At 63.5% G+C, this 55,380-nt stretch carries 55 protein-coding genes (1 of these 55 cut by a window edge); 34 read left to right on the top strand and 21 right to left on the bottom strand.

Features of this window, described 5'->3' with window-relative positions:
• From ASE71_RS03590 to xylB, 5 genes are all read left to right on the top strand, one after another.
• Positions 1-1,137, top strand: the 3' portion of a protein-coding gene (locus ASE71_RS03590; protein ID WP_034787034.1) for an HlyD family secretion protein. 75 nt of this gene lie to the left of the window's left edge; only the last 1,137 of its 1,212 coding nucleotides appear in the window; the start codon falls outside the window, past its left edge; the stop codon is at positions 1,135-1,137.
• Positions 1,138-1,285: 148 nt separating this feature from the next.
• A complete protein-coding gene (locus tag ASE71_RS03585) occupies positions 1,286-2,875 on the top strand; it encodes a DHA2 family efflux MFS transporter permease subunit (RefSeq protein ID WP_089044924.1) in 1,590 nt (529 codons plus the stop codon).
• 89 nt (positions 2,876-2,964) lie between these two features.
• Positions 2,965-4,080 (top strand): metallophosphoesterase, encoded by a 1,116-nt coding sequence (locus ASE71_RS03580; RefSeq protein ID WP_060517510.1) that lies wholly within the window; start codon positions 2,965-2,967, stop codon positions 4,078-4,080.
• Positions 4,081-4,225: 145 nt separating this feature from the next.
• Positions 4,226-5,263 carry a LacI family DNA-binding transcriptional regulator gene (locus tag ASE71_RS03575; RefSeq protein ID WP_034787022.1) on the top strand — a complete coding sequence of 346 codons (1,038 nt, stop codon included), beginning with the start codon at positions 4,226-4,228 and terminating at the stop codon, positions 5,261-5,263.
• A 50-nt stretch (positions 5,264-5,313) separates the two neighbouring features.
• On the top strand, positions 5,314-6,768 hold the full coding sequence (xylB, locus tag ASE71_RS03570; RefSeq protein ID WP_060517643.1) for a xylulokinase: 1,455 nt from the start codon (positions 5,314-5,316) through the stop codon (positions 6,766-6,768).
• A gap of 35 nt (positions 6,769-6,803) precedes the next feature.
• Here xylB and ASE71_RS03565 read toward each other — a convergent pair whose 3' ends face one another.
• Positions 6,804-7,166 carry a nuclear transport factor 2 family protein gene (locus tag ASE71_RS03565; protein ID WP_060517512.1) on the bottom strand — a complete coding sequence of 121 codons (363 nt, stop codon included), beginning with the start codon at positions 7,164-7,166 and terminating at the stop codon, positions 6,804-6,806.
• Positions 7,167-7,308: 142 nt separating this feature from the next.
• On the opposite strand from ASE71_RS03565, the gene xylA reads away from it, so the two are divergent.
• From xylA to ASE71_RS03545, 4 genes are all read left to right on the top strand, one after another.
• Positions 7,309-8,619, top strand: a complete 1,311-nt coding sequence (xylA, locus tag ASE71_RS03560) for a xylose isomerase (RefSeq protein ID WP_060517514.1) — start codon at positions 7,309-7,311, stop codon at positions 8,617-8,619.
• A gap of 326 nt (positions 8,620-8,945) precedes the next feature.
• Positions 8,946-9,998 (top strand): sugar phosphate isomerase/epimerase family protein, encoded by a 1,053-nt coding sequence (locus ASE71_RS03555; protein ID WP_060517516.1) that lies wholly within the window; start codon positions 8,946-8,948, stop codon positions 9,996-9,998.
• A gap of 260 nt (positions 9,999-10,258) precedes the next feature.
• Positions 10,259-11,440: a Gfo/Idh/MocA family protein gene (locus ASE71_RS03550; protein WP_060517518.1), complete on the top strand. Its 1,182-nt coding sequence runs from the start codon at positions 10,259-10,261 to the stop codon at positions 11,438-11,440.
• 146 nt (positions 11,441-11,586) lie between these two features.
• Positions 11,587-12,954 (top strand): GH1 family beta-glucosidase, encoded by a 1,368-nt coding sequence (locus ASE71_RS03545; protein WP_060517520.1) that lies wholly within the window; start codon positions 11,587-11,589, stop codon positions 12,952-12,954.
• A gap of 54 nt (positions 12,955-13,008) precedes the next feature.
• Here the strand turns inward: ASE71_RS03545 and ASE71_RS03540 are convergent, their stop codons facing one another.
• Positions 13,009-13,881 carry an NAD-dependent epimerase/dehydratase family protein gene (locus tag ASE71_RS03540; protein WP_034787004.1) on the bottom strand — a complete coding sequence of 291 codons (873 nt, stop codon included), beginning with the start codon at positions 13,879-13,881 and terminating at the stop codon, positions 13,009-13,011.
• 414 nt (positions 13,882-14,295) lie between these two features.
• Here ASE71_RS03540 and ASE71_RS03535 point away from each other — a divergent pair, with 414 nt between their 5' ends.
• The 5 genes from ASE71_RS03535 to ASE71_RS03515 all read left to right on the top strand — a co-directional run bounded on the left by ASE71_RS03535 (position 14,296) and on the right by ASE71_RS03515 (position 17,956).
• Positions 14,296-15,378: a methionine ABC transporter ATP-binding protein gene (locus ASE71_RS03535; RefSeq protein ID WP_034787001.1), complete on the top strand. Its 1,083-nt coding sequence runs from the start codon at positions 14,296-14,298 to the stop codon at positions 15,376-15,378.
• Positions 15,368-16,033 (top strand): methionine ABC transporter permease, encoded by a 666-nt coding sequence (locus ASE71_RS03530; protein WP_034786999.1) that lies wholly within the window; start codon positions 15,368-15,370, stop codon positions 16,031-16,033. The genes ASE71_RS03535 and ASE71_RS03530 overlap by 11 nt, the downstream gene beginning before the upstream one ends.
• A gap of 37 nt (positions 16,034-16,070) precedes the next feature.
• Positions 16,071-16,847: a MetQ/NlpA family ABC transporter substrate-binding protein gene (locus ASE71_RS03525; protein ID WP_034786995.1), complete on the top strand. Its 777-nt coding sequence runs from the start codon at positions 16,071-16,073 to the stop codon at positions 16,845-16,847.
• 113 nt (positions 16,848-16,960) lie between these two features.
• Entirely contained in the window at positions 16,961-17,368 is a 408-nt protein-coding gene (locus ASE71_RS03520) for a GFA family protein (RefSeq protein WP_063893522.1), read from the top strand.
• Positions 17,369-17,485: 117 nt separating this feature from the next.
• A complete protein-coding gene (locus ASE71_RS03515) occupies positions 17,486-17,956 on the top strand; it encodes a hypothetical protein (RefSeq protein WP_060517522.1) in 471 nt (156 codons plus the stop codon).
• 3 nt (positions 17,957-17,959) lie between these two features.
• On the opposite strand, the gene ASE71_RS03510 is transcribed toward ASE71_RS03515, so the two are convergent.
• From ASE71_RS03510 to ASE71_RS03500, 3 genes are all read right to left on the bottom strand, one after another.
• Positions 17,960-18,916: a rhodanese-related sulfurtransferase gene (locus ASE71_RS03510; RefSeq protein WP_060517524.1), complete on the bottom strand. Its 957-nt coding sequence runs from the start codon at positions 18,914-18,916 to the stop codon at positions 17,960-17,962.
• A 109-nt stretch (positions 18,917-19,025) separates the two neighbouring features.
• Complete coding sequence (locus ASE71_RS03505; RefSeq protein ID WP_060517526.1) at positions 19,026-19,934, bottom strand: CHAD domain-containing protein; 909 nt, start codon at positions 19,932-19,934, stop codon at positions 19,026-19,028.
• The gene (locus tag ASE71_RS03500; RefSeq protein ID WP_060517528.1) at positions 19,931-20,404 is read right to left on the bottom strand and encodes a CYTH domain-containing protein; all 474 of its coding nucleotides are present in this window, start codon (positions 20,402-20,404) and stop codon (positions 19,931-19,933) included. The genes ASE71_RS03505 and ASE71_RS03500 overlap by 4 nt, the downstream gene beginning before the upstream one ends.
• Positions 20,405-20,605: 201 nt before the next feature.
• Between ASE71_RS03500 and ASE71_RS03495 the strand changes: the two genes are divergently transcribed.
• The 4 genes from ASE71_RS03495 (at position 20,606) to ASE71_RS03480 (ending at position 23,230) form a co-directional block, all read left to right on the top strand.
• Positions 20,606-21,244, top strand: coding sequence for a 2-dehydro-3-deoxy-phosphogluconate aldolase (locus ASE71_RS03495; RefSeq protein ID WP_034786978.1), 639 nt, complete (start codon positions 20,606-20,608; stop codon positions 21,242-21,244).
• 206 nt (positions 21,245-21,450) lie between these two features.
• On the top strand, positions 21,451-22,164 hold the full coding sequence (locus ASE71_RS03490) for a tellurite resistance TerB family protein (protein ID WP_034786977.1): 714 nt from the start codon (positions 21,451-21,453) through the stop codon (positions 22,162-22,164).
• 121 nt (positions 22,165-22,285) lie between these two features.
• Positions 22,286-22,981: a GNAT family N-acetyltransferase gene (locus tag ASE71_RS03485; RefSeq protein ID WP_060517647.1), complete on the top strand. Its 696-nt coding sequence runs from the start codon at positions 22,286-22,288 to the stop codon at positions 22,979-22,981.
• 42 nt (positions 22,982-23,023) lie between these two features.
• Positions 23,024-23,230: a hypothetical protein gene (locus ASE71_RS03480; protein WP_034786975.1), complete on the top strand. Its 207-nt coding sequence runs from the start codon at positions 23,024-23,026 to the stop codon at positions 23,228-23,230.
• Positions 23,231-23,252: 22 nt separating this feature from the next.
• On the opposite strand, the gene ASE71_RS03475 is transcribed toward ASE71_RS03480, so the two are convergent.
• The 3 genes from ASE71_RS03475 to ASE71_RS03465 form a co-directional block, all read right to left on the bottom strand.
• Positions 23,253-24,305 (bottom strand): nickel/cobalt transporter, encoded by a 1,053-nt coding sequence (locus tag ASE71_RS03475; protein WP_060517530.1) that lies wholly within the window; start codon positions 24,303-24,305, stop codon positions 23,253-23,255.
• On the bottom strand, positions 24,299-24,943 hold the full coding sequence (locus ASE71_RS03470) for a DUF1007 family protein (protein WP_034786971.1): 645 nt from the start codon (positions 24,941-24,943) through the stop codon (positions 24,299-24,301). Before ASE71_RS03470 ends, ASE71_RS03475 begins: the two co-directional genes overlap by 7 nt.
• A 101-nt stretch (positions 24,944-25,044) precedes the next feature.
• Positions 25,045-25,938, bottom strand: coding sequence for a LysR family transcriptional regulator (locus tag ASE71_RS03465; protein ID WP_060517532.1), 894 nt, complete (start codon positions 25,936-25,938; stop codon positions 25,045-25,047).
• A 695-nt stretch (positions 25,939-26,633) separates the two neighbouring features.
• Between ASE71_RS03465 and odc2 the strand changes: the two genes are divergently transcribed.
• The 3 genes from odc2 to ASE71_RS03450 all read left to right on the top strand — a co-directional run bounded on the left by odc2 (position 26,634) and on the right by ASE71_RS03450 (position 29,276).
• Positions 26,634-27,773, top strand: a complete 1,140-nt coding sequence (odc2, locus tag ASE71_RS03460; protein ID WP_218686560.1) for an ornithine/lysine decarboxylase — start codon at positions 26,634-26,636, stop codon at positions 27,771-27,773.
• 88 nt (positions 27,774-27,861) lie between these two features.
• A complete protein-coding gene (locus ASE71_RS03455; RefSeq protein ID WP_034786966.1) occupies positions 27,862-28,452 on the top strand; it encodes a GNAT family N-acetyltransferase in 591 nt (196 codons plus the stop codon).
• Between the two features lie 197 nt (positions 28,453-28,649).
• Positions 28,650-29,276 (top strand): LysE family translocator, encoded by a 627-nt coding sequence (locus ASE71_RS03450; RefSeq protein WP_034786964.1) that lies wholly within the window; start codon positions 28,650-28,652, stop codon positions 29,274-29,276.
• Between the two features lie 6 nt (positions 29,277-29,282).
• Here ASE71_RS03450 and ASE71_RS03445 read toward each other — a convergent pair whose 3' ends face one another.
• The 3 genes from ASE71_RS03445 to ASE71_RS03435 all read right to left on the bottom strand — a co-directional run bounded on the left by ASE71_RS03445 (position 29,283) and on the right by ASE71_RS03435 (position 31,041).
• The gene (locus ASE71_RS03445) at positions 29,283-29,690 is read right to left on the bottom strand and encodes a VOC family protein (RefSeq protein ID WP_034786961.1); all 408 of its coding nucleotides are present in this window, start codon (positions 29,688-29,690) and stop codon (positions 29,283-29,285) included.
• 144 nt (positions 29,691-29,834) lie between these two features.
• Entirely contained in the window at positions 29,835-30,407 is a 573-nt protein-coding gene (locus ASE71_RS03440) for a hypothetical protein (RefSeq protein ID WP_060517534.1), read from the bottom strand.
• Between the two features lies 1 nt (position 30,408).
• Complete coding sequence (locus ASE71_RS03435; protein WP_060517536.1) at positions 30,409-31,041, bottom strand: LysE family translocator; 633 nt, start codon at positions 31,039-31,041, stop codon at positions 30,409-30,411.
• A gap of 274 nt (positions 31,042-31,315) precedes the next feature.
• Here ASE71_RS03435 and ASE71_RS03430 point away from each other — a divergent pair, with 274 nt between their 5' ends.
• The 3 genes from ASE71_RS03430 to ASE71_RS03420 all read left to right on the top strand — a co-directional run bounded on the left by ASE71_RS03430 (position 31,316) and on the right by ASE71_RS03420 (position 34,381).
• Entirely contained in the window at positions 31,316-31,762 is a 447-nt protein-coding gene (locus ASE71_RS03430) for a glyoxalase superfamily protein (RefSeq protein ID WP_060517538.1), read from the top strand.
• Positions 31,763-32,072: 310 nt separating this feature from the next.
• Entirely contained in the window at positions 32,073-33,200 is a 1,128-nt protein-coding gene (locus tag ASE71_RS03425) for a multicopper oxidase domain-containing protein (protein WP_060517540.1), read from the top strand.
• Positions 33,197-34,381 carry a ZIP family metal transporter gene (locus ASE71_RS03420; protein ID WP_060517543.1) on the top strand — a complete coding sequence of 395 codons (1,185 nt, stop codon included), beginning with the start codon at positions 33,197-33,199 and terminating at the stop codon, positions 34,379-34,381. The genes ASE71_RS03425 and ASE71_RS03420 overlap by 4 nt, the downstream gene beginning before the upstream one ends.
• Positions 34,382-34,398: 17 nt before the next feature.
• Here ASE71_RS03420 and cysE read toward each other — a convergent pair whose 3' ends face one another.
• From cysE to ASE71_RS03405, 3 genes are read right to left on the bottom strand one after another with little or no spacing between them, the layout of a single operon-like run.
• Positions 34,399-35,226, bottom strand: a complete 828-nt coding sequence (gene cysE / locus ASE71_RS03415) for a serine O-acetyltransferase (RefSeq protein ID WP_060517545.1) — start codon at positions 35,224-35,226, stop codon at positions 34,399-34,401.
• A 10-nt stretch (positions 35,227-35,236) separates the two neighbouring features.
• Positions 35,237-36,226, bottom strand: coding sequence for a WD40 repeat domain-containing protein (locus ASE71_RS03410; protein ID WP_034786943.1), 990 nt, complete (start codon positions 36,224-36,226; stop codon positions 35,237-35,239).
• Positions 36,226-37,329: a CobW family GTP-binding protein gene (locus ASE71_RS03405; protein WP_060517547.1), complete on the bottom strand. Its 1,104-nt coding sequence runs from the start codon at positions 37,327-37,329 to the stop codon at positions 36,226-36,228. Before ASE71_RS03405 ends, ASE71_RS03410 begins: the two co-directional genes overlap by 1 nt.
• Positions 37,330-37,516: 187 nt before the next feature.
• Between ASE71_RS03405 and ASE71_RS03400 the strand changes: the two genes are divergently transcribed.
• Complete coding sequence (locus tag ASE71_RS03400; RefSeq protein WP_060517549.1) at positions 37,517-38,608, top strand: glycosyltransferase family 4 protein; 1,092 nt, start codon at positions 37,517-37,519, stop codon at positions 38,606-38,608.
• 15 nt (positions 38,609-38,623) lie between these two features.
• Here ASE71_RS03400 and ASE71_RS03395 read toward each other — a convergent pair whose 3' ends face one another.
• From ASE71_RS03395 to ASE71_RS03385, 3 genes are all read right to left on the bottom strand, one after another.
• A complete protein-coding gene (locus ASE71_RS03395; protein WP_060517551.1) occupies positions 38,624-39,502 on the bottom strand; it encodes a glycosyltransferase family 2 protein in 879 nt (292 codons plus the stop codon).
• Positions 39,503-39,579: 77 nt separating this feature from the next.
• Positions 39,580-40,974, bottom strand: a complete 1,395-nt coding sequence (locus tag ASE71_RS03390) for a hypothetical protein (protein WP_060517553.1) — start codon at positions 40,972-40,974, stop codon at positions 39,580-39,582.
• A gap of 78 nt (positions 40,975-41,052) precedes the next feature.
• Positions 41,053-41,844 (bottom strand): creatininase family protein, encoded by a 792-nt coding sequence (locus ASE71_RS03385; RefSeq protein ID WP_060517555.1) that lies wholly within the window; start codon positions 41,842-41,844, stop codon positions 41,053-41,055.
• A 113-nt stretch (positions 41,845-41,957) separates the two neighbouring features.
• Between ASE71_RS03385 and ASE71_RS03380 the strand changes: the two genes are divergently transcribed.
• The 3 genes from ASE71_RS03380 (at position 41,958) to ASE71_RS03370 (ending at position 44,640) form a co-directional block, all read left to right on the top strand.
• Positions 41,958-42,455, top strand: a complete 498-nt coding sequence (locus ASE71_RS03380) for a MarR family winged helix-turn-helix transcriptional regulator (RefSeq protein WP_034786917.1) — start codon at positions 41,958-41,960, stop codon at positions 42,453-42,455.
• A 169-nt stretch (positions 42,456-42,624) separates the two neighbouring features.
• Complete coding sequence (locus ASE71_RS03375; RefSeq protein WP_034786913.1) at positions 42,625-43,647, top strand: LacI family DNA-binding transcriptional regulator; 1,023 nt, start codon at positions 42,625-42,627, stop codon at positions 43,645-43,647.
• A 27-nt stretch (positions 43,648-43,674) separates the two neighbouring features.
• On the top strand, positions 43,675-44,640 hold the full coding sequence (locus tag ASE71_RS03370; RefSeq protein ID WP_060517557.1) for a 2-hydroxyacid dehydrogenase: 966 nt from the start codon (positions 43,675-43,677) through the stop codon (positions 44,638-44,640).
• A gap of 42 nt (positions 44,641-44,682) precedes the next feature.
• On the opposite strand, the gene ASE71_RS03365 is transcribed toward ASE71_RS03370, so the two are convergent.
• Positions 44,683-45,441, bottom strand: coding sequence for a gamma-glutamyl-gamma-aminobutyrate hydrolase family protein (locus tag ASE71_RS03365; RefSeq protein ID WP_060517649.1), 759 nt, complete (start codon positions 45,439-45,441; stop codon positions 44,683-44,685).
• Positions 45,442-45,870: 429 nt separating this feature from the next.
• Here ASE71_RS03365 and ASE71_RS03360 point away from each other — a divergent pair, with 429 nt between their 5' ends.
• The 6 genes from ASE71_RS03360 (at position 45,871) to ASE71_RS03335 (ending at position 53,000) form a co-directional block, all read left to right on the top strand.
• On the top strand, positions 45,871-48,180 hold the full coding sequence (locus ASE71_RS03360) for a putative bifunctional diguanylate cyclase/phosphodiesterase (protein WP_060517559.1): 2,310 nt from the start codon (positions 45,871-45,873) through the stop codon (positions 48,178-48,180).
• A 232-nt stretch (positions 48,181-48,412) separates the two neighbouring features.
• Positions 48,413-49,186: an N-acyl amino acid synthase FeeM domain-containing protein gene (locus ASE71_RS03355; protein WP_060517561.1), complete on the top strand. Its 774-nt coding sequence runs from the start codon at positions 48,413-48,415 to the stop codon at positions 49,184-49,186.
• 235 nt (positions 49,187-49,421) lie between these two features.
• Positions 49,422-49,646: an aa3-type cytochrome c oxidase subunit IV gene (locus ASE71_RS03350; protein WP_034786900.1), complete on the top strand. Its 225-nt coding sequence runs from the start codon at positions 49,422-49,424 to the stop codon at positions 49,644-49,646.
• 387 nt (positions 49,647-50,033) lie between these two features.
• On the top strand, positions 50,034-51,179 hold the full coding sequence (locus ASE71_RS03345; RefSeq protein WP_060517563.1) for a Re/Si-specific NAD(P)(+) transhydrogenase subunit alpha: 1,146 nt from the start codon (positions 50,034-50,036) through the stop codon (positions 51,177-51,179).
• Positions 51,179-51,589, top strand: coding sequence for an NAD(P) transhydrogenase subunit alpha (locus ASE71_RS03340; protein WP_034786897.1), 411 nt, complete (start codon positions 51,179-51,181; stop codon positions 51,587-51,589). Before ASE71_RS03345 ends, ASE71_RS03340 begins: the two co-directional genes overlap by 1 nt.
• Positions 51,590-51,599: 10 nt before the next feature.
• A complete protein-coding gene (locus ASE71_RS03335) occupies positions 51,600-53,000 on the top strand; it encodes an NAD(P)(+) transhydrogenase (Re/Si-specific) subunit beta (RefSeq protein WP_060517565.1) in 1,401 nt (466 codons plus the stop codon).
• Between the two features lie 112 nt (positions 53,001-53,112).
• Here the strand turns inward: ASE71_RS03335 and ASE71_RS03330 are convergent, their stop codons facing one another.
• The 3 genes from ASE71_RS03330 to rpsU form a co-directional block, all read right to left on the bottom strand.
• Positions 53,113-53,589: a DUF992 domain-containing protein gene (locus ASE71_RS03330; protein WP_034786890.1), complete on the bottom strand. Its 477-nt coding sequence runs from the start codon at positions 53,587-53,589 to the stop codon at positions 53,113-53,115.
• Positions 53,590-53,724: 135 nt separating this feature from the next.
• A complete protein-coding gene (locus ASE71_RS03325) occupies positions 53,725-54,612 on the bottom strand; it encodes a tetratricopeptide repeat protein (protein WP_060517567.1) in 888 nt (295 codons plus the stop codon).
• A gap of 263 nt (positions 54,613-54,875) precedes the next feature.
• Positions 54,876-55,088, bottom strand: a complete 213-nt coding sequence (gene rpsU, locus ASE71_RS03320; protein WP_034786884.1) for a 30S ribosomal protein S21 — start codon at positions 55,086-55,088, stop codon at positions 54,876-54,878.
• Positions 55,089-55,380: the final 292 nt, after the last annotated feature.

Below are 55,380 nucleotides of genomic sequence, written 5' to 3'. Positions count from 1 at the left end.
GCGCTTGAGGCGAAGGCGCCCGCTGCGGAGCAGGCGGTCGCGCCGGCTCCGGCAAAGGAAGCCGCCGCGCCGCAGAAGAAGGCGCGCAAGCCCATCCTTCCCGTACTCGGCCTGGCGCTTCTGGCTGCTGGTGCCTGGTATGGCTACGACTGGTGGACCAATGGCCGCTTCATGATCTCGACCGATGACGCCTATATCGAAGGCGACATCGCGACGATTTCGCCGAAGGTTTCCGGTTATGTCGCCAAGGTCGACGCCGTCGCCAACCAGAAGGTGAAGGCCGGCGACCCGCTGGTCACGCTCGATGACGGCGACTATCGCATCGCCGCCGAGCAGGCCGAGGCGAAGATTGCCACCCAGAAGCTTGCGCTCAGCCGCTTCGATGCGCAGATCGCCGGCGCCAAGGCGAGCCTTGCCCAGACCGAAGCGCAGAAGAAGGCTCTCGAAGCGACGGTGCGCGGCGCCGAGCTCGCGCAGAAGCGCGCGAGCGACCTCCAGTCCAAGGCCGTTGGCACCGTCGCTTCGCTCGATAACGCCGATGTGGCGCTCGATCAGGCACGGGCAAATCTTGCCGGGGCAGACGCCAACATCGCCGCTGCCAACGCCAGCATCACCGTTCTCGAAGCGCAGCGCACGGAAGCCGAAAGCGAGATCCGTTCGCTGGAGCTTGCGCGCGACAAGGCCAACCGCGACCTCGGCTTCACCGTGCTGAAGGCGCCCTATGACGGCATCGTCGGCAACGTCGCGGTGCAGGTCGGCGACCTCGTGTCGGCCGGCCAGCGGCTTGCCGCCCTGGTTCCGGTCGACCAGCTCTATATCGACGCCAACTTCAAGGAGACCCAGATCGCCCATCTGGTGCCGGGCTCCAAGGTGAAGGTGCATGTCGACGCCTATGAGGATCATGCGATCGAAGGCACGGTCGCCTCGATCTCGCCGGCCTCCGGTTCGGTCTTCTCGCTGCTGCCGGCGGAAAACGCCACCGGCAACTTCACCAAGGTGATCCAGCGCGTGCCGGTGCGCATCACCCTGCCGGCCGACGTGCTGGCTGAAGGTCACCTGCGCGCGGGCTTGAGCGTTGTCGTCGATGTCGACACGCGCACAGCGCCGGATCAGACCAAGGTTGCCGCGACCAAGTAAGCGGACGAAATGCCGGCGCGCCCTTGGGCGCGCCTTTTGTCGAGACCCCGGCGCTACGGAGCGCGGTGAAGTCCGGAACGCCGGCGCGGCGAAACGCGCATGTCCAGAACGCTGGCGCCCAAGCGCGCCCATGCAAGGAGTGGCTGAGATGGCCGCAACGGCAACAGCAGGCTCGGTGGCGGCCGCCGCACCGAAGGTCGAGGAACATATGGACCCGAAGAGGCTGATCGCCTTCTTCGCCATGGTCGTCGGCATGTTCATGGCAATCCTCGACATCCAGATCGTCTCGGCCTCGCTTGCCGAGATCCAGGCCGGCCTTTCGGCCGGTTCCGACGAGATCGGCTGGGTGCAGACCTCCTATCTCATTGCCGAAGTCATCATGATCCCGCTCTCGGGCACGCTGGCGCGCATCGTCTCGACGCGTGTGCTGTTCTCGGTTTCGGCGGCGGGCTTCACCGCGGCAAGCGCGCTTGCGGCGACCGCGACGAACATCGACCAGATGATCGTCTACCGCGCGATCCAGGGCTTCATCGGCGGCGGCATGATCCCGTCGGTCTTTGCGGCCGCCTTCACCATCTTCCCGCCGTCGAAGCGCAACATCGTCTCGCCGATCATCGGCCTGATCGCCACGCTTGCCCCGACCATCGGTCCGACGGTCGGCGGCTATCTCAGCCACGCCTTCTCCTGGCACTGGCTGTTCCTCGTCAACGTCATTCCCGGCATCATCGTCGCGACGCTCACCTGGACCTTCATCGACTTCGACAAGCCGGAGCTTGGCCTGTTCAAGAAGTTCGACTGGTGGGGTCTCGCCTCGATGGCGATCTTCCTCGGCGCGCTCGAATACGTGCTGGAAGAGGGCAACACCAACGACTGGTTCAACGACGAGCACATTGTCATCGGTGCCGTCGCTTCGGCGATTGCCGCCATCGTGTTCTTCTACCGCGCCTTCAAGGTGGAGTTCCCGGTCGTCGACCTCAGGGCCTTTGCCAACCGAAACTTCGCCTTCGGCTCGATGTTCTCCTTCGTCATGGGCATCGGCCTTTATGGTCTCACCTATCTCTATCCGCTCTATCTCGGCCGTATCCGCGGCTACGATTCGCTGATGATCGGCGAGACCATGTTCGTCTCGGGCCTTGCCATGTTCTTCACGGCGCCGGTCGCGGGTATTCTCTCGGGCAAGCTCGATCCGCGCGTGCTGATGACGATCGGCTTCACCAGCTTTGCCAGCGGCACCTGGATCATGGGGCACCTTACGGCCGACTGGGACTTCTACGAGCTGTTCATCCCGCAGATCCTGCGCGGCGTCGGGCTGATGCTGTGCATGGTGCCGATCAACAACATCGCGCTCGGCACCATGCCGCCGGCGCGCATGCGCGGCGCCTCGGGCCTGTTCAACCTGACCCGTAACCTCGGCGGCGCGGTGGGGCTTGCGGTTATCAACACGATCCTGACCCAGCGCCAGGACTTCCACTATGCCCGCCTGGCCGAGCATATCCAGTGGGGTAACCCGGAAGCCATGGAACGCTTCAACAACATGGCCGCCAACTTCAACGCCCATGGTCTCGACGGCACGACGATCGCGATCAAGCAGCTTGCGGGCATGGCGCAGAAGCAGGCGATCATCCTGTCCTTCGGCGACATTTTCATGCTGCTGACGGTGCTGTTCCTGTCGCTGATCCTCGGCGTCATGATGATCAAGAAGCCCGAGGGCGTCGGCCCTAGCGGCGGCGGTCACTAGCTCCCCCTCTTAAGCAGGACGCGACTCTCGATTTACGCGAGCCGCTCCTTGCGGCACACTTCTGTCCCAAGTGTGAGAGGGGGAGCGGCATGCGGCGATCGGGTTCTGACGGCATATCCAGGCGATCATTCGTTGCGGGCCTTGCTGGTCTCGGGGCAGCGCTTGCTGCCTCCCGAAGCCGCGCCGCAGTCCCGGCCATCGACGCGACATTCTTGTTTTCCAACGATATCCATGCCTGCCTCGTTTCGATCGAAGGGCTGGCTCCCAACTGCGCGGCCGAAGGCAAGACGGACGCCAATCTGCTGCGCCACGTCGCGGCGCTGAATGCCGTGCACGCCATGCGCTGGCCGGAGACGGTTGCCGGCAAGCCGAGCGGGCTTGCAAGCGCCGGGCGAGAGATCGGCAAGCCGCTCGGCCTGGTGCTCGGCGGCGATCTCACCGATGACGGCGGCGGCCAGGTGCGCCAGCCGCGCGAGGGGCGGCAGTTGCAGCAATTCTCAAGTCGCTACCAGGAAGGGGCGGGACCCGACCACGTCCACATGCCCGTCTATGTCGGCCTCGGCAACCACGACCTCGACCAGGATGGGCCCCCGCCGCATGTCGACTGGTATCGCCGCGAACTGCGCGACTATGTCGAGCTCAACCACCGCCAGTCGGTGTTCTACAAGCCTCCGGTGCCGGTCACCAACTACGATCCCCTGTCGGATTGCTACTCCTGGGACTGGGGCGGGCTGCATCTGGTGCAGTTGCAGCGCTTCGGCGGCGACGAGACCAAGGGTGCGGTCAATGCGCTGCCCTGGCTGAAACAGGATCTGGCGTCCTATGCCGCCGACGGCCGGCCGGTGATCCTCTTCCAGCACTATGGCTGGGACGCCTTTTCGACCGAGGTCTGGGATGCGAAGGCCAGGACTTTCGACGACGAAGGTGACGGCGCTCCGCATTGGTGGAGCATCCCTCAGCGCCAGGCGCTGCTCGACACCGTCAAAGGCAGCAACGTCATCGGCCTGTTCCACGGCCATCAGCACGAAACCGCAATGATCTACCGGCAGGGCGGGCTCGATCTCATCAAGCCGAAGGCGGCTTACATGGGCGGCTTTGCCCTCGTGCGCGTGACCGATGGCTTCATGGACGTGGCGCTGGCGGAGGCTGGGCAGAGCCATGGCGAGGTTGTCTTTACCGATGCCTTCAGCAAGCTCCTTTCATAGGTCGAAAACTCTATCTGAATCAAATATTTAAGGTGTCGAATTCCCTGTTTCTGGATAGCGGGGCGGCGCTCCATTTCCCGCGTCTTGCGGATTTTTGATTTACGTACATCAGAAATTCATCTAAAGGCAGAACCCGGAGGAAAACATGCGCCCGACAGTTCACGATATCGCTGCTAGAGCCGGGGTCAGCCTCGCGACGGTCGACCGGGTTTTGAACAACCGGCCGGGCGTGCGTGGTGTCACCCGCGACAAGGTCGAGCGCGCCATCGAAGCGCTCGGCTATGTGCGCGACGTCGCCGCCGCCAACCTCGCCAAGAGCCGGATCTACCCGCTGGTCTTCATCCTGCCAGAGGGCGACAACACCTTCATGCGCGGCCTTGCGGCCGAGGTGGAGGCGGCGAAGGCGCGCTCGGCAGTCGAGCGCACGGCGATCACGGTCTTTTCCGTGCCGGCCTTCGACCCGGAAGCGTTAGCTGCAGCGCTTCATAAAGCGCGGGCGCTTGACCCGGCCGGCGTCGCGGTCGTTGCGATCGATGCGCCCGAGGTCGTCAGTGCGGTAGATGCGCTGCGTGAAGACGGCGTCGCCGTCGTGACGTTGGTTTCCGACCTGCCGGGGTCGTCGCGCGATCATTTCGCCGGTGTCGACAACGTTGCCGCCGGCCGGACCGCCGGCACCCTGATGGGGCGTTTCCTCGGTGGCCGAAACGGCCCGGTGGCGATCGTAGCCGGCTCGATGCTGGTGCGCGACCATCGCGACCGTCTCGAAGGCTTTGGCGCAGCCATGGCAGAAAGTGCGCCTGGCCGCCGGCTGCTGCCCGTCGTCGAAGGCCATGACGATCCGGCCGAGGTCGATCGCCTCGTCTCCAACCTTCTCGCCGATCAACCGGAGCTTGCCGGCATCTACAGTCTCGGCGCCGGCAATCGCGGCCTGATCGCGGCACTGGAAAAGGCAGGTCGCGAAAAGGCTGTCTGCGCCATCGCCCATGAACTGACGCCGCACAGCCGCGCGGCACTTCTTTCCGGCACGCTCGACGCTCTCCTCAATCAGGACGGCGGCCATGAGGTGCGCAGCGCCATCCGGGTGCTGAAGGCCCGAGCCGACGGCCTTTCGGTGATCGGGGCGCAGGAGCGCATCCGCATCGAAATTTTCCTGAAGGACAACCTGCCGGTCGATCCGGCGTAGCGCTTTGAATTTACGCAGTTCTTTCGAAGAATTGCTCAATGGAGGCAAGCATGTATCTCGGACTGGATCTCGGCACCTCGGGCGTCAAGGCAATGTTGATCGATGGCGGCCAGCGCATCGTCGGTTCGGCCTCCGGCGCGCTCGACGTCTCGCGGCCGCATCCCGGCTGGTCGGAACAGGACCCGGCTGATTGGGTGCGCGCCACCGAAGAGGCAATTGCCGGGCTGAAGGCGGCACACCCGGCGGAGCTTTCGGCGGTGCGCGGTATCGGCCTTTCCGGCCAGATGCACGGTGCGACGCTGCTTGATGCCGACGACCGGGTGCTTCGGCCCTGCATCCTCTGGAACGACACCCGCAGCTTCCGAGAGGCGGCAGCGCTCGATGCGGACCCGCAGTTCCGCGCCATCACCGGCAACATCGTCTTCCCCGGCTTCACCGCACCGAAGCTTGCCTGGGTGCGGGCCAACGAGCCCGACATCTTCGCCAAGGTGTGCTGGGTGCTGCTGCCGAAGGATTATCTGCGCCTGTGGCTGACCGGCGAGCACATGTCGGAAATGTCCGACAGCGCCGGCACTGCCTGGCTCGATACCGGCAAGCGGCAGTGGTCGGAAAGCCTGCTTGCCGCCACCGACATGGACGAAAAGCAGATGCCGAGCCTGGTCGAGGGAACCGATGCGGCCGGGAAGCTGCGTTCGGAACTGGCCGCGCGCTGGGGCATTTCGGGTGACGTCGTGGTTGCCGGCGGTGCAGGCGACAATGCGGCTTCTGCCTGTGGCATGGGCACGGTCGGCGAGGGCAATGCCTTCGTCTCGCTCGGTACCTCGGGTGTTCTCTTCGCGGCGAATGCAAGCTACTTGCCCAATCCGGAAAGCGCCGTGCATGCCTTCTGCCACGCGCTGCCGAATACCTGGCACCAGATGGGCGTCATCCTGTCGGCGACCGATGCGCTGAACTGGTACTCCGGCATCGCCGGCCGCAGTGCTGCCGACCTGAGCGCCGAACTCGGCGATCATCTGAAGGCGCCTTCGGGCGTCACTTTCCTTCCCTATCTGTCGGGCGAGCGCACGCCGCACAATGACGCGGCGATCCGTGGCGCCTTTGTCGGGCTTGGCCATGAGAGCGGCCGGGTGGTACTGACCCAGGCGGTGATGGAGGGCGTGTCCTTCGCCATTCGCGACAGCCTGGAAGCCTTGCGCGCCGCCGGCACGACGCTTTCTCGGGTGACGGCGATCGGTGGTGGTTCGCGCTCGCGCTACTGGCTCAAATCGATCGCCACGGCGCTCAACCTACCGGTCGATCTGCCCGCCGACGGCGATTTCGGTGCTGCCTTCGGGGCGGCCCGCCTTGGCCTCATCGCCGCGGCCGGTGCCGATCCCGTTGTCACCTGCTACGCCCCACAGACGGCCGAGACCATTGCGCCGGAAGCGTCGCTGGTTTCGGCCTATGAGGCGAGCTACCAGCGCTACCGCCGGCTCTATCCGGCGATCAAGGGCGCCGTGTTGTGATGCGGCGCCCCCTGTCTCGATCCGCCGCCGCGTGCTCAGCGGACCGGAACCTTGTCGAGGAAACCGGTGACCGGCTTCAGGAGACCATTTTCGATCTGGCAGACATCGGTGCCTTCGATGACAGAGGGAACGCCGTCCGGACCGAGTGCCCAGGAAAAGCGGATCGTGTCGGCGTAACCGTCGGCGGCACCCTTCAGCGTGAAGCGGAAGCCGGGGAACTGTCCGTGCACGCCGGCAATGAGCGCATCCACGCCGGCATGGCCGTCGCCCTGCATGATCGGGTCGCGATAGGCGACGTCGGCGGTGAAGGCCTTCTCGATCTGGCCGGCGCGGCTTGCGGCGTCGGTCGTGTTCCAGGCGGCGATGTAGGCTCTAGCGATGGCGTTGAAGTCGTGCATCGAAGTGTTCCTTTCGTTTGGCGTTTCGATGCCTCCGGTATCGCCGGACGAGGGAATGAAACCAATTACCTTCCACGTAATGGCCGCGCCTATCGCATGGGCGACGCCGGCCGACACCACTCTTGAAAGAGGAGCAAGACCCGTGAGCACTGGCTTTTTCGGCGATATCGCCAAGATCAGATATGAAGGACCGGATAGCGCCAACCCGCTCGCCTTCCGCCATTACAACAAGGACGAGGTTGTGCTCGGCAAGCGCATGGAAGATCACCTGCGCTTCGCGGTTGCCTACTGGCACACCTTCGTCTGGCCGGGCGGCGACCCCTTCGGCGGACAGACCTTCGAACGTCCCTGGTTCAAGGACGACATGGCTGCGGCCAAGCTGAAGGCCGACGTCGCCTTCGAATTCTTCGACCTGCTCGGCGTGCCGTTCTATTGCTTCCACGATGCCGACGTGCGCCCGGAAGGCAAAAGCTTCGTCGAGAACACGAAGAACCTCAACGAGATCGTCGACTACTTCGAAAAGAAGCAGGCCGAGACCGGTGTCAACCTGCTGTGGGGCACGGCGAACCTCTTCTCCAACCGGCGCTACATGTCGGGTGCGGCGACCAATCCGGATCCGGATGTCTTCGCGTTCGCAGCCGCGACGGTGAAAACCTGCCTTGACGCCACCAAGCGCCTCGGCGGCCAGAACTACGTGCTCTGGGGCGGTCGTGAAGGCTACGAGACGCTGCTCAACACCGACATGAAGCGCGAGCTCGACCAGCTCGGCCGTTTCGTCAACCTCGTCGTCGAGTACAAGCACAAGATCGGCTTCAAGGGCGCCATCCTGATCGAGCCGAAGCCACAGGAACCGACCAAGCACCAGTACGACTACGACGTCGCGACGGTCTACGGCTTCCTCAAGAACTACGGCCTGGAAAACGAGGTGAAGGTCAACATCGAGCAGGGCCATGCGATCCTTGCCGGCCACTCCTTCGAGCACGAGCTGGCGCTCGCCAACGCGCTCGGCATCTTCGGCTCGATCGACATGAACCGCAACGACTACCAGTCCGGCTGGGATACCGACCAGTTCCCGAACAACGTGCCGGAAATGGCGCTCGCCTATTACCAGGTTCTTGCCGGCGGCGGCTTTGCGACCGGCGGCACGAACTTCGACGCCAAGCTGCGTCGCCAGTCGATCGATCCGGAGGACCTGCTGATCGGCCATATCGGCGGCATGGATTGCTGCGCGCGTGGCCTGAAGGCAGCGGCAAAAATGATCGAGGACAAGGCGCTCTCCGCACCGCTCGAAGGCCGCTATGCCGGCTGGCAGGTGCCGGAAGCCAAGAAGATGCTCGACGGCGGCTTCTCGCTGGAAGAGATCGAGGCCTGGGTGCTGAAGTCGGACCTCAACCCGCAGCCGAAGTCCGGCAAGCAGGAGCTGCTCGAAAACGTCGTCAACCGCTACGTCTGAGCGGAGATGGATATCGAAAGGGCGCCTCGAAAGCGCCCTTTCTCTTCGTCGACGCGCACGGGAGGCGATCGTTGATGTCGCGGATTTCTGCAGCAAGGGCGTGCCGTGGCTGGCCCAATGCCGTTTGCAATGAAATCGATTACAAAACTTTTCGGAATCCGGTCGTGCGCTGTTGCCCCTCGCTGAAAATCTGCTAGCTTCGGCGCCTGCAACGTTTCAGATCCGGCAGTTCTGGGAGAAAACAAAGGCGTGCAATCGCCTTTCATGCCGGCTGTCAGGACAAGGCCAACACCAATTTCGGCCGTTCCATCGGGAGGAAAATCAGCATGAAGACCATCAAGGGGCCAGGGCTCTTTCTTGCGCAATTCGCCGGCGATGCCGCGCCGTTCAATTCCTGGGATGCGATCACCAAATGGGCGGCCGATTGCGGCTACAAGGGCGTGCAGGTGCCGAGCTGGGACGCGCGGCTGATCGATCTGAAAAAGGCGGCGACCTCGAAAGCCTATTGCGACGAGTTCGCCGGCACGGCGCGCGACAATGGCGTCGAGGTAACCGAGCTTTCGACCCATCTGCAGGGTCAGCTCGTCGCCGTGCATCCGGCCTATGATGAAGCCTTCGAGGGGTTTGCAGCACCCGAGGTGCGCAGCAATCCCAAAGCACGCCAGGCCTGGGCGGTGGAACAGGTGAAGCTGGCGCTGACGGCCTCGAAGAACCTCGGCCTCAACGCCATGGCAAGCTTCTCCGGCGCGCTCGCCTGGCCTTTCGTCTATCCCTGGCCGCAGCGGCCGGCCGGTCTCGTCGAGACCGCCTTCGATGAACTGGCGAAGCGCTGGAAGCCGATCCTCGACCATGCCGAGGATTGTGGCGTCGACGTCTGCTACGAGATCCATCCGGGCGAGGACCTGCACGACGGCATCACCTACGAGATGTTCCTGGAGCGCACCGGCAACCATGCCCGCGCCTGCATGCTCTATGACCCTTCGCACTACGTGCTGCAGTGCCTCGACTATCTCGACAATATCGACATCTACAAGGACCGCATCCGCATGTTCCACGTCAAGGACGCGGAGTTCAATCCGACCGGGCGCCAGGGCGTCTACGGCGGCTACCAGGGTTGGGTCAACCGCGCCGGCCGCTTCCGCTCGCCCGGCGACGGCCAGGTGGATTTCGGTGCGGTGTTCTCGAAGATGGCCGCCAACGATTTCGCCGGCTGGGCGGTGGTCGAGTGGGAATGCGCGCTGAAACATCCGGAGGATGGGGCACGCGAGGGTGCCGATTTCGTCAAGCATCACATCATCCGCGTGACCGAGAAGGCGTTCGACGACTTTGCCGGGGCTGGCACGGACGAGGCGGCCAACCGGCGCATGCTCGGTATCTGAGGCAGGTAGGACCTGAGGGTGCGACTGCCCGCTCTCCTCGGGTTAACCCGAGGACTGGCCCTCTTCCCGCAGGCGGGGAGAGGGGACGTGGATTGCCGCTGACCACGGGTTATCGTGGCTGCTGTTGCTGCGGTTTCGCAAGCGGGTGCGGCATGAGCCCTTCTCCCCGCGTGCGGGGAGAAGGCGCCGGCGGGCGGATGAGGGGCATCCGTTGCGCCAGGAAACGAGCAAACAACACGGAACGAACAGGGGAGAAGATCATGGCAATCGAAGGAACGAGCGAGAAGCGCGAGCGTCGCATCCGGCTCGGCATGGTGGGCGGAGGCTCCGGCGCATTCATCGGCGCGGTGCATCGCATCGCAGCCCGTATCGACGATCACTATGAGCTGGTGGCCGGCGCGCTGTCGTCGACGCCGGAAAAGGCGGAAAGCTCAGGCCGAGAGCTCGGGCTCGATCCGTCGCGGGTCTATTCCGACTTCAAGCAGATGGCGATCCGCGAGGCGAAGCTGAAAGACGGCATCGAGGCGGTGGCGATCGTCACGCCAAACCATGTGCACTACGCTGCGGCCAAGGAATTCCTGAAGCGCGGCATCCACGTGATCTGCGACAAGCCGCTGACTTCGACGCTTGGCGACGCGAAGAAGCTGAAGAAAGCGGCGGACGAGAGCGATGCGCTGTTCGTGCTGACGCACAATTACACCGGCTATCCGATGGTACGGCAGGCGCGCGAGATGGTCGCCAATGGCGAGATCGGTGCGGTGCGGCTGGTGCAGATGGAGTACCCGCAGGACTGGCTCACCGAAAACATCGAGCAGTCGGGCCAGAAGCAGGCGGCCTGGCGCACCGATCCGGCGCGCTCGGGCGCTGGCGGCTCGACGGGTGATATCGGCACGCACGCCTATAATCTCGGCGCCTTCGTCTCCGGCCTCGAACTCGAAGAACTCGCTGCCGATCTCGACAGCTTCGTTGGCGGCCGCCAGCTCGACGACAACGCCCATGTGATGATGCGCTTCAAGGCGAAGGACGGCGAGCGCGCCAAGGGGCTGCTCTGGTGCAGCCAGGTGGCGCCCGGCCACGAGAATGGCCTGATGGTGCGCGTTTACGGCACCAAGGGCGGGCTTGAATGGACGCAGAAGGACCCGAACTATCTCTGGTACACACCGTTCGGTGAGCCGAAGCGCCTGCTCACTCGCGCCGGCGCCGGGGCGGGTGCGGCCGCAAACCGCGTCAGCCGTATTCCGTCGGGCCATCCGGAAGGCTATCTCGAGGGCTTCGCGAACATCTACACGGAGGCGGCGCGCGCCATCTTTGCCAAGCGCAAGGGCGAGAAGATCGATCCGGCCGTCACTTACCCGACCATCGACGATGGCATGAAGGGCATGGTCTTCGTCGACGCCTGCGTACAGTCATCCAAACGAAATGGGGCGTGGGTAAAGGTATAGCCGCAGGCCAATACCGGCGGAAGGGCGGGGCTTTCCCGCCCTTTTTCGCGAGTTGACATTTGCCGGCATGGATTTAGGTCGGCCCGCTACAAACCAAAAACCAAGGTCCCGCTGGCAGCGGGGCCGGAACGAGACGAGACAAAGATATGACCGATCCCAAGATCCTGGCAGAGCGCTTCCCGGGCGATTTCGTATTCGGGGTGGCGACCGCCTCCTTCCAGATCGAAGGCGCGACCAAAGCTGACGGGCGCAAGCCGTCGATCTGGGATGCCTTTTCGAACATGCCGGGCCGTGTCTTCGGGCGTCACAACGGCGATGTCGCCTGCGATCACTACAATAGGCTCGACGAGGATCTGGACCTGATCAAGAGCCTCGGCGTCGATGCCTATCGGTTTTCCGTTGCCTGGCCGCGGATCATTCCTGAAGGCACCGGCCCGATCAACGAAAAGGGTCTCGATTTCTACGACCGCCTCGTCGACGGCCTGAAGGCGCGTAACATCAAGGCCTTCGCCACGCTTTACCATTGGGACCTGCCGCTGGCACTGATGGGCGATGGCGGCTGGACGGCCCGCACGACGGCCTATGCCTTCCAGCGCTACGCCAAGACCGTGATCGCCCGCCTCGGCGACCGGCTCGATGCGGTCGCGACCTTCAACGAGCCCTGGTGCTCGGTGTGGCTCAGCCACCTCTATGGCATCCATGCGCCGGGCGAGCGCAACATGGACGCAGCCCTGCATGCGCTGCACTTTACCAATCTGGCGCACGGGCTCGGCGTCGACGCCATCCGCTCCGAGCGGCCGAACTTGCCTACGGGCATCGTCATCAATGCGCATTCGGTCTACCCGGGCAGCGACAGCGCGGCCGACAGGAAAGCCGCCGATCGCGCCTTCGACTTCCACAATGGCGTCTTCTTCGGCCCGATCTTCAAGGGGGAGTACCCCGAAAGCTTCATGAGTGCGCTCGGCCATCGCATGCCCGCGATCGAAGACGGCGACATGGAGACGATCTCCCGGCCGCTCGACTGGTGGGGGCTCAACTACTACACGCCGATGCGGGTCAGTGCCGATCCGGCCAAGGGCGCAGAATATCCGGCAACCATCAATGCCAAGCCGGTGAGCCAGACAAAGACGGATATCGGTTGGGAGGTTTACGCTCCAGCGCTCGGCAGCCTGGTCAAGACGCTGAACGCGACCTACCAGCTGCCCGACTGCTACATCACCGAGAACGGCGCCTGCTACAACATGGGCGTCGAGAACGGCATTGTCGACGACCAGCTGCGGCTCGACTATATCGCCGACCACTTGTCGGTGACGGCGGATCTGATCGCCGAGGGTTATCCGATGCGCGGCTATTTCGCCTGGAGCCTGATGGACAATTTCGAATGGGCCGAAGGTTACAAGATGCGTTTCGGCATCGTCCATGTCGACTACGACACCCAGGTCCGCACCATCAAGAAGAGCGGTGAGTGGTACCAGGCTCTGGCCGAGCAGTTCCCGAAGGGCAACCACATCTGACGCTCAAGCGGGCGGGCTCACCCGCTCGCAACGCTTCCGTGCGGCTCGGTCAATTCACCGTCGGACCGGCAGGACTTCCAGGCTCTGCCGGTCGAGCTGGGCCAGCACTTCCTTGAAACCGTAGCGCGGCTTCCAGTCGAGCTTTTCGATCGCAGCACTCGGGTCATACACTCGGTCGATGGTCGCGGGCAGCGGCCAGTCGCGATCGGCAAAGGCCTGCGACAGTTTTGGCGCACGCTCACGCAGGAGCCCCGCGGCATCCTCCGCCAGCCGGCGGCAATCCGTTGGAAGGAACGGCGTTTCGCCCGAGATGATGTAGCGCTGAAAAGCCGGGCCGCCATTGTCGAGTGCTGCCACATGCGCGGCAGCCACGTCGCGCGCATCGATGCCGCGGTGCAGGCGGTAGCTTGCGATACGATCGGCGACCTCCGGGAAACAGCGCGACATGCGCAGCACCCGCACATGCAAAGCACGATCCGCCGCGTTTTCGAGCAGAGCTTCGGCCGCAAGCTTGGTGTGGTGGTAGATGGTGTGCGGCTTCGGCGGCGTCTCCTCGGTGATCCAGGCGCAGCCGCCTTCCGTGACCGCGTGACCATAAAGTGCCGTCGTGCTGGTAAAGACGATGCGGCCGACGCCGGCGGCCTGGGCTGCGGCAATCACCAGATGGGTGCCCATCACATTGACGCGCTCGAACTCCTGGTCGGCGACGGCGTCTACATGTGGCGCGTGCAGGGCCGCCGTATGGATGACGGCGTCCGTCCCTTCCATCGCGCGCTCCAGCAGTTCGCCATCGACGAGATCGCCGACGACGGCCGTCGTGCCGAAGGGCGCGCGATCGATGCCGATGACGTCATGGTCGGCGGCGGCGAGCGCGTTGTAGATCGCTCTGCCGATGCGGCCGGAACTTCCGGTCAAGACGATGCGCATTTCTCACCTCATAATCCTGTTCCTGCCCGTTAGCATGAAATGCGGTCGGACACAGTCCGCCCGAGCAAGGATTTCCAAGATGGCGATTTGCGGGATGACGGCGCGTTGCGAAGCAAAAGAGCATGGTTTTGCCGTTGCTTGGCAAATTCGGAAAAATCATGCCTGTGAAAGGGCGTGGCAATTCTCCATAAGACCCGTAGATTATGTCGCATGCGGGCCATGCGGCAGCAAAGTTGAACTGACTGGTTGCTTGATGTTAGAGAAGTGCTCCCTGTTCCGAATGCGTTGTCGAATGTCGGCCTGACCAGACGCGCGTTCCATCCCGGCCAGGCCCGGGATCATGAGTTTTGAACATCCGAGAGCACTTATGTACCCGCACATTCCGACTGCGCCTCATTCGGGGAATTCCGAACGATGAGCGTTTCCGCCCAAAACGCCGCGCCATCGGCTGACGCGGCCGTCGTCTTCGACGGCGTTTCCAAGCATTTCCCCGCGTCCGGCACCAGCGGCGCCTTCACTGCGCTCGACAAGGTCTCGCTGACCGTCGACCGTGGTTCGATCACCGGCATCATCGGCCGCTCCGGCGCTGGCAAGTCGACGCTGATCCGACTGGTCAACGGGCTCGAAAAGCCGACGGGCGGCAAGGTGCTGGTTGACGGCGTCGATGTCGGCGGGCTCGACGAGGCGGCGCTGCGCAGCCTTCGCCGCTCCGTCGGCATGATCTTCCAGCACTTCAACCTGCTGTCCTCGCGCACCGTGTTCGGAAACGTCGCGCTGCCGCTCGAAATATCCGGCATGGACAAGCGCGCGATCGAACAGCGCGTTCGGCCGCTGCTCGATCTCGTCGGTCTCGCCGACAAGCACGGGCGCTATCCGGCCGAACTTTCAGGCGGCCAGAAACAGCGCATCGGCATCGCCCGGGCGCTTGCGACCGAGCCGAAGCTCCTGCTCTCCGACGAGGCGACCTCGGCGCTCGATCCGGAAACGACCCAGTCGATCCTGGAGCTTTTGAAGCGCATCAATGCCGATCTCGGCCTGACGGTGCTGCTCATCACTCACGAGATGGAAGTGGTGAAGGCGGTGACCTCAGACGTCGCCGTCATCGATCATGGCCGCATCGTCGAGCGTGGCCACACCTTCGACGTCTTCACCCATCCGAAGCACGAGACGACGCGGGCGCTGCTCTCGGGGCTGCCGGGTTCGAAGCTTCCAGACGCGGTCGCCCGCGCCCTGAAGCCTGCACCCGCGGCCGGCGATCGCGCCGTCGTGCGGCTCACCTTCTTCGGGGCTGCGGCCGAGAAGCCGCTGATCTCGCAGCTGATCAAGTCTGTCGGCGCCGAGGTCAACATCATCGCCGGCACGATCGACGAGATCGGCGGCGCGCCCTATGGCTCGCTGGTCGTCGCCTATGGCGCGGATGCCGAGACGTCCGGCCGCGCCGAACGCTTCTTTGTCGAAAACGGTCTGGTCACGGAGGTGCTCGGTTATGTCGCCTGATATTCTCCTGCGCATCGGCGGGGCCACGGTCGACACGATTTACATGGTCGCCATCGCCGGCCTGATCGGCTCGCTGATCGGCGGGCCAATCGGCATCTTCCTCGCCACCAGCGGCAAGGGTGAACTCTTCCCGGCGCCGACGCTCAACCGCATCATCGGGCTGATCGTCAACGCCACGCGCTCGACGCCGTTCATCATCCTCGTCGTCGCCATCATTCCGTTTACGCGACTGCTCACCGGCACCTCCATCGGTACGAAGGCTGCGATTGTGCCCTTGACGATTGCCACCATTCCCTTTGTCGCGCGGCTGGTGGAAGCGGCGATCCGCGAGATCGACAAGGGCCTGATCGAGGCGGCGCGCGCCATGGGCGCGACCCCGATGCAGATCGTCTTCAAGGTGCTGCTCGCCGAAGCGCGGCCCGCGCTGACCCTGGCGCTCACCATGACCGCCGTCAGCCTCATCGGCTATTCGGCGATGGTCGGTGCCGTCGGCGGCGGCGGGCTCGGCGACCTTGGCATCCGCTACGGCTACCAGCGCTTCATGCCCGACGTGATGCTCGTCGTCGTCATCGTGCTGATCGTGCTGGTGCAGCTCGTCCAGAGCGCCGGCGACGGGCTGGCGCGGCGCTTCGACAAGAAAAACCGCAAGACCTGATTTCCTCCCAAGACTGAACGTGAACAAGGAGACGACCATGAAGAAGCTTATCATCGCGGCAGCGATTGCCGCTCTTTCCGCCGGCACGGCACTCGCCGAAACCATCAAGGTCGGCGTCACGCCGGGCGAACACGCCCAGATCATGGAGAAGGTGAAGGAAATCGCAGCTCCCAAGGGCCTCGATATCGAGATCCTCGAATTCTCCGACTACGTCGTCCCGAACCAGGCTCTGGCTGACGGCGACCTCAACGCCAACTCGTTCCAGCACCAGCCCTATCTCGACAACCAGATCGCCGATCGTGGTTTCGACATCGTCAGCGTCGGCACCACCATCACCACCCCGATGGGCGTCTATTCGCAGAAGGTGAAGAGCCTCGACGAGCTCAAGGACGGCGCCACGATCGCCATCCCGAACGACCCGACCAATGGCGGCCGCGCGCTGCTGGTTCTGGCGTCGAAGGGCCTGATCAAGGTCAAGGAAGAGGTCGGCCTCAAGGTCACGCCGGCCGACATCACCGAGAACCCGAAGAACATCACGTTTGCCGAGCTCGACGCTGCCCAGCTGCCGCGCTCGCTGCAGGACGTCGATGCCGCCGTCATCAACACCAACTACGCGATGGAAGCCGGCCTGCACCCGAAAAAGGACGCGATCGCGATCGAAGGCGAGAAGTCGCCCTACGCCAACGTGATTGCCGTGCGCAAGGCCGACAAGGATGCTCCGTGGGTGAAGACCCTGGTCGAATCCTACCACGACGAAAAGGTGAAGGCCTTCATCAACGACACCTTCAAGGGCGCGCTGATCCCGAGCTGGTAAGCGTCTCTGGTAAAGAGAAACATGGACCGCGCGCTGCAACTTGCGGCGCGCGGTTTTTCTTTGACCGCATGGCTTGCTTGGCTATCCTCCTGGCACTTCGAGGAGGACGAACCATGAGCGTCTTGAAAGGCGGATGTCTCTGCGGTGCAATCCGGTATGAGCTGAACCGTGAGCCGCTCTTTTCCGGTTTCTGCCATTGCCGCGATTGCCAGCGCACGACAGGCACCGGTCATTGCTGTTACATGATCTTCGAGCGGGCCGATGTGACGATGTCGGGAACCGGCCGCGGCTACGAGACGCGCGCTGAAAACGGCAATCCTTCGATCCGCTATTTTTGCGAAACCTGCGGCAGCCAGGTTTATGGCTCCGGCCCGCCGGACGATCCGCGTGTGTCGATCTATGCCGGCACACTCGACGACCCCTCGGCGTTTCGCCCGACCGACGCCATTTTCACCCGCAGCCGCCATGAATGGGACCGCAGTGCGTTGGCACTTGAGGAATGCGAGGCGTTGCCGGGCTGACAGGGGGAAGTCGGTGCTGTGTTGCTCTGGAAAACTGCCCTTGAGATTGTGGTGCTCACAAATACGCCTCAGAGTCGTGTTCATTGCGGTGCAACCATGTCGCCATTCGAGGCTTAGATGAGATATAGAAACAGCGGTGTTGGCCGGTTGTTTGTTGTGGCACTTGCCATGTTTCTGCCGACGGAGAGAGGGGCTGCGGAGCCGCTTGGCGAGGGCAAGTTTCACGTTCGCTACGCATTTTCGTTGGGCGGTAAGCTTCTTTCTTACGCTGAAGTCGCATGCGATTATGGAAAGACCTGCCTGCTCTTCACCGATCAAAAAGGTGTGGAGCTGAGTCTGCGTCCGGATAGGGACGGTGAAGGCGGAGCGCTGATGGTCAGCTGCGGTGACACTCACTGCGGCTTCTCAAGCCCGGCAATATGGTCGACTGACAACAGCCGGCTGGAAGAGTTTGTTGTGGTTGAACGGTCGCCATCCGACTTTGGTCAGGAACTTGTCATCCAGATACGCCGCCGAATCGGTAGTATCCTTCTGAAGTTTCCTCCAACCGAAAGCCCGGTGATCGTACAACCCGACATCAAGCTATGATTGTCAGCTACCGAGGTGGCGCTCGCCGCGCTTCTTCGCAAGTTCGATCTGCCGTTGGCGCTGGCGGTAGCGTTCGCGGTCCTCGTCGGTGCGGACCTCGTGGCAATGGATGCAGGAGACGCCGTCCTCGTGGTGCGGTGAAGTGAGGTCCGCCTTGGTCAGCGGCTGGCGGCAGGCGTGGCAGAGCGTGTGCTCGCCTTCCTCGAGGCCATGGGTGACGGAGACGCGATCGTCGAAGACGAAGCAGGCGCCTTCCCAGAGGCTTTCTTCCTGGGGCACTTCCTCGAGATATTTCAGGATGCCGCCCTTGAGGTGGTACACCTCATCAAAGCCCTGCTCCTTCATGAAGGCGGTCGCCTTCTCGCAGCGGATGCCACCGGTGCAGTACATGGCGATCTTCGGCTTGTTGTGCAGGCCGGTGTTGTTGCGCACCCAATCGGGAAATTCGCGGAAAGTTTTGGTGTTCGGATCGACCGCACCCTTGAAGATGCCGATGGCGGTTTCGTAGTCGTTGCGCGTATCGATGACGATCGTCTCGGGATCGGAGATCAGCGCATTCCAATCCTTCGGATCGACATAGGTGCCGACGATCTTGTTGGGGTCGATATCCTCGACGCCCATGGTGACGATTTCCTTCTTCAACCGCACCTTCATGCGCAGGAACGGCATGGACGATGCACGGCTTTCCTTGTGCTCCAGTGCGCCGAATTCGGGCTGCGCGCGCAGGAACGAGAGCACCGCGGCGATGCCGGCATCCGTGCCGGCGATCGTGCCGTTGATGCCTTCATGCGCCAGAAGCAGCGTTCCCTTGACGCCGTTTTCGTCGCAGACGGCCTGCAGCGGTTCGCGAAAATCGGCGAAACGCGGGAAGCGTGCGAAATGATAGAGCGCGGCCACCAGAAACTGGCCATGCGTCTCACCATGGGGCTCAGGGCGCGGGGTCGTGAAAATGTCGGTCATGGCCCGTGCAAATACAGCTTTCGCGCCGCAAGCGCAATCGCGGCGGGGCCCAGGGGCACTCTGTCGCGGCGCGGACAGTCGGTCCGCCCGCCGAAATTTCGCCGAAACATCAGCGCGCGGCGTCGAGCCAGAGCAACCGGATCGTTCGGCTTTCGTCGTCCGGTTCCTCCTGGAAGACCTCGGCGGCGAGATCAAGAGCGTGCTTGCGCAAGCTTCCCTGTCGGTCGATGACGGCCGCGATGAGGTGGGCCTGATCCTGACTGTTACCGGCAAGCCCCGGATCCTCGTTGATCAACTGGGTCATGACCGCGAGATCGTTGAGGTGCCCGAGCGTGTCGACCAGCGCTTTAGCCTCGGTGCGCTTGGCCTGCAGGGCCGAAGGCCAGACCGCGTGCATCAGGCCGAGATGCATGCGGTAGTCCTGCGCCCGCTTTCGCAGCTCGTGGAACGCCGGGGCTTCCGAAGTCTCGCTGCATGCCTGCCTGGCGCGCTTGGCCCGCCTCAGAGTGCGCCGCCATCCCTTCGTCAGCCGGTCTGCGGTCTTGCGGCGTCGATCGTCGAATGTCACTTGGCTGAGGGCCTGCAGTGCCTGCTCGCAGCGCACGATGGTGGCTGCCACGCGGTCCTCGATATCGGTCGCGCTTGCAGTGATGCGGTCCCGGCGTGTCGTCAGCCGCTCGCAGACATGGTCGAGCGCCCGTTCTTCCTCCTCGTTGCACGCGGCTGCCTTGAGGTAATGGGCGTTCTCGACCAGTGCGGCCGCGTCCCGAACGGTTGAGAGGTTGCGGGCCATGTCGCGGATGCGCGCATTTTCATGCTTCTGAAAAAGCGGCACGTCCGCTGCGACGAGACGGTACAGCGAGCGCAGGCGCTTGAAATTCTTGCGGGCGTCATGGATCGCCTCGTGCACCCCGTCAGGCCGATCCTCGAGCGTCATCACCGCCTGTGTGAGCTGTTCGGCGGCGATCGTGCGGAAGTCTTCGGAAAAAGGCCGTCCAGGTTCGAAGGCGTAAGTCATGGTTGCGGTTCCGTCAGTCCTTCTGTGGCGAGGGACTGGTTGGAGTAGCGGCGATCGCCCGTGATTTCCTGCCCGACCCAATCGGGCAGCGCCGGCATGTCGGTCTCGCGCTTCATCTCGACTTCCGCAACGACGAGGCCTTTGAGCGCGCCTCCATAGACGTCGACTTCCCAGGTGAACCCCTTGTGCGGCACCCGGTAGCGCCTCTTCTCGATGACGATCCCGACCGCATGGGTCAGCATCTCGCGGGCATCCTCCATCGGCAGGTCGTACTCGTATTCGTTTCTGACCAGTGCCGACTTGCCGATCTTGATGGTCAGCCGCGCCCATTTGTCGCCGTGGATGCGCACGCGCAGCGAGCGGTCGTCCATGGTCACGACATAGGCCTGCCTGAGGTCAATGCCCTTGTCCGCACGCTCTCGCCACCCATCGGAAGCGACGAGAAACTTGCGCTCTATTTCCTTCGCCATGGAAAATCCGCCATTTCGAGGGCCCGCAGCCTTCAACCTATCGCTTTCACGCAAAGGCTCAAGTCATCTCTTTGTCGCAAGTTGCATATTACCCTTGCCTCACATGCGAAAGCCGCGCTCTCGCCGCCTTGGGTCTCGACAACCGGCGGTCGGGGGAGTATGCGGAGGGCATATTCAATCGTTTTAAAAAGGACGATCGGCATGAGCGCGAAATCCGACAGGCTTCTTTCAACCCTCAAACTGGCGCCGGTTGTTCCGGTGCTGGTGATCGACGACGTGGCGACCGCCGTTCCCCTGGCGCGCGCGCTCGTTGCCGGCGGGTTGAAGGCGATCGAGATCACGTTGCGCACGCCGGCCGCACTCGAAGCGATCCGCGCCGTTGCCAACGAAGTCGAAGGCGCTGTTGCTGGCGCCGGTACGATCCTCAACGCCGCCCAGTTCGAAGCCGCGGTCGAAGCCGGCTCGAAGTTCATCGTCAGCCCCGGCACGACGCAGGAACTGATCGATGTGGCCAACGACCACGAGGTGCCGCTTTTGCCGGGTGCGGCGACGGCGAGCGAAGTCATGGGTCTGCGTGAAGAAGGCTACGACGTCATGAAGTTCTTCCCGGCCGAGCAGGCAGGCGGCGCCGCCTACCTCAAGTCGCTGTCCTCGCCGCTTGCCGGCACGCTCTTCTGCCCGACGGGCGGCATTTCCCTTGCCAATGCGCGCGACTATCTGACGCTGCCCAACGTCGTTTGCGTCGGCGGCTCCTGGGTTGCGCCGAAGGAACTGGTTGCCAAGGGCGACTGGGCCGGCATCACCAAGCTTGCGGCAGAAGCCTTCGTGCTCAAGGGCTGAGCGGCAAGCAACGCCTTCCGTTTTTTGAAAGGCCGGGTGGAGAGCCCGGCCTTTTTCTTTGGCTGTACGGCGTCGCTCGCCTCTGGCGCGAATTTGTATTTTCCCTGCAACGTTCCTATGTCTCAATCCATTCAGCGACGGGCGCGCGGGCGGCGCACCCTTGAGCTCGCCTTCAACCGCCCGGAACCGACAAGGAGCGAAACCCGATGTTCGACGCGAAGAAATTGCTGGATCAGTTTCTGGGATCGCAGGTGCCCGGTGCCGGCGGCACGGTGCGCGATCGCGCGACCCAGGCGACGCAGCTTGCCAAGGACAATCCACTGGCGAGCGGCGCCATTGCCGCTGTTCTGCTCGGCACCAAGTCGGGTCGCCAGCTGGCCGGCAACGCCGCCGTGCTTGGCGGTCTCGCGGCGATCGCCGGTCTCGGCTACCAAGCCTACAAGAATTATCAGGCCGGCAATACGCCGGGCGGTGCAACGGTTGCCAAGGGCGAGCCGGAACTTCTGCCGCCGCCGGCCGATTCCGGCTTCGCCTCTGCTCCCGAAGCCGTCAGCCATGATTTTGCGCTGACCCTCGTGCGCGCAATGATCGCCGCTTCGCGTGCCGACGGCCATATCGACGAGGCCGAGCGCCAGCACATCATGGACAAGCTGTCGGTCTCGGGCCTTTCGGCCGATGCCGCGGCGTTCCTCGAAGGCGAGCTTGCCAACCCGGTCGATATCGACGCGATCGTCGGCGCGGCAAAGACCGAAGAGGAGCGCGTGGAGATCTACACCGCGTCGCGCCTGACGATCGAGCCGGAAACCCGTGCGGAGCGCGGCTATCTCGACCTGCTCGCCGGACGCCTCGGACTTCCCGACGCGCTGGTCGATCACATCGAGGCGACGGTCTCGGCCGCCAAGGTGCCGGCCACCGCGTAGGATACCGTTCGGGGGGGCATGGTTTCATCACCGGTTCGAACAGGGTTCATCACCAGTTTGAATTTGTGTCGGCCGCCACTCTGGCCTATGCCGAAGGGCAGGGATGAAGGAGGAGCGGCCGATGCAGGATCTGAAGAACTGGAAAGGGTGCCCGGCGCCGAAGGGCGTCGCGCTCGAAGGGCGTTTCGTCAAGCTCGAGGCCTATGAGCGCGACCGGCATCTGCAGGACCTCTGGGACGGCCTCGGCGGTATGGCGATCAACCCGCTGCTCAAATACTTCACGCAGCCGGATTTTAGGGATATCGACGCTTTCGATGCCTGGCTGACGGCGGCGCAGGAGAAATCCGGCTGGGTTACAGAGGTCTTCCGCGACAAGGCGACCGGCATTGTCGTCGGCATGGCCAATTACATGCGTGCCGATCCCGCCAACGGCGTCGTCGAAGTCGGCTCCGTGGCACACGGCGCCGCCATGGCCCGCTCGCCGCTCTCGACCGAGGTGCATTACCTGATGGCGAAGCACGCCTTCGAGGATCTCGGCTATCGCCGCTACGAGTGGAAATGCCATAGCGAGAACATGGCGAGCCGCAAGACCGCCGCCCGGCTCGGTTTTACCTTCGAGGGCATCTTCCGCCAGCACATGATATCCAAGGGCGGCAACCGTGATACGGCCTGGTTTTCGATGATCGACAGCGAATGGCCGCTGCTCAATGCCGCATTCGAAACCTGGCTTGCAGCTGATAATTTCGATGAAGACGGTCGCCAGAAGCGGCGGCTTGAAGATATACGTTCGGATCTGGAGCGGCAGGCGTCGAAATAGGCGCAGGCTGCTTAAGCCGCAGCAGACAACAACAGGGAAATCATGCAGAACAAGGAAAAGTCACCGGCGATCGCCGCTGCGATCATTCTCGTCGTCGCCGGTCTCGGCTTCTTCGTTCTGCCGTCGATCATGCTCAAGCTCGGCGATATCTCGCCCTGGCTGGCCGCCGCCTTCGGCGTGATCTTCGTGCTCGGCTTCTTCCTGCTCTTCTGGCTGCGAGCCCGCTACCAGCGCAAGCGCGGGCTCTGACGGCCCGATCAGGCCGCGTGCGTCAGCTCTGCAGAGCCGCGCCGAGCAGCGCCAATCCCAGCAACAGAACCAGGGCAGCGCCGGCGATCTCGATGCCGTTCGAGATCCGGGCAGCCGCCGCGCCGTTTGCCGCATAGCGAAGCGCAACGCCCTTGGCGGTGACGGCCATGGTCGCAAGGATTGAGACGGTGATCGCCGTACCGATCGACATGGCGAAGACCGAAAGCACGCCGCCGAGGTAAAGCCCGTTCAGGAGTGCGAAGGACAGCACGATGAGTGCGCCGGAGCACGGGCGCAGGCCGACGGCGATGACCGCCGACCAAGCTTCGCGGAGCGCAAAACGATCCCCTTTCAGCATCGACGGGTCGGGCGCATGCGCATGGCCACAGCTTGAGCAGACCTCGCCCGGGCCATGGCTGTGCCCGTGGTGATCACGATGGTGGCTATGATGATGATCGTGATGATCATGAAGGTGATCGTCCGCGAGCTGGACGTGCCCGCCGCCGGCAACGGAAGCCAAGGCAACCGGACGCAGCATCGACCGTAGCTTGCGCAGGAGAAGCCAGCCGCCGAAGGCGGCGATCAGCGCGTAACTTGCGATCTCCAGCCAGCGCGTTGCGCTGGTCATGCTGATCGAGGTACCGCGCAGGATGAGGTAAACGGCGCCGATCAGGAGGATCGCGACCACGCCCTGCAGCAGCGAGGACAGGAAGGAGAGCAGCACGCCGCGCTTCAGTTCCGTCTCGTTGGCGATCATGTAGGACGAGATCACCGCCTTGCCGTGGCCGGGGCCGGCGGCATGCAGCACGCCATAGGTGAAGGACAGGCCGACCAGCGACCAGAGCTGCCAGGGGTTCTCACGCATCCCCTTGAGCGCATTGGTCATCAGCCGGTAGAAGCCCTGCTGCTCCATGTTGATCCAGGCGAAGAAGCCGCCGAGAAAACCGGTCGTCTTGAACGCGGGCTCGGCCGTGCCGATGCCGAGGGGCGACTGCGCCGCGGCAATCGTTGCGGAAAGCGCCGTGACGACGAGCGCGGCCGTGACCAGACGTGCGATCCCGCGGGTGTTCAGCATGTGATCTCGATCCTGGTTGCAAACAGCTTCGACATGTCGGTGCCCGTCGGGTCGCTCCAGAAGGCGTCGGTCAAGGTGTCCTTGTTCTCGGCGAGAACTTCGTCGGGATCAGGGCGAACGACCTTGTGCTCACAGGCATTGATCTTGTCGCCGACGACGGTCAGGTCATCGTCGGTGGCGAAGTCCATGGCCGTATACATCGTTGGATCGTAGACGCCGAAGGAGAGCTTGCCCTTGAGCGGCATCGGCTCGGCCGGCTTGACCGCGAACATCATCAGCAATTGCCCGTCCTTGTAGTCGACGGTGATGTGATCCGGCTTGTTGACCTTGATGGTTTTGCCGTTGTCGAGGATCGTCGTGTAATAATTGTACTCGGACAGGGACTCCATCACCGTCTGCCCGACTTCGGCCAATTCATCCGGATCGAGCGTCGCGTTCGAGTTCTTGTCGAAATCGAGCACCACGCTGGAGGAGAACAGTTCGTCGAAGCGCCAGACGTTCCTGAGTTCGCTGATCTCGTCCTTGTCGTCGGAGACGACCTCGAGGCGCGCTTCCGCAAAGATGTGCGGGTGGGCAAAGGCCAGCGACGGGGCAGCCAGGGTGGCAAGGCCGGCCATGACGAGGCGTTTGGTTCTCATGTGGCGGCAATCCTTTCGGCTGGAGCGATCGCTCCGCGATTCGTTTCCGGGAATGTACCGGAAATGGGACGGAATTGGGACTTTGAGGTGCCGGCGCCCGATCACCGTGGCTTGCGAAACCAGGCGTGCAGGAAGTCGACGAGGGTTCTGACCTTGGCCGGGAGGTAGCGGCGATGCGGATAGATCGCATAGATGCCGCGGTCGCGGGGGAGGAAATCGTCGAACAGCGTGACGAGTTCGCCGGTAGCGATTTTCGGGCGGGCGATGAAATCCGGGATGATCGATACGCCGAGGCCGGAGACGGTGGCTCTGAGGGCTGCAAGCGGGCTGTTGACCTCGATCGGGCCGCTGACGGGCACGGTGAAGGCCGAACCATCGGGCTCGACGAAGCGCCAGTTGGAGTAGGAGCGGCCATTGGTATCGAGAATGCAGGGCAGCTTGGAAAGGTCCGTCGGGTGAGCGATGGGGCCAGATTTTTCCAGGAATTCCGGGGCAGCGCAGATCAGCACCTGGAAATCGTCGAGCTTGCGGGCGATCAGCGTCGAATCTTCGAGCCGGGTGATGCGGATGGCGACGTCGAAGCCTTCCTCGACCAGATCGACGAAACGGTCGTCGGAGATGATTTCGAGCGAGAGTTCGGGATGCTGCTTGCCGAAATCGACCAGCGACTGGCCGATGTCGGCATCGACGAAGGTGCGCGGCGCGGTGATGCGCAGCCGTCCCTTGAGGTCGGAGTTGTTGGCGCGCACGAGATCGGCGAGATTGTCGATCTCCTTCAGGATTTCCGATGCGGTGCGATAGTAGGTGTGGCCAGCCTCGGTCAGCGAGAACTGCCGTGTCGTGCGGTTGAGGAGCAGCGCACCGAGTTCATCCTCGAGCTCGCGCACATATTTCGAAAGCAGCGCCTTCGACTTGCCGACACGCCTTGCGGCGGCCGAGAACCCCTCGGCGTCCACGACATCGATAAAGGCGCGGATGCGGGTGAGTGTGTCCATGGCGATCTTTCTTTCGTGCTCTCAATCGTGCTTCGCCGATTCGCCGGCGAAGGCCTCTTTCCGCGTCGATAATGCAGACGGCAGATTGTCCGTCGCTTGCGTCATTGCGCCGGGTTCTGCCTTCAGTGCCTGTTCTTATAAATAATAGTCTTCTTTCAATGCTTTAGCGTTGTGGACGATCTGGCGCCAAGCGTTCAAAATTTGTGAACATCGACAGTTTTGCCCGGCTGGAAAAAAATTCAACCGCGGTTGTGAAAAAACTCTTGATTACGACGGGCTTTTTTCTTACCTACGCCCTTGCCCAAAGTCGCACGTGCCTGTGGGTGTCCGCCGACCCTCGATTAGGTGAGGGTATCGGTAAGGTACCTGGAACTAACCCCTCCAGTCGCTATTCCGGCCAACCGGGAAATGCGAGGACATCTTGAAGCAACGACGGTGCGGGCCTTTCTGGTGTCTGCCGGCTTTCCAACAGCCGGGGTTACTGAAGAGGCACACCTTCATTGCCGGAAGTGCGGTTGGGTTATTCCCTCCAATCCATGGCAGACAAAGCCGAATTGAAGCCTAGGCGGGCTTTGATTCACCGTTCGCGCATCGAGCGCATGCATGGTTCCGGGGTCTCCACCGGCTGGTTCCAGAGCATGTGCGCGTATGCCCTTTGTCCTCCGCGAAAGCGGGGCATCTTGGATCAGGGGAATATGGCCATGACCACGGCTCGCATCATCGACTTCATCAACACCCGACGACCGGAAGGCCCGTGCCTTGTTGTCGACCTCGACGTCGTGCGCAACAATTTCAAGGCTTTCCGCCATGCGATGCCGGACAGCTCGATCTATTATGCGGTCAAGGCAAACCCGGCGCCGGAAATCCTGCGCCTGCTCGCCGGCATGGGCTCTTCCTTCGATTGCGCGTCCGTCGCCGAAATCGAAATGGCACTCGACGCCGGTGCGACCGCGAGCCGCGTCTCCTATGGCAACACCATCAAGAAGGAGCGCGACATTGCCCGCGCCCACGCGCTTGGGGTCAACCTGTTCGCGGTCGACAGCCACGAGGAAGTGGAGAAGGTTGCCCGCGCAGCCCCCGGCGCTCGCGTGTTCTGCCGCGTCCTGACCGATGGTGAAGGCGCCGAATGGCCGCTGTCGCGCAAGTTCGGCTGCGTCCCGCAGATGGCCGTCGACGTGCTCGTCTACGCCCACCAGCATGGCCTCGTTTCCTACGGCGTCTCGTTCCATGTCGGTTCGCAGATGACGAAGCTGGATGCCTGGGATCAGGCCCTTGCCGATGCCAAGCGCGTCTTCGTGCAACTGGCCAAGCAGGGCATCGAGCTCAAGATGGTCAACATGGGCGGTGGCTTCCCGACGAAGTACCTGAAGGACGTGCCGACGGCGGAAGCCTATGGCCAGGCGATCTTCGGCGCGCTGAAGAAGCACTTCGGCAACCACATCCCGGAAACGATCATCGAGCCCGGTCGCGGCATGGTCGGCAACGCCGGCGTGATCAAGGCGGAAGTCGTTCTCGTCTCGAAGAAGTCGGACAACGACGCCCATCGCTGGGTGTTCCTCGACATCGGCAAGTTCGGCGGACTCGCCGAAACCATGGACGAAGCGATCCGCTACCCGATCCGTACGGCGCGCGATGGCGACGAAATGGAGCCTTGCGTGCTCGCCGGCCCGACCTGCGATTCGGCCGACGTGCTCTATGAGAAGAACATGTATCCGCTGCCGATCACCCTTTCGATCGGCGACGAGGTTCTGATCGAAGGTACCGGCGCCTATACGACGACCTACTCGGCCGTCGCCTTCAACGGCTTCGAGCCGCTGAAGGCCTATGTGATCTGATCCGGCCTGCTCCCGTCCTCGGGCGGGAGCGCCACTTCACAATTTTCGTTCGGTCCGCCTGAAGCGGTTTTGATGACGGGAGGCCCCGATGGCCGCTGTTGTTGACGCCCTGCGCGCGTTTTTCGCGCCCACTACATTTGTAATCGATGCGGAGAATCCGGGCGACGTCGTCGCGCGCGAGAACCTGCTCGACCGTGCCATGGGCCCGGAGCGCCGCCGCAAGTCGTCGGAGAAGCTGCGCAGCGGCCGGCTGCCGGCCGAAGGCCTTGCCTTCGTCGCCCGCGATGTCGATGGTCACGTGATCGGCACGGTCCGGCTCTGGAACGTCGAGGCCGGCGTCAGCCGTGAGGGCCATGCCGTGCCGGCGCTGCTGCTCGGTCCGCTCGCAGTCGACCCCGCCCATGAGGGCAAGGGCATCGGCGGCATGCTGATGCGGGCCGCGATCGAAGAGGCCAAGAACCGCGGCCATGGCGCGATCCTGCTCGTCGGTGATGCTGCCTATTACGAGCGCTTCGGCTTCTTTGCCAGCCGCACCCAGCATCTGGTGATGCCAGGGCCGTTCGAACGCGACCGGTTCCTGGCGCTCGAGCTTCGGGACAACTGGCTCGAGGGCACCGCCGGCCTGATCGTCGCCAGCGGCCGCAAGCTCGCCATGCCGCCGGTTCGCCGCGCCGCCTGAGATCTCTTTCCGCCGCCAACCCTGCGGTGGCGGATTTTTCGCTGCTCCCTCGCTGGTCCGATCTGATCGGCGAGGGGGCAGACGCATGACATGCCGGGCGCTCCCTGCTGATCGGTTTGTGATCTTCCTTGACAAGGCAGCGCCGCTGACCTGTCCTTGCGCCAAGGCCTCGTTGCAGGCGGATGGAAGTCTCGCGCATGGATCCGTTCATTTTCGGGGCAGCGACCCTGCTGCCCTTTCTACTGACATCCTTCATCATCGAACTGACGCCGGGACCGAACATGGCCTACCTCGCCATGGTCGCGGCCTCGGAGGGGCGCAGGCCCGGCATGGCGACCGTCGCCGGCGTGGCACTCGGCCTGGCGATCGTCGGCCTTGCCGCATCCTTCGGGGTCGCCGAGTTCGTCGGCCAGTCGGACATGCTCTATGGGGCGCTTCGCTGGGCAGGCGTCGGCTTCCTGCTCTATCTCGCCTTCGAGGCCTGGAACGGTGACGGTGAGGAGGCGGGGCCGAGCGGCAAGCCCGCATCCTTCTATTTCCGGCGCGGCCTGATCACAAATCTGCTCAATCCGAAGGCGGCGCTGTTCTTCGTCACCGTGCTTCCGACCTTCGTCGACGATACACGCCCGCTCTTGCCCCAGAACCTGACGCTTGCCGCGCTCTATGTGGGGGTCGCGACCGCGGTTCATGCCGCGATCGTGCTTCTGGCCGGGGCGTTGGAGCCGGTCCTCAACTCGCCGGCACGCGAACGGTTGGTGCGGCGTGTGCTCGCGCTGATGCTTGCGGCCGTGGCGATCTGGTTCGGCTGGTCGACGCGACGCTAGGACCGATCAGGACGGGCTCTCGACCTCACGGGCGTCGTAGCAGACGAAGGCCAGCTTGTTGCCGTCGGGATCACGCACATAGGCCGCGTAGAAGCCATCGCCATATTGCGGACGGAAGCCTGGTTTTCCCTCTTCGCTGCCGCCGCGCGCCATGGCGGTCTCGAACAGCCGGTCGATGACCTCCGCGCTTTCCACCAGGAAGGCGGTCATCGCACCGTTGCCGACCGAGGCGGCTTTCCCGTCGAAGGGGTGGCAGGCAAAGAAACGCGGCGCCTTGTCATCATCCTTTCGACCCCAGGAGGAAACCTGCTCGTCGCAGTAGCAGCGCTCCTGGCCGATCAGCGCCATCACCGGATCGTAGAAGCGCTCTGCGCGCCTCAGGTCCGCCGTTCCGACCATGGTGTAGCCGATCATGCCTGTCTCCTCGCCTTGCCTGATGGGGGTGGTCCGTTTCGGTGGCAAGTCGTCTCACACCTGCTCTAGGCACGCAACAGCGGCGATCGGGATTGGAAGGAATGACCGATCGTGTCCGCGTCACCGCCCGCTTTTTCACGCGGGCTATTCGCCGTCGAGATAGGCGCGCCCGCGGCCGGACAGGCGATAGCCGACATCGAGGCTTTCGGTGAGGCCGAGCTCCTTCAATTTGCGGATGCGCGCCTTGAGCTTCAGTTTCTCCATGCCGATGGCGGCGCTCAGCTCCGCTGCGGTCGTCCCGTCACGGACGGCGATCAGCTGCAGTACCGGACGCGTCCAGCCCATGCCGGCGCTGTCGTCGAAGCGCGCGAGCTTGCGGTCGATTTCTGCCCGTCCTTCACCGTCGAGGTCAGCCGCTTCCCGCAGGACGATGCGTGGATCGTCGCCGGCCCGGTGGAAGGCGATGCGATAGCAGCGCCCTTCGGTGCGCGCGGTAAGCTCCTTCGCGAGGGCGGCGCGATCGGCAAAGCCGGCTTTGCGGGCATCGCTGTCGGTAATCGCGCCTTCGTCGATCTCGTCGACGGCATCGATGGCGAGAACACCGACTGCGGTGCGCAATCTACCGCCGGCCTTGACAGTCGGCTTGGTCCAACGCCGGAAGGCCAAGGTTACGTCGCCGCTGGCGATGCCAGCGAGCACGTTTTGGCGAAACAGCATTTCAGGCGGTGGCGCGGCGATAGAGGGCGAGCGAGCCGGCGAGCGCAAGCAAGGCGCCGCCGCAGAGGCGGTCGAGCCAGACGGCGCCGGAGCGCTTGAGGAAGGCTGCAGCCTTCGCGCCGAGCAGCGCATAGCCGAACATCACGGTGAAATCGACGACTGCGAAGACGAGCGCAAGCATGGCGTATTGCGACACCTGTGGTGCCGCCGGATCGATGAACTGCGGCAGGAAGGCGGTGAAGAACAGATAACCCTTGGGATTGGTGACAGCGACCAGGAAGCTTTTGAGGAAAATCGCGGCAGAGGAAACGGGAGCTGCGCCGCCGGCTTCGTTTGCCACCTGAATCGTCCCTTTCGACCGCAGCAGCATAATGCCGAGAAAGGCCAGATAGCCCGCGCCCAGCCATTTGACGACGGTAAACCAGAATTCGGAGGCCGCCAGCAGCGCGCCGAGGCCAAGCGCGACCGCGCCGATCAGCACGAAATCGGAGAGCACGGCGCCGACCATGCCGGCGATTGCGCGCCGCACCCCGTAGCGCGATCCGTTGGTGAGTGCGAGGAGGACCGTCGGGCCCGGTGTCGCGATGCCGATGAAGGCAACCAGCGCAAATGCGAGTATCGTCATTTCGGTCATGAGTTCCTCCCTCGTCGTCTCCTTCAGTCGTCCCACAGCTTTTGCGCGTGCGCAATCGTGTTTCGCGCGGACGCAGCCGCATTTCCGGGCCTGGTTTGACAGTCGAGGCGGCATCCCCTATGGAAGCGGCAGGGTGAAGGTCCCTGCCGTCCGCGAGCGTCATGCTTTGGTGAAGTCCTTCTTTTGAGACACGGTCAGCCGAAACGGCATGCGAACCGGTGGCAATGCGGGCTCCCATCTTCAAGGAATGCATGCCGCTGCAGGAGACCTTCTCATGACGCGCGGATCAATCCCGCTTCCCTCGCTCGACGCCCTGAAAGACCAGGCCAAGCGTCTGCGCATCCGCCTCGCATCCGAAGGCGAAACGATCGGCCATTCCCGCTCGCTCGAACTGATCGCCGCCCAGTACGGCTATCGCGACTGGAACACGCTGCATGCCGCCGCCGGCAACCGGCCGCCCTTCAATCCCTGGATGCTCGGGTCCCGCGTGAAGGGGCGCTATCTCGGCCAGGCCTTCGAAGGCGAGATCCTGGGCGTCCAGGCGATCGCGGCGCAGCCGGGACGCTATCGTCTGACGATGAAATTCGACCAGCCGGTCGACGTCGTCACCTTCGAGAGCTTCTCGGCCTTGCGCCAGCGGGTTACCGCGACGGTGGACGAGAGCGGCCGCACGATCGAAAAAACCTCCAACGGGATCCCGCAACTCGAACTTGAATGGTGAGGCGCGAGCACCGCCTTCCGAGGCCCTGCGGACATGTCCGTTTCCGGTCCGGCGCCGAAGTTCAACCCAACGTCCCCGAGGCCGGCGCCTTCCGGGGACGTTTTGGTTTCCGGGATGATGACGGGCGCGCCGTGCTGAGCGCGCGGTCCTGCCGGCCCCTTCGGACATCACGCTTCCCAAGTCAGTTGCGAATGGGATGCATTTGCACTATTGATGTTGTTGCAAATGATTTGCAGAAGCAGGTGGATCGTTGCTGGCCCCAGTCAGGCGCGGTGCGGTGCGTGTTACCCAATGAGGGAGAGGGGCGAATATGGACAAGCCGACAAGACCGGACCTGCTGCGAAGGCGCAGTCTGCTGATGGGCGGGCTGGCGGCAGCGGGTGGAACGGCGATCTGCACCAGCGCCGCCTTGGGTCAACAACAGGCGAGCCATGTCGGTCATGCCGCGCCATCGGGAGCGGCGGGACAGGAGCCGATGCCGGCCATGGGGCATGGCGCGATGATGACGGTCGGCGAGGTCGATAGCGCCGTCAACGGCTTCGACCCGACGGAGATGCTCACAGATTGGGACACGGGTGCGGTTTCGACGCTGCCGGACGGACGGACGCTGCGCACCTTCGAGATGACGGCGGAGGACCGCGAGATCGAAATCGCGCCCGGCATCAAATTTCCCGCCTGGACCTATAACGGTCGGGTCCCCGGGCCGGCGCTCCGGGCGAAGGAAGGCGAGCGGCTGCGGATCGTCTTTCGCAACTATTCTTCGCATCCGCACTCGATCCATTTCCACGGTATTCACGCGGCGCACATGGACGGCGTTCCTGGGGCCGGCATGGTCGATCCGGGTGACGAATTTATCTATGAGTTCGATGCCAAGCCCTTCGGCTGCCATCTCTACCACTGCCATGCGATGCCGTTGCGCCGGCACATCCACAAGGGCATGTACGGCGCCTTCGTGATCGATCCCGACCCGGAGCGCCGGCCGGAGCATGTGGAGGTCGCCCGCTCCCGGCTGCTCGGCACACCAGAGAATGCCGGCTGGCAGGAACTGGTGATGGTGATGAACGCCTTCGACACCAACTTCGATGCCGAGAATGAATTCTATGCGGTCAACACCGTCGCGCACGCCTTCATGAAACGGCCGATCCGGATCGTGAAGGGCAAGCCGGTGCGCATCTATCTCATCAACGTCATCGAGTTCGACCCGATCAACTCCTTCCACCTGCACGCCAATTTCTTCGACTATTACGACCAGGGCACGACGTTGACGCCGACCTTGAAAACCGTCGATCTCATCACCCAGTGTCAGGCGCAGCGCGGCATCCTCGAATTCACCTTCGCTGAGCACGAACCCGGCCTCTACATGTTCCACCCGCACCAGACCGAGTTCACTGAGCTCGGTTGGGTCGGCATGTTCGACGTGGTGGAGGCGCTCGCATGAACGAGATGCCAAGAGCTGCCATTCGCGCGGCAAAGACCAACCTGGTGTGGCTGGCGTTGCCTCTTATCGTCTTTGGCATCGCCGTTGCCTGGCTCGTATCGACCGATCCGTTGTCGGGCTTCCGCAACGGTGCGCCGCCGGTCGAAAACCTCACCTTCGAAAGAACCGTTCTCGACGATAGTGGTCTCAGTCTGCTTGTTCGCGCCGGCGGATCGGAACCGATGACGGTGGCGCAGGTCCAGGTGGACGACGCCTATTGGCAATTCGCCCAGGACCCGCCGGGGCCGATCGCACGCGGTGGGGCCGCATGGCTGAAACTGCCATTTCCCTGGATGCTCGGTGAGGCGCATGCAGTGAAGGTGGTGACCAACACCGGCGCCACCTTTGCGCATGACATTGCGGTTGCCGTGCCGACGCCCCAGGCGACGACGGGCCAATTGCGGCTGCAAGCCCTGGTCGGCATCATCGTCGGCATCGTGCCCGTGGCCGTCGGGCTGATGTTCTATCCGGTGCTGCGTGGTGTTGGGCGCGAGGGCATGGCCTTTCTGCTGTCGCTGACGATCGGCCTGCTCGGCTTCCTGCTGGTCGATGCGAGTGGCGAGGCGCTCGAGCTTGCCGGCGAAGCCGCGGCGATCTTCCAGGGGCCAGTCATGGTGGTGCTGGCGGCTTTAAGCAGCTTCCTTCTGCTGATGGCAATCGGCCGGCGAAGTGGTGCGCCGACCGGGCTGGCGCTCTCCACCTACATCGCGCTCGGCATCGGCCTGCACAATCTTGGCGAGGGGCTGGCGATCGGGGCCGCCTTTGCGGCCGGCTCGGCCGGGCTCGGCACCTTCCTCGTGCTCGGCTTTGCGCTCCACAATGTCACAGAAGGCATTGGCATCGCCGCGCCGATCCTGAAGAAGAGGCCGCCGTTCTCGGTCTTCGTCAGTTTGACGCTGCTGGCGGGCAGCCCGGCCGTCATCGGCATGTGGCTCGGGAGCCTTGCCGCCTCGGCGCAATGGTCCGCCTTGGCGCTGGCGATCGGGGCGGGCGCGATCCTGCAGGTGATCGTCGAAGTGGGCGCCTATCTGATGCGCCAGAGCGAGCGCCGGAGCGACGTGTTCCTGACGCCGCCGGTTTTGGCCGGCCTCGCAGCCGGTGCGGCATTCATGTATGCCACCGCGGCGCTGGTGAAGATCTGACAGGCAACAGGATGGGATCAGACGATCGTCTGGTCCATCTCCGCTGCCGGAATTTCATCGACGCGATGGATGCGCACGACGGTTGCCGGCACGCCCGCGACGGTGGTGCGCGGCGGAACGGTCTTGAGGACGACACTGCCGGCGGCGACCTTGCTATAGGCGCCGACCTCGATATTGCCGAGGATCTTGGCGCCGGCGCCGAGCATCACGCCGCGGCCGATCTTCGGGTGGCGGTCTCCGGTCTCCTTGCCGGTACCGCCGAGCGTGACGTTCTGGAGGATCGAGACCTGATCTTCGATGACCGAGGTTTCTCCGATGACGATGCCGGAGCCATGGTCGAGCATGACAGCCTTGCCGATGCAGGCGGCCGGATGAATGTCAGGTCCGAAGACGAGCGAGGCGAGGTTCGAAAGCCAGCTCGCGACTTCACGGCGGCCATCGACCCAGAGCTGGTGAGCAGCGCGGTAGGTCTGCAGTGCCTGAAAGCCCTTGAGGTTCACCAGCACATGCTTGAGGCCCGGGCAGGCCGGGTCACGCTCTTTCACCGCCTGAAGATCGGCTTCGGTCGCCAGCAGGATCTGAGGGTTTGCCTTGAAGACGTCGGCGAGCAGCTGCGCAAGCGAGCGTTCGTCGACGCGCGCGACGGCCAAGCCGGCTGCGAGCACGCCGGCCAGCAATTCGGCATCCGATCCGGCATCGATGATCGGCATCAGGGCGGGCGCCATGACCGGTTCACGTGCGGCAAGCGCGCGCGCTTCCGCCCGGATCAGGCTCCAGACCGCGCCATCGGCGAGCGGTGCCGCAAGCGAGCCTCCGTACCGTAGCGTCTCAATCAATGCGGTCATGCGCCACCGTTTATCCCGCGATATCGACGACGCCGCAGTCGCCCTCGGCCGAGCCGAAGGCCAGCTGTCGGCCATCCTTGTTCCACGCCATGGCGGTGATTGCGCCCTTGCCGGGACGGCGCAGCAGCACTTCCTTGCTGTCGGCAAAGCGTGCGCCGAGGATCATGCCGTCCTGATAGCCGATGGCGACGATATCTTCGGCCGGATGGCAGCAGACGGAGGTCACCATGATGTCGGCGCGGGTGCCGAGTTCGAGCGGCGCCTTGCCCATCGGGCCGTCCTTGCCCTGGAAGGGCCATACGATGGCAGCCGGCGCGCCCGAGGATGCGAGCCACTTGCCCTTGGCCGACCAGGAAAAGGACTTCACCTTGGCCGGATAGCCGGTCATGCGCATGTGGCGCGCTTCGGCGCCGGGCTTGGCGTCGAGCTTCCAGCCGTGCAGCGCGTTTTCCTGCATCGTGGTGACGAGGAAGCGGCCGTCGGGCGAGAAGGTGACGCCGGTGTGGGCGCCCTTCCATTCGAGGTCGATTGGCTGGCCCGATGTGCCGACCCAGTGCAACGACACGCCGTTGTAGCGCGCTGCGGCGACGCGAAGGCCTTTCGGCGCGAAGGCGAGGCCTTCGACCGTGCGTTGCTCGGCGAATTCCTTCGTCGTGCCGTCGGCAAGCTTCACGTGCGTGGTCTTGCCATAGGCATAGCCAACGGCACCTTGCGGGCCGGCGGCAACCTGGGCGATCCACTTGCGCGGCGCTTCGGCGACCAGCGCCGTGGTACCGTCGGCGGCGGTGCGCATGACCTTGCCATCTTCGCCGCCCGTCAGCAGCGTATCGTTGGCTTCGTCGACCACGAGCGAGAGCAGGCCCTCGTGGACCTCCGTCGTCTTGTGGCCGAGGTCGAGGCGGTGGATGGCGCCGATGGCTTCGGCGAAGAAGGGGACGCCTTTGAGAAAGGCCACGCCGACGACGTGACCTTCGAGATCGAGGGGAGCGACAGTCGGCATCAGTTCGGCTGCGCCTCGCAGGCCTTGAAGGTGCGCTCGAGCTTTTCGCGGTCGAGGTCACGGCCGATGAAGACGAGGCGGCTTTCGCGCTTTTCGCCTTCCTTCCACGCACGCTGGTGATCGCCCTCGATGATCATGTGAACGCCCTGAACGACGTAACGCTCGGCGTCGCCAGCAAAGGCGATGATGCCCTTCAGGCGCAGGATGTTCGGGCCGTCCGTCTGGGTGATCTTCTGGATCCAGGGGAAGAAGCGATCCGGGTTCATCTCGCCGCCGCGCAGCGAGATCGACTGCACCGTCACGTCGTGGATCGGCGAGGGGGCATCGTGGTGGTGATGATGGTCGTGATCGTGGTCATGATCATGATGGTCGTGATCATGGTGGTGATGGTGATGATCGTGGCCGCAATCCGGACCGCAGGTGTGATCGTGTTCGTGATCGTCCTGGTCGAGGAAGTGCGGATCGTTTTCCAGCGCCTTTTCGAGATTGAAGGCGCCCTGGTCGAGGACCTTGGCGAGATCGATCTCGGAGCGCTGGGTGCGATAGATGCGGGCCGACGGATTGATGACGCGCACGGTCGCCTCGATGCGCTCCAGTTCCTCGGGCGTGACGAGGTCGGTCTTGTTGAGCAGAACGACATCGGCGAAGGCGATCTGGTCTTCGGCCTCGCGACTGTCCTTCAGCCGGAGCGGCAGGTGCTTGGCGTCGACCAGCGCGACGACGGCGTCAAGCTCGGTCTTGGCGCGCACGTCGTCGTCCATGAAGAAGGTCTGGGCGACCGGGACCGGGTCGGCAAGGCCCGTGGTCTCGACGATGATCGCATCGAAGCGGCCGGGGCGGCGCATCAGGCCTTCCACCACGCGGATCAGGTCGCCGCGCACGGTGCAGCAGACGCAGCCGTTGTTCATCTCGTAGATTTCCTCGTCGGATTCCACGATCAGGTCGTTGTCGATGCCGATCTCGCCGAACTCGTTGACGATGACCGCATATTTGCGGCCATGGTTCTCGCTGAGGATGCGGTTCAAAAGCGTCGTCTTGCCGGCGCCGAGATAGCCGGTGAGCACGGTGACGGGGATCGGCTTCTGCGGGGATGTTTCGGTCATGGGAACCTCTGGGATTTCCGGATGCGGGAGCAGGCATCCTAGTCGCGTCTCATATAGGAGATGCGGCGGCGATGCGCAAATGGCGCGGGCGATTTTGCCGGTCGGGCGGCGTTGATCGCTGCGATCCCGATAACCCTCCTTTCATCAAGATCGGCGAGAGTGCGCGGCACATCGAAGGGGTGCGCACGTGAAGACGATTTCCATCAACGGCCGGTTCCTGACCCAGCCGCTTACGGGCGTGCAGCGCTTCGCCCGCGAGATGACCCGGGCGCTCGATCAGCGCATCGCTTCGGGTGCGGTGCCGCATGCGCTGAAGGGCGTGCGCTGGCGGCTCCTTGCTCCCGGCAAGGCTGTCGACGATCTCGGCCTCAAGACGATTTCGGTGGAGCGCTTCGGCTCCGGCCCGGGCCATCTGTGGGAGCAGGGGCCGCTCTTCTGGCGGTCGCGCTGCGACACGCTCATCGGCTTCGGCGGCAGCGGGCCGGTGCTGCATGGCGACCAGGTGGTAGTGATCCACGATGTCACGCTCTTTCGCCATCCGGCCTCGTTCGGCCGCGGCTACCGACTGTTCCACGGAACGCTCGGCTATCTCCTCACACGGAGGGCGAAGATCGGCACGGTCTCGAACTTCTCGCGCAAGGAACTAGCCGACGTCTTCCGCGTGCCTTCGGCCGGTATCGACGTGATCTACAATGCAACCGATCACTTCGCCGGCCTTCAGCCGGACGACGGTGTCATCGCGCGGCTCGGGCTGACCGATACGCCCTTCTTCCTTCTGGTCGGCACGCTGAAACCCAACAAGAATGTCGAGTTTGCCGTGCGCGCCTTCGAGGCCTTGGGTGCCGGTGACCACAAGCTGGTCGTGGTGGGCGGCACCGATCCGTCGGTTTTTCGCGATATCGCGCCGACGTCGAAGGGCAACCTGATCTTTCCGGGGCGCCTGACCGACGCGGAGATCGCCGGGCTGCAGCGCCACGCCGTCGCCTTCGTCTTTCCGAGCCTCTACGAAGGTTTCGGCATCCCGCCGCTGGAGGCGATGACGCAAGGCTGCCCGGTGCTGGCCGCCGACATCCCGCCGGTGCGCGAGGCCTGCGGCGACGCGGTTCGCTATTTCGATCCGTTGAAGGCGGAAACGCTGGTCGAGGCAATGCGGATGATTTCGGCCGACGCGACTTTGCGTCGTGAGTTGACGCATGCCGGTTACGACAATGCCAAGCGCTTTTCCTGGGATGGAAGCGCGGTGGTGCTGCTCAACATGCTGGCTGCCAGCCGGGCTTGATGGCTGCGGAGGGCGTTAGAGGTCGAGCACGCGCATCGGGTCCAACCGTCCGCGCAGCATATCCAAGACGGCGATGACGTTGCCCTTCAGCCGACCGCGGCGGTCGACGAGGCCTTGCGACCTGACGCTGCCGAGGATGTTGGCAGCGACGTTGCCCCCCATCAGACGCAGCGCCCATTTGAGGCCGACCGTGCCCTTGTTGCGCAGATAGAGCGGATTGGCGACCTGCGAGTAGCCGAAACGCAAACCCGAGGTGCGGCCGCGCTTGTTGCCGAGATGGACGCCGCGCAATCTCGGCGACTTGACGATGCGCCCGCGTGACGCAAGTCGCCGGCAGAAATCGACGTCCTCCTGCCAGCCGTAGAGCGGCAGGCGCTCGTCGAAGCGGGTGTGCTCGACGGCGATCGCCGCAACACGGAAGGCCATGTTGCAGCCGTAGGCATTGAAGGCGGGTGTGATTTGATCCTCGGGCGCGGGACCGGCGTCGCCATCGAGGATCGCCTTCGCATCGGCCACCGAAATGCCGGGTCCGTGAATGCCGTCTGCCAGAACCAGGCCGGTTGCAACGACGATATCCGCCTCGCGCGCAAACAATCGCTCGGACTCTGCGAGAAAGTCGTGGTGTGGCAGGAAGTCGTCGTCGAAGAAGACGATCAGGTCGGCGGTCGTCGCGTGGTCGAGGATCGCATTGCGCTGCGCGCTCGAGCCTTTGCTGCCCTTAACGACGCGGACGTCGACTGCGAGGGCACTGAGGCGGTTTTCGTCGATGTCCTCGGGCGCGCTCGGGCAGACCAGGATGGAGTCCGGCAAGCGGGTCTGCCGCGTCAGATGCAGCAGGGTCTCCGAAAGGACTTCGCGGCGGCCTGCGGTCGCTATGCCGACGACGATGTTCATGGCGGACTCTCCGAACGTTTCGGCGGCGATCTAACCGGAAATTCGTGCAGTTTTTCTTAGCGCAATTGTTTCCAGCCCTATGGGGCCGGAGCCCGCATCATCAGCCGCAATTGGTTGAGTGCGAGGAGGCACAGGACGCCGCCCCCGAGGATGCCGGCGCCGATCGCGAGATAGCTGGTTTCGCCGGCGAGCGCGAAGGCGAAACCAGCCGTGGCGAGCCCTGCGGCGGCAAGAAGCACCGGCGACCAGGGGAGGTCGAAGGGAAGCACCGCCATCAGGCGCAGACCGAAGGCGGTCGCAAGGACCGCGCCGATCGCACCACCGGTCGCAAGCGCCGTATCGCTCGGGCCTGCGACAACCAGTGCCGCGAGCGCCCCGAGGTTCAGCAGCAGGCAGTCGATGACGGCGAGCAGAAGGATCAGCGCAAGACGCTGCTTCAGGTGCAGCGGCGTCGGCAACATGATCTGCGTCAGCGTGCGGGCAAGCGAAATGAGGATGATCGCGGGCGCCGTGGCGAGGAACCCCTGCTGCAGGTCCGGGCTGATGACGACCCACGTGACCGGCAGGAGCACTGCAAAGATGCCGGCCGCCATCATCAGCGCGAAGCTGGCAAGCAGGGCATAGTATTGCCCGAGCGTCCGGGCGAGGTCCGCGCGGTTGTCGGTCCGGTCGTGGGCGGCGACGATTTCGGGGTACTGGATCGCCTGAAGCGCCGAAACGATGAGCACGAAGGGCCGCTGCAAAAGGTCGAGCGCCAACAGCGCGCCGGCGGCACCCGTCGCTCCGAGAACGGACGTCAGCAGCGTCTTGAGGGCGAGCGGCGCGAACATGGCGGCCGTTGCAGCGCCGGCCGAAACGCTGCCATAGACGAGGTGCTTGCGGAAGCGCGCAGTCTCCAGTGCAACGGTCGGTCGCGCTGCCGGGCTGCGGGAAAGAACCGAGGCGAGCAGGCCGTAGGCAGCGTAGCCGGCCAGAAGCCCCGTGACCGTCGAGAGGAAGGTGGGCGAGGCCAATGCCCCGGCGAGCGTGCCGACTGCCAGAATTGTGGCGCGTGATCCCTGCAACACGGAAAAGGCGCGAAAGTCCTGACGAAACCGCAGCATCGTCAGATGCAGGTCGCTGCCCCCTTGCGCGATCGACACCAGACCGCCGACAAGGGCGACGACCGGCGGCACGCCGAAGAACACGGCTATCGAGGCTGCGGCCAGGCAGAGTGCTGCGCAGACCGTCGCTTCAACGAGGATCGTGCGCCGCTCAGCCGCCTCGCTGTCAGCGTCCGGCCCCGGATAGAAGCGGGTGCAGGCGAAGCGCACCCATTCGAAAGCGGCGATCGCTGCGAATTGGCAGATCGAGACGAACAGCGAATAGCTGGCGTAGTCCGCAGGCGCCAGCCAATGGGCGACGATGATCAGCAGGCCGAAGGCGATGACGGCCTGATAAAAATAGGCGCCGAGCGCTATGATCTTCGCCATGGGTTCTCTGCTCTTCCAACGGACTTCCTTGATAGCGCAAAACCGCAAAGAAAGTGTTTGCCGGGCGTCGGTCACGCGTCAGGCGAGTTCAGACGGGTCGAAATCCCTGACGTCTTCGAGCAGTTCGACAAGGCCTTTGACGGCATGGGCAAGCAGCGCCTCGCCGCGCGCAGCCGTTGCGGCTGACGCGTTGCCGGCAACGCCATCGGCGTTGAGGTCGCGCATCTTCCAGCCGAAGGCATGCGGGCCGTAGGCGCGCAGATGCTTGAAGCGACCTGCAAAGTCGCGCTGACGCGACGGGAAATCGGACGCTTTTGTCGTGTCCACCTTGTCGGGCTGCAGCGCCAGCATCACCGAAGTCTCGATATCGCCGCCGTGAATGTCGAAGGCCTTGTCTTCTGGCGCGATCCAGCCGTCCGGCTGGCCGAAGCGGGTCCAGCTGGTTGCGACCGCCAGCATGTTCAAGCGCACGCGCGCTTCGGTCGCGACGATCGTCATCAACGGCGAATTGCCACCGTGGGCGTTCAGCATCACGAGCTTGCGAATACCAAGGCCATGGAGATCCCCGGCGATGCCGAGCCAGCGCTCCACGGCCTCGTCATAGGCGAGCGTGCGGGTGCCGGCGACATCCATGTGCTCGATCGAGTAGCCGACCGGCTCGGCCGGCAGGAAGGTTACAGGCAGATCGGCGGGAAGGACGGCGATGGTGCGGGAGACGATCCCCTCGGCAATCAGCGTGTCGGTTTCGAAGGGCAGGTGAGGGCCGTGCTGCTCATGCGCGCCGAGCGGCAGCACCGCGATCCAGTCGCGACGGGCGTCAGGCGGAAGATCGGCCGGATTGTCCTGCCATCGCGGCTCGGGCATCGACATTTCTCTTCGATCCTCCACGTCAATTGTCGTAAAATTGTTATTTGAGTCATACAGTTCGTAATCGCAAGCTGTATTGTTATAAGAGTTCGAGACGGGATTCGGCAGGAGGTCCAATGGGCAAGAAGAACAAGGCCGAAAAGAAGGGCAAGAACGGCAAGAAGAAGGACGAGCTCCTGATCGAGCCTCACGATCTTGCCGCCGTCCTTGTCCAGGCTGCGCGGTCGATGCGCACCGTGCTCTCCCGCAATCTGCTCGAAAGCGGCCTCTATGCCGGACAGGATGGCGTCATGCTGGCTCTGGCCGAGACCGATGGCCTGACGGCCGGCGGGCTCGCGGTCAAGCTCGGCGTCAAGGCGCCGACCATGACCCGCACCATCGGCCGCATGGAAGCGCAGGGCTTTCTCGAGCGGCGTCCGGACGACGATGATGCCCGGCTCACGAAGGTCTATCTCACTGAGCCCGGCCGCAACCGGCTGCAGACGATCGCCGAGGCCGGTCAGCATTCTGAAAAGCTCGCGACCCGCGGCCTGACCGACAAGCAGGTTCGCACGCTGATGAAGCTGCTGCGCGCCGTCGACAGCAATCTCCAGGCTGCGCGCGCGGCCGATTGAACCGGATTTGCCGCATATTGCCGCGGCGATTTAAACAGTTTAAATAGGGATTTAAATTTATGGCACGCGTGCCGTCTCAAAGGCGCGCGAAGGATGTCGAACGGCTTGACGCACCGCTCCTGGCTGGGGTTCGTGCGGATGGGGCGAAACAGGGCTTACAGGGGGCATCGTGGCGCAAAAGGTGAAGCTTTCGACGATCGCGGAAACACTCGGTCTTTCGACGGCGACGGTATCCCTGGCCCTGCGTGACAGCCCGCTGGTGGCGACCGTCACCCGCGACAAGATCAAGGAACAGGCGCGCGCGCTCGGCTATATCTACAACCGCCGCGCTGCCAGTCTCAGGACATCGCGATCGGGCATCATCGGCGTCGTCGTGCACGACATCATGAACCCGTTCTACGGGGAAATCCTCAAGGCGATCGAGGCCGAACTCGACCGCGACAAGCAGACCTTCATTCTTTCCAATCACTACGATTCCGTCGACAAGCAGCGCGATTTCATCGAGACGCTGCTGCAGCTCGGCGGCGACGGCGTCATCATGTCGCCGGCGATCGGCACGCCGCTGGAGGATATCCAGCTTGCCGAGGACAACGGCATGCCGGCGATCCTGATCGCCCGCTCGATCGAGGGTGTGGACGTGCCGATCTTCCGCGGCGACGACGCCTATGGCATCTCGCTTGCCGCCAACCACCTGATCGGCCTTGGCCACCGCTGCATCGCCATGGTCGGCGGCACGGACGAGACCTCCACCGGACGCGACCGCTACCAGGGCTACGTCAACGCGCTGCGCAAGGCCAACATCGAGGTCGATCCGGAACTGCGCATTCCCGGGCCCCGCACGAAGCAGGGCGGCTTCGAGGCCGCAGTGCACCTGCTTTCGTTGCCGCAGAAGCCGACCGCGGTCGTCTGTTGGAACGACCTCGTGGCGATCGGCATGATGAACGGCATCGCGCGCGCCGGTCTCGTGCCGGGCGTCGACATCTCCGTGACCGGCTACGACGACCTGGAAGAGGCGTCGATCGCGACGCCGGCGCTCACCACCGTCTGGAATGGGCAGGCCGATGTCGGCCGCAGTGCTGCCCGCGCACTACTCGACAAGCTCTCCGGCAGCCATGAGCCGGACGGAATTCACCTGATCAAGCCGGAGATGCGCATCCGGCAGTCGACCGGCCCCTTGCGGGTCATCGCCTGAGGTCCATCACCCGCAAGGAAAATTGCCATGTCTGCCCGCATTCGCGTTCTCGTGCCCGGAAAAATCAATCCGCGGGTGATCGATCGTCTGACGGACCGGTTCGATGTGGTGCGGATCGAAGGTGCCGATGCGACGCTGGTGACGCCGCAGATGCAGGACGTCAAGGCGATCGCCGTTTCCGGGCGCGTGCCGGCTGCACTGATGGATGCCCTGCCGCAGCTTGAGATCATCGCCAATTTCGGCGTCGGCTACGACGGGGTGGAGGTCGGGCATGCCGCGGCCAAGGGAATTGCCGTCAGCAACACGCCCGACGTCCTGACGGAAGAAGTGGCCGATACCGCGGTCGGGCTGCTGCTCAACACGCTCCGTCAATTGCCGCAGGCGGAGCAATGGCTGCGCCAGGGTCGCTGGAGCCGCGAGGGCGCGTTCCCGCTATCGCCGCTGTCGCTGCGGGGTCGAAGCGTCGGTCTTTATGGTCTTGGACGCATCGGTCTTGCGATTGCCAAGCGGCTCGAAGCCTTCGGCGTATCGATCGCCTATCATACGCGCAGCCCGCGCGAAGGCCTTGCCTATGCCTACCATTCGACGCTGACGGGGCTCGCAGCTGCGGTCGACACGCTTGTTGTCATCGTACCCGGCACCGAGGCGACGCGGCGGACGGTCAATGCCGAGGTGCTTGCCGCGCTTGGCGGCAATGGGGTGCTGATCAATGTCGGACGCGGCTCGACGGTCGACGAACAGGCCTTGATCGCGGCGCTTCAGGCGGGCGTGATCGCCGGTGCCGGTCTCGATGTCTTCGAGAACGAGCCGCAGGTGCCGGAGGCGCTTGTGGCGCTGCCGAATGTTTCGCTCCTGCCGCACGTGGCCTCTGCCTCGGTGGTGACGCGCAACGCCATGGCCGACCTCGTCGCCGACAACGTCGTGGCGTGGTTCTCGACCGGCAAAGCGCTGACGCCCGTGCCGGAAACACCGTTCACGCGACGCGCGGACTAAGGCCCGACGTCGACGCGCCAGGCGCAAGGTCAAACAGATAGCTCAGGCGGCCAGACGACCGGCGGCGTAGGTTCTGACCGCATCGCCGAACGCCTTGAACAGGCTCGCGGACGGCGTGTCCGTGCGCACCCAATATTCCGGATGCCATTGCACGCCGACGGCAAAGGCCTTGGAGCCGATCACCGAGACGGCCTCGATCGTGCCGTCGTCGGCAACCGCTTCGACCGCAAGACGGGGCGCGGCAGCGCCGATCGCCTGGCGATGGAGCGAGTTGACGCGGATGCGGCCGGCGCCGAGCACCGGTGCGAGGCAGCTTCCTTCCTTGACGATCACGTCCTGGCGGATGCCGTAGGCGACGTCGAGTTCCTTCACGTCGGGCTTGCGGTGATCCCAGATGCCCGGTTGGTCCTGAATTTCGGAGGCGAGCGTGCCGCCGAGCGCGACGTTCAGTTCCTGAATGCCGCGACAGATGGCGAGAAGCGGCACGCCGCGCTCCAGCGCGCGGGTGATGAGCGGCAGGCTGGTCGCGTCGCGGCCGGGATCGAAGGGGCCATCACTCTCCTTGGCCTCGGCTCCATAGAGCGAGGGATGGACGTTCGAGCGGGCGCCACTTGCCAGCACGCCGTCGACGCGGTCGAGGATCTCGTCGATGTCGTTGCCGGTCTCGAGTGCCGGGATGAGGAAGGGCATGACGCCGGCGCCTTCGGCGGCGGCGCGGACATATTGATGGGCAACGACATGCCAGACATTGCCGTCGAATTCGCGGAAATCGCACGGGATGGCAACGACAGGTTTCGACATCATCAGGCTCCGTTGGATGCTTGAGAAAAGCCTTGCCTTCAGTTGCAGATGAAAGTCAACTGAGAAGGTGGTGAGCGCGATCGTCGCGCCGATCCCGGGCAGCGAGACAGGAGGAGCGATCCGAAACGGCAGGAAATCGCAGGTATTTCTTCAAGAACGAGTAACCATCACAGGCGCAAGTTTGGGATCATCTACGGGCGTCGCAGAATTGTCGAAGTTGCGATCAAGTCGTTTTATTGTGCGAATGCCTATGTTTGGTTGTAGAAACCGAGTATTGTCCCGTGCGGTTCGCACTACTGAGTTGAACTCTTGGGCGATGCCGGCGAAGACCCGTGGTTTTGCTGGGATTCGGTACATTTTTCGGGGCGTTAGACGAAATCTTTCGTTAAGTCATCACCCCTAACAATCCGGTAAACCGGAGCTTGGTTCATGATGCGACTTGGACAGAGCGCTCTTCCGACTGACGTGTATCTGTCATCCGTGAGCTCGCTCTACGAACATCGCAAAACGCTGGTGATCGGCATGCTGTCGCATGTCGTGACGTTCCTGCTCGTCTATCTGAAAACCAGTGATCCGCTCTATCTCGCCTGCTCCGGTGTGATCTTCGTCCTCTGGGCGCTGCGCAATCTCGACATGGCGCGGTTCGACCGGCAGGATTTCTCCAATGCCGATCGGGCGATGGTCCGCAAGTGGGAGAACCGCTACATCGTCGGCGGCGTCAGCGTCACGCTCACCTGCGGTATTGCCTGTGGCTACGCCATCGCCATCAGCCAGGACTCCTTTTCCGAGCTCGCCACCATTTCGGTGACGCTTGCGTCGATGATTTCGCTCGTCGGGCGCAATTACGGCTCCGAGCGGGCCGTGCTCCTCTTGTCTTCCTCGGCGTGCCTGCCGATCGTCATCGGCCTGATCACGCTGCAGGACGTGTTCATGCTGGCGCTTGCCGTGCTGATCCTGCCCTTCATCCTGTCCACCTGGATGATGGCCAACAATGTGCGCGCCTTCCTCTATGAAAACGTGATGGCAGCGCGCGAGATCGCCACGATCGCCGGCCAGTTCGACACGGCGCTCAACAACATGACGCATGGGCTGTTCATGCTTGATGCCGATGGCCGGGTGGTCGTCGCCAACGAGCGGGCCTGCGAATTGCTGGCCCTCGGCGACCGCACCGAACTCAAGGGCTGGTTGCTCGATGATGTGATCCGGCGCGGCGCCCGGCGCATGCGGCTCGATCCGGACAAGACCAAGGCCATTTCGCGCCAGCTCGACCTTCTGCTCAAGGGCAAGCGGCCGCAGGTGCTGATCCCCGTCAGCGAAGAGCTGCATCTGGAATTTTCGGCGAGCCGCCGCGATAACGGCGACACGGTGCTGATTTTTGAAGACGTGACCGCGCGCGTCCAGGCGGAAAAGCAGATCCTGCATATGGTGCGGTTCGACAAGCTGACGCAGCTGCCGAGCCGCGACTATTTCGGGGAGCTGGTGCAGGCGACGGTGAGCGCGGACGACACGGCCGAACGGTTGGTCGGGTTGATGGTTCTCGACGTAACGGAATTCAAGCACGTCAATGACATGCGCGGCCATATCGTCGGCGATAGACTGCTTCATGCGATTGCCGGCCGGCTAAGGGTGCTTGCCGGTGACGATGCGATCGTCGCGCGGCTGATGGGCGACGAGTTCGTCGTGTTCATTCCCGATGGCAGTGACGCTATTGCACTCGAAGAGCGGATGCGAGGACTTCATGCCGATCTGCGCGACACTTACGAAGCCGGCGGCTTCACCTTCAGCATGACGATGAGCGCCGGCATCGTCGTCGCTTCGAGCCTCGACCTCAAGCTCGAGGACTTGCAGATCAAGGCGGATCTTGCGCTTTCGGAAACAAAGCTGCGCAACCGCGGCGGCTGCACGGCCTTCGAGGCCGAGATGGATGCGCGCTACGTCGATCGCCAGAAGCTGAAGGCGGATCTGCGCGAGGCGATCAACGCCCGCAGCCTGACGCTCTCCTACCAGCCGATGTTCGCCCCGAACGGCGGGCGCGTGGAGTGCTGCGAGGCGTTGGCGCGATGGACCCATCCCGAACGCGGGCCCGTGCCGCCGAACGTATTCATCCAGCTTGCCGAAGAGCTCGGGCTGGTCACGGAAATCACCCGCTTTGTTCTCGATCAGGCGTGCCAGGACTGCATGAACTGGCCGGGCGACGTATCGGTGTCGGTCAACCTGTCGGTGCTCGACCTTCGCAGCAGCGAAATCGTGGTCATGGTCACGGACGCACTTCGCGTAACCGGTCTCGATGCCGCGCGGCTGCATCTGGAAGTGACGGAAAGCTGCCTGATGGACGAGCCGCTGAAGGTGCAGGCGATCCTGCGCGAACTGCGCGGACTGGGCATCACGATCGCCATCGACGATTTCGGCACCGGCTACTCGAGCCTCAGCTATCTCGATGCGCTGCCGGTCGACATCATCAAGATCGACCGTTCCTTCGTGCGCAACATCCGCGAAGATTCTCGGCGCTTCAAGCTTCTGCGTGGGACCGCCAACCTTGCCCGCGCGCTCGGCCTGCGCATCGTCGTCGAAGGTGTCGAGACGGCGGACCAGCTACAACTTATCAACGAGCACAATTGTGCCGATCTGATACAGGGCTTCGTCTTTGCCGCGCCCATGCCGGCTTCGGCCATTGCTACGCTTTGCAAGAATGGTGTGCCAAAACGAGGCACAAAAACCACCAGCAAGCGCATCGCCTAACCCCTGAAATCTTCTTGAAACTGTCCTGTTTTGCTACTGGTTTTCCGGTAGCAAGCCATTGATTAGGTGCGCCAAATTGATCCCGCTTTGGTGCGCTTGATTTCAAATCGAGCAAATAAGTTCACGAATTTTTATGGTTAACGAAAAGTTAACGGTGAACTGTTTCGATTTGCGGTTGCCGCCCCATCACTCGTCAATAGGTTAACGATTTGTTAACCATGAGGTGTTGAGTATGGGTGAGACGGTTCACCAGGCTGAGCCTGGGCGCTTTTCTGAAAAACTGATGCAATTGCTCGATCGCGTCGAATACCGGCGGGTCGAAACCGGCGAGGACATGGAGGACATCGCGCGGCTGCGCTACAAGTCCTACAAGTCCGTCAATCTGATGGAGTTGACCGGCTCGACGCTGATCGACGATCTCGATTTCGACAGTCACGCCTATGTCTTCGGTCTCTATCTCGACGAAGTGCTTGTCAGCACCGTGCGCGTTCATCATGTGACGCCGGATCATCGCGCCAGCACGTCGGGCATGATCTTCGCTCCTGAGATCGACGCGTTCCTCGATGCCGGCATGGTGCTGGTCGATCCCGGCCGGTTGGCAGTCGATCCTGACGTGATCGGCGACGAGATGCGGGCGCTTCCCTATCTGACGCTGCGACCGGTCGCGATGGCCTGCGAGTATTTCGCTGCCGACCGCTGCCTGACGGCCTGCCGTCCGCGCCACGCGGCTTTCTACAAGCGCATCTTTGCGTCGGAGACGGTTGTCGCCAAGCGCGAGAACCTCGGTGTCTACAATGCCGACGGCGCGCTTCTGGTGGCACAGGTGCGGGGGCAGCGGCCGTCGATCCTCGACCGCTACCCGGTCTTCGATTCCGAACCGTTCGAACGCCGCATGATGTTTGCCGACCGCAGCGAGGTGCCGTTTGCGCCGCTGACGATCCTGCCGACCGCGCGCATGGCGCAGACCGGCTACGGCCGCTCCTACCGGATGTCCGTCTTCCGGTAAGCGGCCTTGATTGCGCATGCGAATTCGGGGCGCGTCGAGGCGCGCCGCACCTTGCTGTGTGGCGTGACATTTCGCCCCATCAGGTACGGCTAAAGAACGGGTTTTCGTTGCGCCAGCCGTGCGCATTGTGTAAGGGCAGCTATAAGGGTTTCGCGGCTTTTCGCGAGACCATGCTTCGATAGGGGCGGCGATGACCCCAAGGTGGCGCCGCGGCATTCAGGGAGAATTTTGAACGATGGCTGAGCATCATTCTGGACCGGTCGATGTGGGCGCTCCGATGGACTATCCGGAACACGAGAAGACCTACCTCATGTTCCTGAGTGCCTCGAAGTACGGCACGCTTTTCTGCGTCGCCCTGCTGATCGCGATGGCTGCCGGCTTCTTCACGACGATGGGCCTGATCTCCTCGATCGTGCTTTTCATTCTGATCAACGTCGCCGGTTTCTTCTTCCTTCGTTAATCGGCGCGACCAAACCGACTGTTGAGGGAGCGCAGACCGTGCTTCCTCGGCGACCGGGCGTTTGCCCGGAAGAAGCTGCATGTCGCCGGCTGGAGGTGCCGACGCATATGGCTTGAGGCCCGGATGCCCGTCGTAGGGCAGGGGTGGATAATCCTCACCCGAGTGAGGGAGGAGTGGACAGCAGGCCCGCAGAGCCCGATTGCGGCTCGATGCCGGTGGATCGCCAAAGGTCCCGCATCCAGGCGATGGCTTGCTCCAGACGATTGCGCCGGGCACAGGTGTGCCGCGCACATGAGGGCGTGTCGGCCCGGTAGGCCACCCGCTTTGCAGTCGGAGAGAATGCCCGCATTCCGGCCCTGGCTCGATTGCGGCCAGGAGGGGGGACTTGTGAGCGAGATCGTCTTCGTCGCCAAGGAAACGGATCCGAACGAGGGTCGCGTTGCCGCATCACCGGATACTGTGAAGAAACTGAAAGGTCTCGGCTTCGACGTCGTCGTCGAGGCGGGCGCCGGGTTTCTGTCGCGCATTCCGGATGCCGAGTTCGAAAAGTCCGGAGCCCGGATCGGCACGACGGCAGACGCCAGGACGGCGGATGTCGTGCTCAAGGTCCGTCGGCCGACGAGTGCCGAGATTGCCGGCTACAGGTCCGGCGCCATCGTCATCGCCATCATGGATCCCTACGGCAACGAGGCGGCGATCGCCGAGATGGCGAATGCCGGATTGACCGCTTTTGCGATGGAGCTGATGCCGCGCATCACGCGCGCGCAGTCGATGGACGTGCTGTCCAGCCAGGCCAACCTCGCCGGCTATCAGGCGGTCATCGACGCGGCCTACGAATATGACCGGGCGCTGCCGATGATGATGACGGCGGCCGGCACGGTTCCTGCCGCCAAGGTCTTCGTCATGGGCGCCGGCGTTGCCGGTCTGCAGGCGATCGCGACGGCCCGCCGTCTCGGGGCTGTGGTCTCGGCAACCGACGTGCGTCCCGCCGCCAAGGAGCAGGTCGCCTCGCTCGGGGCCAAGTTCATCGCCGTCGAGGACGACGAGTTCAAGGCGGCTGAGACCGCCGGCGGCTACGCCAAGGAAATGTCCAAGGACTATCAGGCCAAGCAGGCAGCACTTGTCGCCGAGCATATCGCCAAGCAGGACATCGTTATTACCACGGCGCTTATCCCCGGCCGCCCGGCGCCGCGGCTCGTTACCCGCGAGATGCTGAAGAGCATGAAGCCCGGTTCGATCGCGGTCGATCTTGCGGTCGAGCGCGGCGGCAACGTCGAGGGGGCAGAGGCCGGCAAGGTCGCCGAGGTCGAAGGCGTCAAGGTTATCGGCCATCTGAATGTGCCTGGCCGCATCGCCGCTTCCGCCTCCGGGCTTTATGCCAAGAACCTCGTCACCTTCCTGGAGACGATGGTCTCCAAGGAGACCAAGGCGCTCGCGCTCAACATGGAAGACGAGCTCGTCAAGGCGACGGCGCTCACCCATGGCGGTCAGGTCGTGCATCCGAACTTCGGCGCCAGCAAGGGGGACAAGTGATGGCGAATGAACTTCTCGACAAGGCGCTCGCCGATCTCGACCGGGCGGTGGAAGCGGTCCGCACCGCGGCCGAGTATGTGCCGGATGCGGCCGGTGCCGTCGCCCATGGCGCCACCGGCGGGGCGATCGACCCCTTCGTCTTTCGCCTGGCGATCTTCGTGCTGGCGATCTTCGTCGGCTACTACGTGGTCTGGTCGGTGACGCCGGCGCTGCACACGCCGCTGATGGCGGTCACCAACGCGATCTCCTCGGTCATCGTCGTCGGCGCCCTGCTGGCGGTCGGCATTTCCGCCTCGGGGCTGGCGACCGGCTTTGGCTTCATTGCGCTGGTGCTGGCCTCGGTCAACATCTTCGGCGGCTTCCTCGTCACCCAGCGCATGCTGGCCATGTACAAGAAAAAAGACAAGTGAGGCCGGCCCGATGAACGCCAACTTCGCAGCCTTCCTCTATCTCGTCTCCGGCGTCCTGTTCATCATGGCGCTGCGCGGCCTCTCGCATCCGACCACCAGCCGCAAGGGCAATACCTACGGCATGGTCGGCATGGGCATCGCCATCGTCACGACGTTGCTGCTCGCCAAGCCGAGTTTCGGCGGCCTGATGCTGATCGTGCTCGGCCTTGCCATCGGCGGCGGTATTGGTGCGTTCATCGCCCGCCGCATCGCCATGACGTCGATGCCGCAACTTGTTGCTGCCTTTCACTCGTTGGTCGGTCTTGCGGCCGTCATGGTGGCGGCTGCCGCCATGTATGCGCCGGAAAGCTTCGGCATCGGTACGATCGGTGACATCCACGCGCAGGCGCTGGTCGAAATGTCGCTCGGCGTCGCCATCGGCGCGATCACCTTTACCGGCTCGGTCATCGCCTTCCTGAAGCTCGACGGTCGCATGTCCGGCAAGCCGATCATGCTTTCGGGTCGCCATGCGATCAACGCTGGTCTTGCCGCGGCGCTCGTCGTGCTGGTGATCATGCTGGTCCTGACCCAGAGCACGACGGTGTTCTGGCTGATCGTCGTACTGTCGCTGGCGCTCGGCGTGCTGATCATCATTCCGATCGGCGGCGCCGACATGCCGGTGGTGGTCTCGATGCTCAACTCCTATTCGGGCTGGGCGGCGGCCGGCATTGGCTTCACGCTCGGCAACCTGGCGCTGATCATCACCGGGGCGCTCGTCGGTTCGTCCGGTGCGATCCTCTCCTACATCATGTGCAAGGGCATGAACCGCTCGTTCATCTCGGTCATCCTCGGCGGCTTCGGCGGTGAGACAGCAGCGGCCGGCAGTGACGACGGCGTCCAGCGCACGGTCAAGCAGGGCTCGGCCGATGATGCGGCCTTCCTGATGGCGAACGCCTCCAAGGTGATCATCGTGCCCGGCTACGGCATGGCAGTTGCTCAGGCGCAACATGCGCTGCGCGAAATGGCCGATCAGCTGAAGGCGGCCGGCGTCGAGGTCAAATATGCGATCCATCCGGTCGCGGGCCGCATGCCCGGCCATATGAACGTTCTGCTGGCGGAAGCAAACGTTCCCTATGACGAAGTGTTCGAGCTCGAGGATATCAATTCAGAGTTCGCGCAGGCCGATGTCGCCTATGTCATCGGCGCCAATGACGTCACCAACCCGGCGGCGCGCGACGACAAGTCCTCGCCGATCTACGGCATGCCGATCCTTGACGTCGACAAGGCCAAGACCTGCCTGTTCGTCAAGCGTTCGCTCGGCTCCGGCTATGCCGGCATCGACAACACGCTGTTCTACAAGGACGGCACGATGATGCTGCTCGGCGACGCCAAGAAGGTGACGGAAGACATCGTCAAGGCGCTGCACGCCTGAGGGCTGCTCGCATCGACCGATAAAGAAACGCCCGCCTGTCGGCGGGCGTTTTGCGTTGAAGGACATGCGCGCGCCGGACGCGGCGATGTGTCGAGCTTTAGTCCAGGTCGACTTAGCCAGCCGGTGCCAGTGTCAGCTCGTCAATGCCGACGGCGAGGTTCAGGCCTTCCTGCACCTGGACATTGACCGGCTGTAGCATAAACGCCTTGTTGGTGCCGCCGCCGATCACCTTGGCGCCACCGCCGACGGCGAGACTCGCATCGGCGCCGACGCCGTAATACTCACCGGCGAGCGCGAATTCGCTGATCGGTGTGCCTGTCTTGGCAAGCACGTCCCAGATCATCGTGCTCTTTCCCGTCTTGCCGATGTCGATGCCGATCTTGCGGATCGTGCCGGCATAGACGGCCTTCGGTGCGCCATTGGTGGGCGTGAAGGTGCACATCAGGTTCTTGGTTGAGGTCAGGATCATGCCAGTGCCGCCTTCCGAACCACAAACGAGGCGGCCAAGGGCGACATAGTTTTGCGCGGCGGCCGGGCCCGTGGCAAGCGCGGCGAGCGCCAGCGCAGTGACGAGGGTTCGTTTGATCATGGCTAGTCTCCGTTCTTGATGCTTCAAGCAAACGGATGGCGGGCGGGAAGGTTCCGCTGTGCAGGGGGCAATGCCTGCAAACGAAAACGCCCGCGATGCGGTCGCGGGCGTTTCGAAATGCGTGATCGGGTTGGCTCAGGATGCCTTGACGCGGGCAAGGCCTGCGCGGGCCGGCTCGTATTTCGGGTCGAGCTGCAGCGCGTGCGAATAGGATTTCGACGCTTTGGCCTTGTCGCCCTTGCGCTCGTAGATCAGCGCCTGGTTGGCCCAGGATTCGGCGACCTTGCCGTTCAGGTTGATCGCGGTGTTGAAGTCGGAGAAGGCGTTGTCGTCGTCGCCTTGTGCGACATAGGAGATGCCGCGGCCGTTATAGGGTTCCGGCGAGCTCGGCGACAGCGAGATCGCGGTCGAGAAGTCTTCGATCGCCTGACCGTGCTGGTTGCGTGCCTGGTAGATCAGGCCGCGATTGTGATAGGCGCGCGGATCGGTGGTATCGAGCTGGATGGCCTTGTTGAAATCGTTGAAGGCGGAATCGAGCTGGCCGGCCTGGCGATAGAGGTTGCCGCGGCCGATATAGGCGACGTCGTAGTTGGCGTTGAGCTGCAGTGCCATGTTGTAGTCGGCCAGCGCTGCCTGGGTGTTGCCCATGTTGCGGTGAACGAGCGCCCGGTTGGCAAAGGCCTGGTAGAAGCGCGGGTTCAGCTTGATCGCCTGGTCGAAATCGGCAATCGCGCGGCGGTATTCGCCGGCGCGGCCGTAAGCCGAGCCGCGGACATTGTAGCCTTCCGGATCGCTTGGGTTGGAGGCGATGACGCTCGAAAGCGAGGCGATGTTTTCCTGCGAGCCCTGTTCGCGCTCGACCTTGTTGGTGACGGAGTCCGGACCGTCGGTCGTGCAGCCGGCGATGAGGAGGGCCGAGCCGAGAAGCAGCATGGCGGCAAGCCTCGGCTTGCGCTGGTGGCGGCGAGACGCCTCATGGACATTAAAACCGGAGACGTCCGCAGTCATGGCAGCAAGTGTCAAAGGTTGATCCCTCAAATCGACAAGGTCTCGAAAGCCATCGGCTTTCCGTTTCTGGAGCCGCTGAACTCCCCGCGGGCTCCTCAAGCCGGGCCAAAGTCGGCCTTGGCAGACCACCGGTCCAAACACTCCGGTCGGTCGTCCGTCGGTGGCAGCGTCGAGCACGCTAGCCTGTCGGCGGAAAAGATGTCCATACCAAAAAAAGGCGGTGGCGATATTTCGCCCCCGCCACGACTTACATCGAATAGCGTCGAAAAAACGACAAATCAGCGAGCCAGGAGGCCTTCGCGCTGTGCACGCTTGCGTGCCAGCTTGCGGACGCGGCGAACGGCTTCAGCCTTTTCGCGAGCGCGCTTCTGGGACGGCTTCTCGTAGTAGTCACGCATCTTCATTTCGCGGAAAATGCCTTCGCGCTGCATCTTCTTCTTGAGAGCGCGGAGCGCCTGATCGACATTGTTATCGCGGACTAGTACCTGCACGTGAATCCCGTTCCTTGGTTCGTGTTGTTTGCTGCTCCGTCAGGTGCGGAGGCAAAAGAGTGACATTCGCTAAGCTGGAAGCTTTACGATTAGATGAGCGGATACCAGATCATCAGGCGAAAGTCCAGCGACGACATGAGGCGGCGCTGAAAAAAACCTGAGATACGAGCGTCGCGCGACTTCTCCCCCGCCGCTTAACCGATCCATAGTCATGTCGCAACTGCGCGCAAGTCCACGCAAATGCGTCGCAAAAGAAACGTTGCGCAGGTCTCGGATTTGCGATTTCTAACTC

Source organism: Ensifer sp. Root954 (assembly GCF_001429005.1).
Lineage (GTDB): Bacteria > Pseudomonadota > Alphaproteobacteria > Rhizobiales > Rhizobiaceae > Ensifer > Ensifer adhaerens.
This window is presented reverse-complemented; position numbering and strand designations above follow the sequence as displayed.

Excerpts from the sequence above, each read along its gene's own strand:
- ASE71_RS03585 (WP_089044924.1), top strand. The coding sequence starts at position 1,286 with ATGGCCGCAACGGCAACAGCAGGCTCGGTGGCGGCCGCCGCACCGAAG.
- ASE71_RS03580 (WP_060517510.1), top strand. The coding sequence starts at position 2,965 with ATGCGGCGATCGGGTTCTGACGGCATATCCAGGCGATCATTCGTTGCG.
- ASE71_RS03575 (WP_034787022.1), top strand. The coding sequence starts at position 4,226 with ATGCGCCCGACAGTTCACGATATCGCTGCTAGAGCCGGGGTCAGCCTC.
- xylB (WP_060517643.1), top strand. The coding sequence starts at position 5,314 with ATGTATCTCGGACTGGATCTCGGCACCTCGGGCGTCAAGGCAATGTTG.
- ASE71_RS03565 (WP_060517512.1), bottom strand. The coding sequence starts at position 7,166 with ATGCACGACTTCAACGCCATCGCTAGAGCCTACATCGCCGCCTGGAAC.
- ASE71_RS03555 (WP_060517516.1), top strand. The coding sequence starts at position 8,946 with ATGAAGACCATCAAGGGGCCAGGGCTCTTTCTTGCGCAATTCGCCGGC.
- ASE71_RS03550 (WP_060517518.1), top strand. The coding sequence starts at position 10,259 with ATGGCAATCGAAGGAACGAGCGAGAAGCGCGAGCGTCGCATCCGGCTC.
- ASE71_RS03545 (WP_060517520.1), top strand. The coding sequence starts at position 11,587 with ATGACCGATCCCAAGATCCTGGCAGAGCGCTTCCCGGGCGATTTCGTA.
- ASE71_RS03540 (WP_034787004.1), bottom strand. The coding sequence starts at position 13,881 with ATGCGCATCGTCTTGACCGGAAGTTCCGGCCGCATCGGCAGAGCGATC.
- ASE71_RS03535 (WP_034787001.1), top strand. The coding sequence starts at position 14,296 with ATGAGCGTTTCCGCCCAAAACGCCGCGCCATCGGCTGACGCGGCCGTC.
- ASE71_RS03530 (WP_034786999.1), top strand. The coding sequence starts at position 15,368 with ATGTCGCCTGATATTCTCCTGCGCATCGGCGGGGCCACGGTCGACACG.
- ASE71_RS03525 (WP_034786995.1), top strand. The coding sequence starts at position 16,071 with ATGAAGAAGCTTATCATCGCGGCAGCGATTGCCGCTCTTTCCGCCGGC.
- ASE71_RS03520 (WP_063893522.1), top strand. The coding sequence starts at position 16,961 with ATGAGCGTCTTGAAAGGCGGATGTCTCTGCGGTGCAATCCGGTATGAG.
- ASE71_RS03515 (WP_060517522.1), top strand. The coding sequence starts at position 17,486 with ATGAGATATAGAAACAGCGGTGTTGGCCGGTTGTTTGTTGTGGCACTT.
- ASE71_RS03510 (WP_060517524.1), bottom strand. The coding sequence starts at position 18,916 with ATGACCGACATTTTCACGACCCCGCGCCCTGAGCCCCATGGTGAGACG.
- ASE71_RS03505 (WP_060517526.1), bottom strand. The coding sequence starts at position 19,934 with ATGACTTACGCCTTCGAACCTGGACGGCCTTTTTCCGAAGACTTCCGC.
- ASE71_RS03500 (WP_060517528.1), bottom strand. The coding sequence starts at position 20,404 with ATGGCGAAGGAAATAGAGCGCAAGTTTCTCGTCGCTTCCGATGGGTGG.
- ASE71_RS03495 (WP_034786978.1), top strand. The coding sequence starts at position 20,606 with ATGAGCGCGAAATCCGACAGGCTTCTTTCAACCCTCAAACTGGCGCCG.
- ASE71_RS03490 (WP_034786977.1), top strand. The coding sequence starts at position 21,451 with ATGTTCGACGCGAAGAAATTGCTGGATCAGTTTCTGGGATCGCAGGTG.
- ASE71_RS03485 (WP_060517647.1), top strand. The coding sequence starts at position 22,286 with ATGCAGGATCTGAAGAACTGGAAAGGGTGCCCGGCGCCGAAGGGCGTC.
- ASE71_RS03480 (WP_034786975.1), top strand. The coding sequence starts at position 23,024 with ATGCAGAACAAGGAAAAGTCACCGGCGATCGCCGCTGCGATCATTCTC.
- ASE71_RS03475 (WP_060517530.1), bottom strand. The coding sequence starts at position 24,305 with ATGCTGAACACCCGCGGGATCGCACGTCTGGTCACGGCCGCGCTCGTC.
- ASE71_RS03470 (WP_034786971.1), bottom strand. The coding sequence starts at position 24,943 with ATGAGAACCAAACGCCTCGTCATGGCCGGCCTTGCCACCCTGGCTGCC.
- ASE71_RS03465 (WP_060517532.1), bottom strand. The coding sequence starts at position 25,938 with ATGGACACACTCACCCGCATCCGCGCCTTTATCGATGTCGTGGACGCC.
- odc2 (WP_218686560.1), top strand. The coding sequence starts at position 26,634 with ATGGCCATGACCACGGCTCGCATCATCGACTTCATCAACACCCGACGA.
- ASE71_RS03455 (WP_034786966.1), top strand. The coding sequence starts at position 27,862 with ATGGCCGCTGTTGTTGACGCCCTGCGCGCGTTTTTCGCGCCCACTACA.
- ASE71_RS03450 (WP_034786964.1), top strand. The coding sequence starts at position 28,650 with ATGGATCCGTTCATTTTCGGGGCAGCGACCCTGCTGCCCTTTCTACTG.
- ASE71_RS03445 (WP_034786961.1), bottom strand. The coding sequence starts at position 29,690 with ATGATCGGCTACACCATGGTCGGAACGGCGGACCTGAGGCGCGCAGAG.
- ASE71_RS03440 (WP_060517534.1), bottom strand. The coding sequence starts at position 30,407 with ATGCTGTTTCGCCAAAACGTGCTCGCTGGCATCGCCAGCGGCGACGTA.
- ASE71_RS03435 (WP_060517536.1), bottom strand. The coding sequence starts at position 31,041 with ATGACCGAAATGACGATACTCGCATTTGCGCTGGTTGCCTTCATCGGC.
- ASE71_RS03430 (WP_060517538.1), top strand. The coding sequence starts at position 31,316 with ATGACGCGCGGATCAATCCCGCTTCCCTCGCTCGACGCCCTGAAAGAC.
- ASE71_RS03425 (WP_060517540.1), top strand. The coding sequence starts at position 32,073 with ATGGACAAGCCGACAAGACCGGACCTGCTGCGAAGGCGCAGTCTGCTG.
- ASE71_RS03420 (WP_060517543.1), top strand. The coding sequence starts at position 33,197 with ATGAACGAGATGCCAAGAGCTGCCATTCGCGCGGCAAAGACCAACCTG.
- cysE (WP_060517545.1), bottom strand. The coding sequence starts at position 35,226 with ATGACCGCATTGATTGAGACGCTACGGTACGGAGGCTCGCTTGCGGCA.
- ASE71_RS03410 (WP_034786943.1), bottom strand. The coding sequence starts at position 36,226 with ATGCCGACTGTCGCTCCCCTCGATCTCGAAGGTCACGTCGTCGGCGTG.
- ASE71_RS03405 (WP_060517547.1), bottom strand. The coding sequence starts at position 37,329 with ATGACCGAAACATCCCCGCAGAAGCCGATCCCCGTCACCGTGCTCACC.
- ASE71_RS03395 (WP_060517551.1), bottom strand. The coding sequence starts at position 39,502 with ATGAACATCGTCGTCGGCATAGCGACCGCAGGCCGCCGCGAAGTCCTT.
- ASE71_RS03390 (WP_060517553.1), bottom strand. The coding sequence starts at position 40,974 with ATGGCGAAGATCATAGCGCTCGGCGCCTATTTTTATCAGGCCGTCATC.
- ASE71_RS03385 (WP_060517555.1), bottom strand. The coding sequence starts at position 41,844 with ATGTCGATGCCCGAGCCGCGATGGCAGGACAATCCGGCCGATCTTCCG.
- ASE71_RS03380 (WP_034786917.1), top strand. The coding sequence starts at position 41,958 with ATGGGCAAGAAGAACAAGGCCGAAAAGAAGGGCAAGAACGGCAAGAAG.
- ASE71_RS03370 (WP_060517557.1), top strand. The coding sequence starts at position 43,675 with ATGTCTGCCCGCATTCGCGTTCTCGTGCCCGGAAAAATCAATCCGCGG.
- ASE71_RS03365 (WP_060517649.1), bottom strand. The coding sequence starts at position 45,441 with ATGTCGAAACCTGTCGTTGCCATCCCGTGCGATTTCCGCGAATTCGAC.
- ASE71_RS03360 (WP_060517559.1), top strand. The coding sequence starts at position 45,871 with ATGATGCGACTTGGACAGAGCGCTCTTCCGACTGACGTGTATCTGTCA.
- ASE71_RS03355 (WP_060517561.1), top strand. The coding sequence starts at position 48,413 with ATGGGTGAGACGGTTCACCAGGCTGAGCCTGGGCGCTTTTCTGAAAAA.
- ASE71_RS03350 (WP_034786900.1), top strand. The coding sequence starts at position 49,422 with ATGGCTGAGCATCATTCTGGACCGGTCGATGTGGGCGCTCCGATGGAC.
- ASE71_RS03340 (WP_034786897.1), top strand. The coding sequence starts at position 51,179 with ATGGCGAATGAACTTCTCGACAAGGCGCTCGCCGATCTCGACCGGGCG.
- ASE71_RS03335 (WP_060517565.1), top strand. The coding sequence starts at position 51,600 with ATGAACGCCAACTTCGCAGCCTTCCTCTATCTCGTCTCCGGCGTCCTG.
- ASE71_RS03330 (WP_034786890.1), bottom strand. The coding sequence starts at position 53,589 with ATGATCAAACGAACCCTCGTCACTGCGCTGGCGCTCGCCGCGCTTGCC.